This window comes from Nocardiopsis moroccensis (assembly GCF_055763695.1).
Genome location: NZ_CP199747.1, coordinates 4,224,288 through 4,279,815, shown reverse-complemented (window position 1 = coordinate 4,279,815; position 55,528 = coordinate 4,224,288). Strand labels below are relative to the sequence as shown.

The window sequence follows — 55,528 nt, the reverse complement described above, 5'->3', positions numbered from 1 at the left end:
CCGGTCGGGCGGAGGGCTCATGGTGAAGTCGCGGTCGCGGACGGGACTGTGATCGAGGTCCTACCGCCCTTCGCGGGCGGGTGAGGGGCCGGAAAGCGTGACGGAATCGGAGTGAAACATGGCGGAAACCCCTGCGTGGTCGGAAAAGGCGCGCGTGGTCATGCTCGGCAGGGACGGGTGCCACCTGTGCGAGGAGGCGTGGTCGGTCATCGAGCGGGTGACGGACGACCTCGGGGCGGACCGGGCGGAACAGGATCTGGGTTCGGTGTCGGAGGCGGACCGGGAGGAGTACTGGGACAAGATCCCGGTGACCTTCGTCGACGGGCGCCGTCACGACTTCTGGCGGGTGTCGGAGGGGCGCCTGCGTGCGGCGCTGTCCCTCTGAACCGGTGCGGCCCCCCGAAACCCGTGCGGCCCTGCGGACCCGCGCGGGTCCGCAGGGCCGGTACGGTCCGGCCCGGGGACGGGTGCGGAGCGGTGCCTGTGCCGGCGGTGGCACGTCCGTGAAAGGCACGGTTCCTTTTCCGTCCGTTCGGAATACGGGGGGTGTGATCTCTCGTTTCGGCCGGGCCTTCCGATGTCCTATTTGTGTGAACCCATCCCTGGGGTGTCACATGGGACCCCACTTTGTGCATGCTTTCACAAGCACGTAATCTGGGGCTCCCAGAATCAGCAGGGCGGGCAAGCCCGTGCGGCGGCGGTGTTCGGCACAGGAACCGCGCGTGCTCCCGTACCCGCCCGAACCGACCGCCGCCCAGGAGCACCCGCCTGTGACCAGTCGTCCACCTCGGCCCCGGGAGAGGGGAATCCCGGAGGCCACCGTTGCCCGACTTCCGGTCTACCTCCGAGCCCTCCAGGCCCTCCAGGGCCGTGGCATCGCCACCGTCTCCTCCGAGGGGTTGGCCGGCGCCGCCGGAGTGAACTCGGCGAAGCTCCGCAAGGACCTGTCCCATCTGGGGTCCTACGGGACCCGGGGGGTCGGTTACGAGGTCGAGTACCTCATCTACCAGATATCACGTGAGCTTGGTCTCACCCAGGACTGGTCCGTGGCCATCGTCGGCATCGGGAACCTGGGGCGCGCACTGGCCAACTACGGGGGCTTCGGCACCCGGGGCTTCCGGATCGCGGCCCTGCTCGACGCCGACCCGGACGTGGTCGGCCTGACCGTGGCGTCGCTGGACGTGAGGCATATTGACAGCCTGGAGGAGGTTGTGCGTTCCAAGGGCGTGTCCATCGGTGTGATCGCCACACCGGCCGGTTCGGCCCAGGGCGTCGCCAGCCGCTTCGTGGAGGCGGGGGTGACCAGCATCCTCAACTTCGCCCCCGTCGTGCTGAATGTGCCGGACGGGGTCGATGTGCGTAAGGTCGACCTGTCCATCGAACTCCAGATCCTCGCCTTCCACGCACAGCGCAGGGCCGACGGCGACGGCCGGGCGGAACGGATGGGACTGGAAGTGACATGAGGCGGGCGGGGCCCGGACCAACGGTCCCGGGGCCCGTGAAGCGGTGGCGAAGAGCGAGCGTACGCCGCGTTTCGGGGGGCTGACGGCGGGGGACCCCGGCCGTACCCGAACATGGAGAGACATAGTGCCTGCATAGGAGTGCGGATGAGTGTCCTGGCCCTGGGGTTGAGCCATCGGAGTTCGCCGGTGGCGCTGCTCGAACGCGTCGCCCTGAACGGGCGCACGCGTGCCAACGCGGTCGGGGAGATGGTGGGTTCCGACGCGGTCAACGAGGTCATGGTGGTCTCCACCTGCAACCGCACCGAGGTCTACGCCGACGTCGTCGGTTACCACGCCGGAGTGGCCGCCATCACCGAACTCCTCTCCTGGCACACCGGGGTGACCCTCGGCGAACTCTCCGAGCACCTCTACGTGCACTACGAGGACAGCGCGGTCCAGCACCTGTTCTCCGTCACCTGCGGCCTCGACTCCATGGTCGTCGGCGAGGGCCAGATCCTCGGCCAGGTGCGCGACTCCCTCAAGGAGGGCCAGGAGACGGGCTCGGTCGGTCGGGTCCTCAACGACCTCGGCCAGCGCGCTCTGCGCGTGGGCAAGCGCGCCCACACCGAGACCCACCTCGACCACGCCGGGGCCGACATGGTCAGCTTCGGCCTCACCGTCGCCGCACGCGGCCTCTCGGTCACCCCGAGCCCGGGCATCCCCGCAGCCGACGTCACCCCGCCCGCGGGCTGCCCCATGTCCGGCCAGGGCGCCCCGGCGGACCAGGACGCGGCAGAGCGGCCCGCCGCGGAGCGGCCACGCACCCTCAGCGCCGACCTGCCCGCCGGTCCGCTCACCGGTACCCGCGTGCTGGTCCTGGGAGCCGGTTCGATGAGCGCGCTGTCCGCCAACACCGTCGCCCGCCAGGGCGCCGGGACGGTCATCGTCGCCAACCGCACCCACGAGCGCGCGGCACGCCTCGCGGAGTGCCTCAACGAGGCGTACGACACCGTGCACGCGAGCACGGTCCCCTTCGCCGAGGCGGCCGACGCGCTCGACGAGGTCGACCTCGTCATCTCCTGCACCGGCGCCCAGGGGCTCGTGCTCACCGCCGACGAGGTGGCCGCCGCGACCGAGGGCCGCAGCCGCCCCCTCGTCTTCCTGGACCTGGCCCTGCCCCGCGACATCGACCCCACCGTCCGCGACCGGCCCGGGATCCGCCTCGTCGACATCGAGGACCTCCGCCAGGCCGCCGCGACCGGCGCCGACACCGAGGGCGGGCGCTCCAACTCCCTCCTCCTCGTACGCGGGATCGTCGACGAGGAGGTCAACGAGTTCCGGTCGGTCCGCCGCGCCAACGAGGTCGCCCCCACCGTCGTCGCCCTGCGCGCCCAGGCCCGCGACGTCGTCGAGTCCGAGCTCTCCCGCCTCCACGGCCGTCTGCCCGACGACCTCGACGAGCGCACCCGTGAAGAGATCGGCCGGGCCATGCGCCGTGTCGCCGACAAGCTCCTGCACAGACCGACCGTTCGCGTGAAGGAACTGGCCGCCGCCCCCGACGGGGAGTCCTACGAGGCCGCCCTGCGCGAACTGTTCGACCTCGACCCGCAGTCCCCGCAGACCGTGGCCGACCAGGGGCGGCCCGTCGCCGCCGCGCGGCCCGCACAGGAGAAGGCATGACCGCCACACCCGCCAGGCTCGGCACCCGCCGCAGCACCATGGCCACCACCCAGTCCCAGGGGGTCGCCGACACGATCACCGAGCGGACCGGTCAGCGAATCGAACTGGAGCTCATCACGAGCTTCGGCGACGTCACCAAGGCCCACCTGACCCAGCTCGGCGGCACCGGGGTGTTCGTCAACGCCCTGCGCGACGAACTGGTCGCGGGGACCATCGACTTCGCGGTGCACTCGCTCAAGGACCTGCCCACCACCCCCGCCGAGGGTCTGGTCCTCGCGGCCATCCCCGAGCGGGACGACCCCCGCGACGCCCTGTGCGCCCGGGACGGTCTCAAGTTCGCCGACCTGCCCGCCGGGGCCAGGATCGGCACGGGCTCCCCGCGCCGCGTCGCCCAGCTGGCCGCGCTCCGCCCCGACCTGGTCTACCTGCCGATCCGCGGCAACGCCGAGACCCGCCTGGGCAAGGTCTCCTCCGGCGAACTCGACGCCGTGGTCCTGGCCTACGCCGGCCTGGGCCGCGTGGGCCGTCGCGAGGACGTCACCGACGTCTTCGAGCCCGAGCAGATGCTGCCCGCACCCGGCCAGGGCGCGCTGGCCGTGGAGTGCCGGACCGAGCGGGCCGACGCCGACCTCTCCTACCTGTCCGCCGTCGACCACGCGCCCACCCGCGCCGAGGTCGTCGCCGAACGCACCGTGCTCGCCGAACTCGAAGCGGGCTGTGCCGCACCGGTCGGTGCCTACGCCGAGTACACCGAGGGCCGCCTGCGCCTGCGGGCCGCCGTGGTCGCCACCAACGGTGCCACCGCCGTGCGCCGGGAACGCACCATCGACCTCGACTCGCCCGGGGACCTCGACACCGCCGTCGCCCTGGGGCGGGACCTGGCCCGACAGATGATCGCCGAGGGCGCCGACCGCATCGTCGCCGAGGCCTTCGCGGAGAGGGACACACCCTAGACAGCCGGAGAACGACCCGGGCAGCACCTCAGCCGCACGGGGGAACACCAGAGCGGGTCGCCCCCGCCGCACCGTCACCGCCCCGGAGTCCGCGTCCCGGGGCACAGGCGACCCACACACGAGGAGCCAGTACGTGAACGCCAACGCCAGCCCCCAGCCGGAGGAACCGCGTCGCCGCGCGCGCGTTCCCGGTCACGTCGCCCTGGTCGGTTCCGGTCCGGGCGGGGCCGACCTGCTGACCCTGCGCGGCGCCGAGCTGCTGCGCCGCGCCGACGTGGTCATCACCCTGCGCGAGCCCGCCGCCGAGGAACTCGCCGGTTTCCGCCAGGAACTGCTCTCCCACTGCTCGCCGGACGTCACCGTGGTGGAGGCCGCCGAGTGCGGCGGGGACATCAACACCCTCGCCGTCACCCGCGCCCGCGACGGGCAGCGCGTCGTGCGCCTGTACTCGGGGGACCCCTTCTTCGGCTGCCGCGGCGCCGAACTGGTCGCCGCCTGCAAGGAGGCCGGGGTGGAGGTCGAGGTCGCCCCGGGCGTCTCCTCGATCACCTCCGTCCCGACCTTCGGCGGCATCTCCCTGCTCGCCGACGGCCAGGCCGAGGTGCGCGTCCTGCACGCCCGCCCCCACGGAGACGCCCAGGTCGACTGGCAGGAGGCCGCCGCCAGCGACGCACCCCTGGTCATCCTGGGCGCGGACGCCCCCGCGGGGGAGGCCCCCGAGCACCAGGGGCCCGGGCTCGACGTGGTGTGCAAGACCCTCGTCGCGGGCGGACGCCCCGCCACCACCCCCGTGGCGGTGGTGCGGGCCGGAGGTACCACCAAGCAGACCACCGTCACCTCGACGCTGGCCCGCCTGGTCGCCGAACTCAAGTCCACCGACGCGAAGAACCACCACGTCACGGCGCCCGCGACGATGATCGTCGGGGCTCCGGTGGCCCGCCAGCCCGAACTCTCCTGGTACGAGACCCGGCCGCTGTTCGGCTGGCGCGTCCTGGTGCCCCGCACCAAGGAGCAGGCCGCCGCCCTCTCCGACCAGTTGCGGGGCTACGGCGCGGTGCCCGAGGAGGTGCCCACCATCTCGGTGGAACCGCCGCGCACCCCGCAGCAGATGGAGCGCGCCGTTCGCGGCCTGGTGACCGGCCGCTACCAGTGGGTCGCCTTCACCTCCGTGAACGCCGTCCGCGCCATCCGCGAGCGCCTGGAGTCCTACGGCCTGGACGCCCGGGCCTTCGCCGGGGTCAAGGTCGCCGTGGTCGGTGAGGCCACCGCGCGGGCCGTGCGGGACTTCGGTATCCAGCCCGACCTGGAGCCCCCGGAGGACGTCCAGTCCAGCAAGGGGCTGGTGGAGGTCTGGCCGCCCTACGACGCCGAGATCGACCCCATCGAGCGGGTCCTGCTGCCGCGCGCCGACATCGCCACCGAGACCCTGGCCGCCGGGCTCACCGACCTGGGCTGGGAGATCGACGACGTCACGGCCTACCGCACCGTGCGCGCCGCGCCCCCGCCCCAGCCGGTCCGCGAGGCGATCAAGGGCGGCGGCTTCGACGCCGTGCTCTTCACGTCCTCGTCCACGGTGCGCAACCTGGTGGGGATCGCGGGCAAGCCGCACAACACCACCGCCATCGCCGTGATCGGCCCGGAGACCGAGAAGACCGCGATCGAGTTCGGCCTGCGCGTCGACGTCGTGGCACCGAAAGCCTCGGTTTCCGCCCTCGCCGAGGCGCTTTCGGAGTACGGTGCGGCCAAGCGCAAGGAGGCGATCGAGGCGGGCAAGCCCGTCCTCAAGCCCAGCCAGAAGCGCCGCGGCCGCCGCCGCAAGCTCTGACCCGACCACCCCGAACACCCCGACCACCCGGGAGCCCCGAGATGACCGCTGCCAGACACGACGCCGAGTTCCCCGTCGCCCGGCCGCGCCGCCTGCGCCGAGGGCCGGCGCTGCGCCGTCTGGTCGCGCAGACGCGGGTGCTCCCGGAGAACCTCATCCTGCCGCTGTTCGTCAAGGAGGGGCTCACCGAGCCGGTGGCGATCTCCTCGATGCCCGGCCAGGTACAGCACACCCGGGAGAGCCTGCGCAAGGCCGCCCGTGAGGCGGTCGAGGCGGGGGTCGGCGGACTGATGCTGTTCGGGATCCCCGAACACAAGGACGGCGTGGGGTCGCAGGCCGACGACCCGGACGGGGTCGTCCAGGTGGCCCTGCGCGAGTTGTCCGCCGAGGTCGGCGACGACATCGTGGTGATGGCCGACCTGTGCCTGTGCGAGTACACCGACCACGGCCACTGCGGGCCGCTGGAGGAGAGCGGGCACGTCGACAACGACCTCACCCTGGAGCGGTACGCGTCCGTGGCCGTCGCCCAGGCCGAGGCCGGAGCCGCCGTGGTCGCGCCCAGCGGCATGATGGACGGCCAGGTCGGGGCGATCCGCGCGGCTCTGGACCGGGCGGGGTTCCCGCACGTGCCGATCCTGGCCTACGCGGCCAAGTACGCCTCCGTGTTCTATGGCCCCTTCCGCGAGGCGGCCGAGGGCGCGCCCCAGTTCGGTGACCGGTCCGGCTACCAGCAGGACCCGGCCAACGTCCGCGAGTCCCTGCGCGAGGTGGCCCTGGACGTGGCCGAGGGCGCCGACATGGTCATGGTCAAACCGGGTCTGGCCTATCTCGACGTGGTCGCCAAGGTCGCCGAGTCCTCCCCCGTACCCGTGTCGGCCTACCAGGTGAGCGGTGAGTACGCGATGATCGAGGCGGCGGCCGAGAAGGGGTGGCTGGACCGGGAGCGGGCGATTCTGGAGACCCTGACCTCCTACCGGCGCGCGGGGGCCGAACAGATCCTCACGTACTGGGCCACCGAGGCGGCCCGACTGCTTCGCTGACGCGACCAGGCCCCGTCCCGGTCGCGGCCGCCGGGCGCTGGGCCAACCGGCCGGCCGCGCCCGCACCGATGACGACCGGGGAGTCTTGATGGCCGACGTGCTGTACCGACGGAAACGACGCCACGCTACGGACAGCATGCTGGAGTCGGCGCTGCGCTACGCGGGTCTGGGCTGGCCCGTGGTCCGGGGAGCGGCCCCGGGCGGCGACCGGGCGTGTACGTGCGACCGGATGGGCTGCCCCGACCCGGCCGCCCATCCGGTCACCGCTGCCTGGGGGGTGGAGGCCAGCACCGACGCGGAGACGATCCGCCGGTGGTGGACGGCGAGCCCGCAGACCAACATCGTGCTTCCCACCGGCCGGGTCTTCGACGTCCTGGACGTACCCCGCGAGGCCGGTGTGATGGCCCTGGCCAGGATGGGACGCGCGGGGATTCCGGCGGGCCCGGTCGCCTCCCTGGACTCGCGTTACCTGTTCTTCGTCGCCACCCGCTCCCCGATGGACGAGGACGAGTGGTGGTCCTGCCACCTGGACTGCGTCCCCGAGGCCGTCGAGGAGATGCCCGGCCTGCGCTGGCACTGCCGGGACAGCTTCGTCCTCGGTGCGCCCTCCGCCCTGCCCTCCGGCGGGCACGTCACCTGGATCCGGACCCCGCGCGACGTCGAGGGGGCGGTGGTGCTCCCCGACCCCATCGCGGTCCTGGACATCCTCAGCGACGCCAGCGAGGAGTTCGCCGTCTGAGGGCCGCCTCCGGGTTTCTCAGCTCCCGCGTTCGTTGACCCACGGGGCCGGCCGGGTGTGGTCCCTCAGGTCCAGTTGGCGCAGGATGCTGGTGACGTGGTTCTTGGCCGTGCCCTCGGTGACGAACGGCGCGCGGGCGATCTCCCGGTTGGTGGCGGCCGGGTCGGCTTCCGGACCCGTGTGGACCGGGTGAGCGCCCCGGCACGTGGGGCGCCTTGCGGTCAGGCACCCTCAGGGGTCAGGGAGAACCGTCGCGGGAGGACACGGCGGTCTCGGGTTTGCCTTCGCGGCGGTGGGCGCTCAGTTCGTAGACCATCACCGCCACCAGCCACACCGCGGTGATCGGGATGACGAACCACAGCATCGCGGCGCTGAAGGGCTCCAGGAACGCGTGGTCGGTGGCCTGCACGACGAGGTAGGTGATGTAGGCCGCGTAGAAGCCGACGAGCAGCGCGCCCTCCCAACGGGCCACGCCCAGCTTGGTCACGGCTATGGGCAGCAGCACGAGTGCCACCGCCACCATGATCGGCAGGTCGAAGCGCAGGGCCGCCGGGGCGACGGCGATCCCCATGGGGGACACCATGGCGGTGATTCCCAGGACCGCGCCGATGTTGAACACGTTGCTGCCCACGATGTTGCCCACCGCCATGTCGCGTTCGCCCCGCATGACCGCGACGACGCAGGTCACCAGTTCGGGCAGGGACGTACCGACCGCCACCACGGTCAGTCCGATCAGCAGGTCGCTCACCCCCAGCGCCGTGGCGATCGCGCCGGCCCCGTAGACCAGCAGCCGTGCCCCCGCCACCAGCAGGCCCGCGCCCAGGACCACGAGCACCAGGTCGCGCAGGACCGACTTCGTCTTCGGGGCGGCCCGGAACGGCCCGCCCGTACCCGGGCCGGAGCTGTCGGCGCCCACCCGGACGGAGACCGGACCGGGCACCGACCGCCGCCGGGAGACGAGCACCGTCACGGTGATGTAGACCAGCAGGATCGCGAACAGCAGAGCACCCTCGAACCGGCCCAGGTTTCCGTCCAGGGCCATCAGGAGCACCGCCACCGACAGCGCCGCCATCACCGGGGTGTCGGCGCGGACGACCTGGGAGTTGACCGCCAGGGGGGCGAACACCGCCGACGCCCCGAGCACCAGCAGGATGTTGGCGATGTTGCTGCCCACGACGTTGCCCACGGCCAGCCCCGGATACCCCGAGAGCGCGGCGTCGGTGCTGACCGCCAGCTCCGGGGCCGAGGTCGTGAATGACACCACGGTTAGACCCACGACCAGCGAGGACATCCCCAGGGTCCGCGCCAGCGAACCCGCTCCGCGGACGAGTGACTCACCTCCGGCCACCAACAGAACGAATCCCGCCACCAGAGCGAGGATCACCAGTACGTTCACGCGAACCCTTCGATCGTGTCGCTGTGCTGCTACATCGCGTCCGGCATGTACGTCGGCCGCGGGTCCCGCCCCTGCCGGACCCGTCATGGGACGGCTGGAAAGGTGAACGGCGGGGGAAGCGTCCGCCCCCGCCGTTCACCTCCGGGGCGTCGGGCGCCGTGTGGACCGGTGCTCAGGGCCCGGTCGGGATCTCCGTGGTGTTGACGACGACGCCGTCGTGGTCGCTGTAGAGCCACTCGCCCGGGACGAAGGTGACGTCGCCGAAGGTGACCGGGACGTCCTGGCGGCCGGCGCCGTCCTTGAGGGACTTGCGGGGGTTGGAGCCGAGGGCCTTCACCCCGAGTTCCAGCTGCCCCAGGGCGACGGTGTCGCGGACCGCGCCGTTGATGACCACTCCGGCCCAGCCGTTGCGCACCGCGGCTTCGGCGATCATGTCGCCCATCAATGCGCTGCGCGGGGACCCGTTGCCGTCCACGACCAGGACGGCACCCTCGCCGGGGGAGTTGAGGAGCTGCTTGACCAGCCCGTTGTCCTCGTGGCAGCGGACGGTGCGGATCGGCCCGGAGAACACTTCGCGCCCTCCGTACTGCCGGAACTGCGTGGAGCAGCTGCGCAGGGTGTCGCCGTGGTCGTCGATCAGGTCCGCCGTGGTGAAGTTCGTGGCCATGACAGCTCCGGTCTGTGAGGAGGGCCCGGAGGGGCCCTGCGGAGGGAACGGGTGGACCAGGCCAAAGTTACTTGTTGGTAGAACGATGGCTTCCGAGCGGGGCCGCGTGTCTCTTTGGTCGAGGGTCCCCGTCTCTTTGGTCGGGATCGCGCTTTCGCGCCCTTCCCGGGCTCCGACAGATGACAGGATAAGGACCTTCCCGTCATTCATTCGTGGGAGTCCCGTCACCGGGGCGTCGCCCAGCCCTCCCCCTGCTGTCCGAGCGACCCTTCTCCCCGTACGACCCCAATGGAGAGAGATGGTCTCCGAGATCTTCGCCATCAGCGCCGCCTGGTCACGTGCGGTGATCGAATTCGCCGACGGACTCGACCCCTGGGCGCAGACCGCCGCCGAGTGGGGCACCGACCTGTTCCTCGGCGTCTTCGCGCTTCTCTTCCTCATGGCCTGGTGGCGTGCCCGATCCGCCGGTTCCCGCCTGGTCGGTCTGGCGCTCCTGGCTCCGGCCGCCACCGTCATCGCCTACTTCGCCAGCGTGACGGTCAAGTCGTTCTTCCAACAGTTGCGGCCATGCCAGGCCATGACCGACCTGAGCACCATCGCCACCTGCGACCCCGTCGGCGACTGGTCCTTCCCCAGCAACCACGCCGCCGTCGCCGGAGCCGCGGCCGCCGCCGTCATCATCGCCTGGCGCCGCTTCGCCGTGGCCGCGGTCCTCTTCGCCCTCCTGGAGGCCTTCTCCCGGGTCCTCGTCGGCGTCCACTACCCGCATGACGTCACCGTCGGACTCCTGGTCGGCGCCGCCGTCGCCACCCTGGTCTGTCTGCTGGCAGCCCGGCCGATGACCTTCCTCGTCGACCGGCTGGCCGAGAACGACCGCCTCCGACCCCTGCTCCGCGCCCAGGCGGCCCCCGGCCCCGAGATCGAACAGATCCGCGAGAAGGCCCACAGCAGCGCCTGACCCCCGGGACCCCTGAACCCCGTCCTCCGGTGCTGCCGGTCCGGGACCGGACCGCCTCGCCCCGCCGAGCCGCCGCTCGGCGGGGCGAGGCCCCGTGCGCTGGTCGGAGCGAATGCGGGGCGGGTCACGGTCACGGTGGCGGGGACAGCTGACACACTGGTGAGGTGGGTACTCAACAGACTTCAGCAGAGCTCTTCCAGCGGGCGTCCGCCGTCGTTCCGGGCGGTGTGAACTCGCCCGTGCGCGCGTTCGGGGCCGTCGGCGGCACCCCGCCGTTCTTCGTCAAGGGCGAGGGGCCCTACCTCACGGACTCCGAGGGTCGGCAGTACGTCGACCTCGTCTGCTCCTGGGGACCGCTCATCCTCGGCCACGCGGAGCCCTCCGTGGTGGAGGCCCTGCACGGCGCCGTCGCGGCGGGAACCTCCTACGGTGCTCCGACCCCCGGCGAGGTCGAACTCGCCGAGCTGATCGTCGAGCGCACCCCGGTGGAGAAGGTCCGTCTGGTCAACTCCGGGACCGAGGCCACCATGTCCGCGATCCGCCTCGCCCGCGGGTTCACCGGGCGGAGCAAGATCGTCAAGTTCGCCGGCAACTACCACGGCCACGTCGACGCGCTCCTGGCCGCCGCCGGTTCCGGCCTGGCCACGTTCGCCCTGCCGGACTCCCCGGGCGTCACCGGGGCCAGTGCGGCCGACACCCTGGTGCTGCCCTACAACGACCCCGAGGCCGTGGAGCGCGCCTTCGCCGAGCACGGTGACGACATCGCTTGCGTCATCGCGGAGGCCTGTCCCGCGAACATGGGCGTCGTCCCGCCCAAGGCCGGGTTCAACGCCCGGCTCAAGGAGATCGCGCACGCCAACGGCGCCCTGCTGATCCTCGACGAGGTCCTCACCGGTTTCCGGGTCAGCGCCTCCGGCTGGTACGGCCTGGAGGGCGTGGCCCCCGACCTCATGACCTTCGGCAAGGTCATGGGTGGCGGGCTGCCCGCCGCGGCTTTCGGCGGCCGCGCCGAGATCATGGACCGCCTCGCCCCGGACGGCCCCGTCTACCAGGCGGGCACCCTGTCCGGGAACCCGCTGGCCACGGCGGCCGGTCTGGCCACCCTGCGCGGCGCCACCCCCGAGGTCTACGCGCACATCGACCAGGTCTCCGTCCGTGTGCAGGACGAGGTCGCCAAGGCGCTCAGCGCCGAGGGCGTGACCCACCGCCTCCAGGGCGGCGGCAACCTGTTCACGGTCTTCTTCACCGATCGGGAGGCGACCGACTTCGACAGTGCCCGCACCACGGACACCGAGGTGTTCGCCGCGTTCTTCCACGCCATGCTCGAACAGGGCGTCTACCTGCCGCCCGCCGCCTTCGAGGCCTGGTTCTTCTCCTCGGCGCACGACGAAGCCGCCGTCGACAGGGTGGTCGCGGCTCTGCCCGCGGCCGCACGGGCCGCGGCGCGTGCCCAGGACCGGGGCTGATCCGATGCCCGAGCCCCGAGAGAAAGCCCGGACTCCAGCCAGAAAGCTGTCACGATGACCACGACCACCGTCGTTCACCTGCTCCGGCACGGCGAGGTGTACAACCCGGAGAGAGTTCTCTACGGACGGCTCCCCGGCTACCACCTGAGTGACCGGGGCCAGCAGATGGCGGAGATGGCCGCCGACTGGTTCGAGGGGCACGACATCGCGGCCCTGTTCTCCTCGCCGCTGGACCGCACCCAGGAGACCGCTGTCCCGCTCCAGAAGGCGTTCGACCTTCCGGTGACCCTGGACGACCGGCTCATCGAGTCGGACAACAAGTTCGAGGGAATGGCGCTGTCCGCGAGGTCCGCGCGCGACCCCCAGGTCCTGAGACGGCTCTACAACCCCTTCAAACCGTCCTGGGGCGAGCCCTATCAGGAGATCGTCAACCGAATGGTCGCGGTCATCAAGGCCGTTCGCCGGGCTGCCTGGGGCCGTGAGGCCGTGTGCGTCAGCCACCAGCTGCCGATCTGGACGGCCCGTCGCGCGGCCGAGAGCAAGCGCCTGTGGCACCGTCCCGACCAGCGCGAATGTAACCTGGCCAGCGTTACGTCGCTGACCTTCACCGATCAGAAGCTGGTCAGCGTCAGCTACGCGGAACCGGCCGCCGTGCTCTACGGTGGCGGTCCGTCGCTTCCCGGGGCGTGACCCGCTCCGGTTGCCCGTAGCGGTAAGCTTGGGCCACGGGTGCGGTAGACGTGCGTCTTGCGAGCGTCGTCCTCCCCGGGGTCCGCCCCGGTCGCACCGGCCACCCGCGTCGTGCGCGCGTGTGCCCGAGCGAGCCCAGCAACCGCATCCGAACCAGCAGGTGTTCGTCACCGGTGGTTCGGCATGTCCGTACTCACTCGTCAGCGAGAAGGTGATCCCATGGGTTCCGTCATCAAGAAGCGCCGTAAGCGGATGGCGAAGAAGAAGCACCGCAAGCTGCTCAAGCGCACGCGTGTCGCGCGTCGCAACAAGAAGTAGGACCGTTCGCGGCGTACGTCGTCTCTCCGCGGGCGAGGGCGGGCCAAGGCACGCCCCGGGCGCGGAGATACTTCACTTTCCCTGCCCGGCAGCCGCCGGAGCAACGGAATTTTCTGGGTGAACCACTGTTGTGTTTCACGGGTCGCGGTAGCCGGTTCACCCCATGCGGGTGAACGGTCCGCGGGCCTACCGGACAACCACCGTCTCCTTCCAAGGAACGTGTCGCCATGGCTCGTGTCGTACTCGTCACCGGGGTGTCCAGCCCCCTCGCCGCCGGGGTCGCCCAGACCCTCGGCAAGGAGCCCGGTGTGCACCGGGTGATCGGCGCGGACTCCGCCCCGCCACCGAGCGGGACCACGGGGGTCGAGTACCAGCACGTCGACCTGCATGACGGCAGCCTGGACCGGATCGTCGCCGAGTCCGGCGCCGAACTGGTCCTGCATCTGGGCCTGGACACACTGAAGGGCCCCAACCGGGAGGACGACCTCCTGGGCACCATGAGGGTCCTGGGCGCCGCCCAGCGCTCCTCCACGGTCCGGCGCCTGGTGGTGCGCTCCAGCGCGACCCTGGACGCCGACGACGCGGCTGAGGTCGAACGGCACACCCAGGGCCTCCAGCGCCGCCGCCCGGACCTGTCCGTGGTCGTCCTCAGGTTCGCCAACCTCATCGGACCGTCCGTGGACACCCCCCTCACCCGTTACATGGACTCCCGGGTCGTGCCCACCGTCATGGGCCGCGACCCGCGCGTGCAGTTCCTGCACGAGGACGACGGTGCCGAGGCGCTGGTGCGGATGGCACTCAGCGACCGGACCGGCTCCTTCGACGTCTCAGCGGCCGACGCCGTCCCGCTCTCGCACTGCCTGCGCCGCATCGGCGGCCAGCGGTTGCCGGTCCCGGCACGCGGCCTCAGGGTGCTGCGCGGTGTGGCCAAGCACGGTCGGATCGACTACGCCAGCTCCAGCGCCGCCCGTGCGGCGGGCGCCGGCCTGACCGCCTCCAGACTGGACCCGGAACCGCTCTGCAGCGCCCTGGACTGGGCGCCCTCCTACAGTTCGGTCGAGGCGTTCGAGGCCTACGCGCACAGCCGCGGCGGCTCTCCTCGCGGTGCCGGGCTGCGCCCGGTCCACGTCTTCGCCCTGGCCCGCGCCACACTCGGCCGCTAGGCGGCGCCTCTGGGGCGCACAGGGGGCCGAAAACCCCCGCGCCGGGACATTGTCGGCCTCGCCGGCCAGAGCTCCGTCAGTGCGTGCTGAGGGCTCTGCGGTGCCTGACCGCGCGCATCGCCACGGCCCCGGCGACGGCGCCCGCCACGGCGGCGGGCAGGGCCACCTTCAGTGCCGCCCGGTGCCTGCGGAAGTCGTGGACCGGCCACTCGTGGGCGCGCGCGTACCGGCGCAGGTCCCCGTCCGGGTTGACCGCGTGCGGGTCACCGACCTGGGAGAGCAGCGGGAGGTCGTTCGAGGAGTCGCTGTAGGCCGAGCAGGCCCCCAGGTCCCAGCCTTCCTTCCGCGCCAGCGCGCGCACCGCCACGGCCTTGGCCGGGCCGTGCAGCAGGTCGCCGTTGAGCCGGCCCGTGTACACCCCGTCGATGCTCTCCGCCTCGGTCCCCAGCGCGCCGGTGAGCCCCAGCTTCCGGCGGATGATCTCCGCCAGCTCCACCGGGGTGGCGGTGACCAGCCACACCGGCCGTCCGGCGTCCAGGTGTCCCTGCACGAGTGCGCGGGTGCCCTCCCAGATCCGGCTGGCCATGGTGTCGTCGTAGATCTCCTCGCACAGGTTGACCAGGTCGTCCACGTCGTGCCCGGCCACGAAGGCCAGCGCCGCCTCACGCGCGGCGTTGATGTGCTCGGGCTGTTCGCTGCCGGTCACCCGGAACACCGTCTGACCCCAGGCGAACCGCATCAGGTCACGGGTGGTGAACAGGTCGCGTGAGGCCAGCCCGCGGGCGAAGTGGTAGATCGACGCGCCGCGCATCAGTGTGTTGTCCACGTCGAAGAAAGCGGCTCCGGGGCCGACCGGCTTCGGGGAAACGGCGTCGTGTGACACGGTTCTCTCCTGGCTTGGGTGGGGGAGGCGGCCCTCCGGTGTCCGGGGTGGCGCTCCCCGCGTACTGCAGCCTACGACCACCCGTGGGTCCGGTGGGGTCGCTGTACGACAGCGTCAGGGTGGGTGAGGAAGATCACAGTGTCGAACCCGGGTTTGGCCTCCACTCTGCGGGATCTTCCCTGAGACTGTCCCGTCAAAAGTGCACGCTGTGCATATCCACCCGTCGGCGTGCAGCATCATTGTCGAGATGGTCACGGTAGGACTGACATTCATAAGCGCGTTGGTGGGCTGGAGCGCCACCGCCGCGCTGACCGCGTATGCCCAGCGCCGCCCCAGTGTCGCCGCGATCGCTTGGCTGGTCGCCGCCCTGGGCGTCACCGTCGGACTCAGCGCCGCGGTGATCGGTGTGCTGTTCGACTTCGGGGAACTGACCTTCCGGCTGCTGCACATCGGTATCAGCCTGATAGGTCCGCTCTTCGTGGCCTGGGGCGCCTTCGAGTACGCCGTCCGTTCGCCGAACGGCCGCTTCACCGTGCGCCTGTTCATGAGCGCCCTGACCATCGTCCCCCTCGTGGTGCTGAGCGTCGACCGCATCAGCGGCCGGTTCGACGCCGCCTTCCCGCCGCTGGGCGCGCACTACGACCTGATCCCCCGCGCGCTGGTGAACGGTGCGCAGGGCTTCGCCGCACTCCTTCTCGTCCTCGTGTTCGTCGCCGTCCTGCGGCGCGGGACTCGTGGTCCGGGCACGACCGACCTGGCGGTGCTGGGCCTGCTCGTCCTCACCGTGCTCCTGTCCGTCGTGGTCGGCCGCGCGGGGCTGGGCGCCCTCGGCCCGCTGCTGATGCTCGGCGCGGTCTCCTCCCTCTGGGGCGCCGGGGCGTTGGCGGCCAGGCCGCGTCGCGACCTCTACGACGATGACGACTACTACGACGACGAGTACGACGACGAAGACGACGAACTCGACGACGAACCCCAGGAGCAGCCCGTGCGCCGCAAGCGCCGCAACGCCGACCCCTACGACGACCTCTACGGGGACGCGCCCACGGCTCCGCCCGCCAAGCTGCGCGGCGTCATCACGATCTACACGCTCGGCGAGGGGCAGGGGGACGGGTTCGACCAGCTCGCCAACGCCGTCGTCGCGGAGGTCGCCAAGCGTGAGCCGGACACCCTGCTGTTCGCCGCGCACACCGTGCCGAGCGCGCCCCTCCAGCGCATCGTCTACGCGATCTACCGGGACGAGCTCGCCCAGGAGGAGCACGAGCGGCAGCCGCACACCATGGAGTTCACCCGCCTGCTGTCCAGGCACGTGGTGGCCACCAACGTGATCGAGCTCTCCCTCTCCGGTGCCGCGGCCAACGACGGCCTCGCCGCCATGCTGATGCCCCGCTGAGCAGCGGTTCCGTGGCGCACGAACCCCCGGCGCGGACCGGGGCCTGCGCCGCCACCGCCGGGGCGCGCCCCGCGGGCGCAACCGATTCCGGGCAGCCTGCGTCCCATCCAGGGTGAAGTAACCTTCCCTACGGGTTTTTCATGACCGGCACCCGTCGGGTGCCGTTGGCGTGTGACCGAGACCGGCCGGATGACCCAGCCGACAGGCGCGCCGGAGCGAAAGAAAGTGTGCTGGGATTCCGATGCGTAAATTTCTTGTCGTCCTCCTGATCCTTCTCGCCGTGCTGGTGGTGGCGGCTGACGTCGGGGCGCGTTCGTTCGCGCAGAACACCCTGGCCGAGCGCCTGGCCCAGCAGATGGAGATGTCCGAGGAACCGGAGGTGTCCATCGAGGGCTGGGCCTTCCTCCCGCAGGTGGTCGGCGGGACCTACACCGAGGTCAACATCCGGGCGGCCAGCGCGACCATGAGCGGGGTGACGGTCGAGAGGGTCGACGCGACCGCCTCCGACGTCGAGGCGCCGCTGAGCGAACTCATGGACCAGCCCACGGTGACCGCGGGCCGGGTCGACGGCTCCTTCGTGGTCCCCTACGCCTACTTCAATCCGCACCTGCCCGAGGGCATGACCATCAGCACCCAGGACGGCGAGCCCCGCATCAGCGGCGAGCTGGCCATCCCCGAGCTGGGCATCAGCGCCCCGGTCTCCGCGGGCGGCGAGTTCACCGTCGACGGCGACAACCTCTCCGTCACCCCGGTCGACATCCAGGTGGGCGACGCCCCCATCGACGTCAGCGGCGCTGTCGCGGGCATGCTGACCTTCAGCGCCCAGGTGCCCGGCCTGCCCTTCGGGCTGACCGTCACGGACATGGAGGCGACCTCCAGCGGCCTCAAGGTCACCGGTACCGGCAACGACGTCCCCCTGATGGGTTCCGAGGCCGCCTGATGAAACCGGACGCCGAACGGCTCGGCGCCGACGTGCTCGGCGCCGAGCTGGGCACGAGGGCCACCCTCGTGCAGGTCTCCAGTGCCTTCTGCCAGCCCTGCCGGGCCACCCGCCGCATCCTGGGGGAGGTGGCGGACATGGTCGAGGGCGTGGCGCACCTGGAGATCGACGCCGAGTCCAGGCTCGACCTGGTGCGGAGCCTGGAGATCCTCGGGACCCCCACGGTGTTCGTGCTCGACGCCTCCGGCCGGGTCGTCCGTCGCGCCCAGGGCCAACCCCGCAAGGCCGACGTGATCGCGGCGCTCGGTGAAGCGGTGCTCTGACCGGCGGACCGGCGGGCCGGGGCGAGCCGCTGCCGGGGCCCGCGCCCGGGCCTGTGGCGCCGGGTCTGCCGTCTCACGGAGTGAAACAGCCGTCTTGTGATCCAGGCCACCAGTGACAAGAGCACGGTCCGGCCTGTAGCGTCTGGGACGTGACTTCCTTGACGAGCGCGTATCTGACGAAGCGACGTGCGGTGGACTTCTGCCGCGTCGCCGCCGCGCTCTGTCCGTGTCCCTAGGGCGGAGGGGCCCTTTCGGCCCCCGCTCGCTGCCGTGCGACCGGACCCTCTCCGAGCACACGACCGGATGACCGACGACGGCTCCGGGACACCGACTCCCACGAACGGCCCTCCGACCTCCAACGGACGGTTCTCCTGGATGTCCGCGCCCCGAAGACCGCCGAGGACGCCCGGTCACGTGCCCGAACGGATCGCCGCCGCGACCGCCCTTCCCAACGCGTAGTGCTTCCCCCCGCCGCCCGGCCCCGCGCCGGAGGTGAACGGTGACCGGACGGTTGCCGCCCTCTTCCGGGGAAGCCGCCTGAAACCCCTGCTTCCGGGCACCGCCTCCCGGAACGCGACGCACCGACCGCACCGCACTTCAAACACAGGAGGTTCCCCATGAGCCGATCCGACGTCCTTGTGGACGCCGACTGGGTGGAGGCTCACCTGGACGACGCCAACGTCGTTCTGGTCGAGGTGGACGAGGACACGTCCGCCTACGACAAGGGCCACATCCCCGGCGCCGTCAAGATCGACTGGAAGACGGACCTCCAGGACCCGGTCCGCCGGGACTTCGTCGACCGGACCGGTTTCGAGAAGCTGCTGTCCGCCAAGGGCATCGGCAACGACGACCAGGTCATCCTGTACGGCGGCAACAACAACTGGTTCGCCGCCTACGCCTACTGGTACTTCAAGCTCTACGGCCACGAGAACGTCCGCCTGCTGGACGGCGGCCGCAAGAAGTGGGAGCTCGACTCCCGCGAGCTCGTCGAGGAGGTCCCGGAGCGGGCCGCCACCGAGTACCGGGCCAAGGAGCAGGACTCCTCGATCCGTGCCTTCCGCGACGAGGTCGTCGACGCCATCGGCGCCAAGGACCTGGTCGACGTCCGCTCGCCCGACGAGTTCACCGGCAAGCTGCTGGCCCCCGCGCACCTGCCGCAGGAGACCTCGCAGCGCCCGGGCCACATCCCGACCGCGCGCAACATCCCGTGGGCCAAGACGGCCAACGAGGACGGCACCTTCAAGACCGCCGACGAGCTGCGCGAGCTCTACACCGAGGCCGGGGTGGACCTCGACAAGGAGATCATCGCCTACTGCCGTATCGGCGAGCGCTCCTCGCACACCTGGTTCGCCCTGCACGAGATCATCGGGCTGGAGAACGTGAAGAACTACGATGGTTCCTGGACCGAGTACGGCTCCCTGGTGGGCGTGCCGGTCGAGCTCGGAGAGGCGGAGGCCAAGTGAGCGACAGCTGCGGAGCACCCGAGGGCGGCGTGGCCCTGGCCGACGTCGACGCCGGCAACCAGGCGGTCATCCAGGGCACGGTGACCCGTGACGGTCAGCCCCTGCGCGGCGCCTACGCCCGACTGCTGAACGAGTCCGACGACTTCGTCGGCGAGGTCGCCACCGGGGACGAGGGCACCTTCCGCTTCTTCGCGGCCGACGGTGCCTGGAAGGTGCGAGTGCTGGCCTCCAAGGGCTTCACCGGCGAGTACCCGGTCACGGCCGAGGTCGGCAAGGTCATCGACATCCAGGTCCAGGCCTGACCGCACGGGGTCGAGCCGCTGAGGGCTGACACCACCGAGCGCACCCGGCGCCGGTGCCGACGGAGTGATCCGTCCGGCACCGGCGCCGTGCCGTTTCTCCGGGCCTTCGGGGCCGCGGGGCTCATCGCTCCCGGGACGGCGGGGTCTCCTCCTCGGGGGCCTCGTACCGGGCGGCCAGGTCCAGGTTGATCTCGATCGCCCGGGCACTCCGCCCGAGCACGTGGACCCGGTGGACCGGCACGGCCAGGGCCGGCAGGAGGAGCCCCGCGGCCAGGACGAGTGCTGTCTCCGGGGCGAGCCTGTCGGTCAGGGCGAGGAACCCGGCGAACAACGGAGCGAGGAACACCACGTTCCAGGCCGCCCAGGGGTTCTCCCAATCCTCGTAGGTCTGCGCGGCCCAGTGGCACACCAACAGGGCGGTCCTGGGGCTACGCGCCCGCTCTCCCCGCCGGATGACGCGTGCGGCGCGCCGGTGGCGCTGCGCGATGTGCGGACCGACCCCCTCGCGTCGGTGTTCGTCGAGGTGCCGACCGGCGCCGAAACCCCTCGCGGCCCCCGCCACCCGGAACGGCGCGTGCCCGTGGAGCCGGTTCCAGACCACGTCCGCCACCGTGCACACGAACACCCCCGTCGCAGCGGTGGCCAGCAGCACGTCGAGGGCCGTCTCGGCCAGCTCGGACCAGTTCACCCCGGCCCCTCCTTCTCCGGTGCCGCGGACCTGTCGGACCCGGCGCACGGGCCCCGGTCGCTCCGGGGCGGCGGGTCGGGGGCCTGGGCGGCGAGCGCCTCATTGGCCTCGATCGCCCTACGGGCCGGCGGCAGGTCCCGGCGCCGTTTCACGGGGTGGTACACCGCGAAGACGGTCAACGGGAGCAGGAGTGCGTACAGGACACCGGCGGGAACGCGCCCGCCCAGGACCATCTGGCCGAGGTTGAGGAGTATCGCCGAGACGAACAGGACGTGCCCGTACGGAAGCCAGGGGTTCTCCCACACGCGCAGGAGCTCACGTGCCGTGGCCACCGTCAGCCGGGCCCGCTCGGGGTCGGGCGCGGTCTCGCCGGAGCGGACGTAGGGCCCGACCCGGCGTCGCTCCGCCGCGGGAGGGGCCTGCGCGGCCAGTTCCCGCTGCCTCCGGTTCGGGCGGTCGTGCCGCCGGTTCCACCGGGAGCCCAGGGCCATGCACACTGCCGCGGCGACGAGGACCGTGAACGCGGCGACCAAGAACATGTGGTGCAGGAGTTCTGAGGAGAGGATCGGTTCCGAGATGGGGGTTCACTCCCCTGGAGTGACGGGTTCGTTGTTCCTCGGTTCCCTGTTCCCATGCCCGAACGGATGTCGTCGGACACCGGTGCCGCCGCGGGGTTCCGTGCGGGTTCGGGACGAGGAGTTTTCCACAGGCGGCGGTTGGGGCTGGCAAGCGGTGGACGGCCCTGCTTCACTGATGATCAAGGTCATGCCGTTCGGAGCGGCCGGGCGCCCCGGTGCCCGACTCCGGCACGGTCGGCCCGCGGTAAGCACGCCGGGAGCCGCTCCCAGTCCCCGACCCCCGATCCGGTGGCCGGAGCCCCGCGTGAAGGATTCCCGGCGGTTCCTCTCTCCCGCCGGTCAGGAGGTGTTCGGACGGTGCCCACACCACGGTCGTCGGCGACTGCGGCCAGCACGCCCCGGGGCGAGACGGGACGCACCTACATCGGCTGGCGGCACAGGATCGTGCTTCCACCGCCGGGTCCCGCCCCGCGCCGCCCCGCGCCCGCGGACTCCGAGGCGCTCAGCGAGGAGTGGGTCGCGGGACAGCTCGACAGCGAGGCGCGGACCAACCGGCCGCTCTACTTCACCCTGGCGGGGCTCGGGCTCCTCACCCTGGCCTTCCCGCTGCTGTGGAACCTGCGGATCCTGCCGGGCAGCCTGGCCCTGGGCGGGGTGCTGGCCTGTACGGCGATCGCCGCACCGGTGGTCTTCGCCCTCGTGCAGAGCCGGCAGGTCATGGCCGACCGGCTCGCCCGGGCCAAGGAGCGGCTGGCCGAGGAGCGGGCCGAACGCGAGCGGGTCCTGCACGAACAGCAGCGCCGACACGCGCACCGGTACACCGAGTGGCGGGCCGCCGCGCGCGCCTACGAGGCCCAGCCGCGCTGGTACGGACTGACCGTGCCCTCCGGGACCTCGGCGGTGCTCGTGGTCGGCGGCACCGACGCCGGCTGGTCGGCGCTTCTCACCACCATCGGGGTGTCCCGGCTCCGGGAGGGCGGTGACCTCACCGTCGTCGACCTCACCGGCCGTTCCGTCGCCCGTGAACTCGTCAACCTGGCCCGGCGCTGCGCGGTGGAACCCCGCCGGTGGGTGCTCCCGGCCGACCTGCCCAGGATGACCCTGGGCACCAACCTGGACGCCGGTCAGCGCGCCCGGATCCTCTCCGCGGTTGCCGCCGCCTCCGGTCAGCTCGAGGACGTGGACGCCGACGAGACCCTGCTGCTGCGGTTGCTGGAGGTGCTCGGCCCCGGCGTCGGCATCGCCCGGCTCATCGGAGGGCTGCGCGCCCTGGTGACCCCGCAGGAGGACGCCGCCGAGGACGACCCGGCCCTGGCCCTGCTCACCCAGGAGGAGCGCCTCCGGGTCCGTGCCCGCTGCGCCGACGACCCGGGGGTGCGCGAGCGGGCCTGGGCGCTGGAGAACCGGCTCAGCCCCTTCGAGGCGGTCGGTACTCGCGCCGACGACGGCGCCTACGCACAGGTCAAGATCATCTCCACGGACCGGGCCTCGGGGCGGGCCGCGGCCCGGGTCTACGGGACCTACGCCGTGGCCGCGCTCAGTGAGCTGCTGGAGACCCGCGCGCCCGAACCGTCCCCAGCCGCCGGCCGGGGACGCGGAGCCGGGCCGGGCCGGACCCGCAGCGTGGTCGTCTGCGGGGCCGAGACGCTCCCCGACGAGGAGGTGGACCAGGTTCTCGGCGCCGCCGCGGAGGGCGGGGTGGAGGTGGTCCTGATGTTTGGCACCGCGGTGCCCGCCGCCCTGGAACGCTTCACCGACCCCGCCTGTCTGCCGGTCGTGATGCGCCAATCGGACAGGGCCGAGGAGGTCGGGAAGGCGGTCGCCACCGCCGCCGGGGGAGCGGCGGACCCGCAGCGCCTGGAACTGCACCGGCTCACCGAGGTGATCGGTGACGAGGTGGCCGGGCCGGCCGTCGGGCCGGACGTCTCCGAACCCGGTGAGAGCGTTGACGGGGAGCCCCTCTTCCCCTCCCCGCACACCGAGTCCGGCGCCCTCATCCGCAACGCGGCCGCCGCGGTCGCCCCGCTCGACCTGGTCCGTCATGTGAGATCTGCCACGGCCTGGGGGCGTGTCACCGCCCGGACCGAAGGAGCCGACACCCCCGTCCGGATCCAGGCGCAGGAGAGACCGGACGTTCGCACCAGCGGGCTGGACGCCGAGGCGCTGCGGGGGCTGCCGCACACCGCGGCTCTGGTCCTGGCCCCCGACGGCCCGGTCGTCGCCGACACCAACCCGGGTATCCTCACCCTGTCCACGGCCACCCTGGCCACGGTGGAGGGCTCCCGGAACACCGGTTCGGGCGGGGGTGTCGGGCACAGTGGTGTCACCGACGGCACCGACGGCACCGACGGCACCGACGGCACCGACGGCACCGACGGGGATCCGGGGAACGGGCGGCGCCCGCCGGAGGTCAGACCCCGGATCGTGCCGCCGGGCGGGGCCGTGCAGGCCGACACGCCCCAGAAGCCGAACGGGGTCGACGGCAGGCAGGCCCCGGACCCGGTGCGGACCGTCGACCTGTCCGACCCGGAGCGGGTCCCGCCCAATCTCGGGCCGCCACCCGAGCGTTTGGACTGGCGGGTCTGAGGGTCGGTGGACAATAGGCTTGGCCCGACACATCGCCCGCCGCCGAAGTGTGTTCGTGCGGGTGATCTAGCGATCGTGGAGATTTGATGAGCGAGCTTCCCTTGCGCGCCCAACTGGCCTCGGTACTGGGCAGGAGCGCAGCCAGCCTGTCCAGGGCCACCGGACGCGGAGACGGCTCCGTCATCGGTGGGCGCGTCGCCCTCAAGGTCGAACCGGACCTGCTCGCCAAGCTCGCCCAGGGCCGACGCCTGGCCCTGGTCAGCGCGACCAACGGAAAGACGACCACGACCCGGCTCATCGCGCAGGCCCTGCGCGAGTACGGCGACGTGGCCACCAACGAGCACGGCGCGAACATGCCCACCGGGCACATCACGGCCCTGGCCGACAACAAGGCGGCGGTCAACGGTGTGCTGGAGGTGGACGAGAAGTACCTCCCGCAGGTCCTCAAGGCCACCAACCCCGCCTTCGTGGTCCTGATGAACCTGAGCCGCGACCAGATGGACCGCGCCTCGGAGATCAACCTGCTCGCGAAGAAGTGGCGCACCGCCCTCTCGCAGACCAACACCCACGTCATCGCCAACGCCGACGACCCGCTCGTGGCCTGGGCCGGGCTGGGCGCCCCCAACGCCACCTGGGTGTCGGCCGGGCAGCGCTGGAAGGAGGACTCCTGGTGCTGCCCCGAGTGCGGCGGTCACCTCAAGCGCGAGGTCGACCCGTACTGGGAGTGCCCCGAGTGCGGCCTGGCGCGTCCCCGGACCGCCTGGGAGGTGGACAACGCCGACGACTCCCTGGTCGTCCCCGGTGGTCAGCGGATCAAGCTCCGGATGAACCTTCCCGGTGACGCGAACCGCGCCAACGCGGCGATCGCCGCGGCCACCGCGGCCGGTTACGGTATGCACCCCGAACGCACCATCGAACGGCTGCGCGAGGTCACGTCGGTGGCCGGGCGCTACACCTCCGTGGTCACCATGGGGGTCGAGGTCCGCCTGCTGCTCGCCAAGAACCCGGCCGGGTGGCTGGAGTCCTTCGCGGTCCTGGACCCGCCCCGGGTCCCCGTGATCCTCGCGGTCAACGCGCAGATCCCCGACGGCAAGGACACCTCCTGGCTGTGGGACGTGGACTACACGGTCCTGCGCGACCGGAGGGTGTTCGTCATGGGTGAGCGCCGCACGGACCTGGCGCTGCGCCTGGAGACCGACGGGGTGCCCTTCGAGGTCGCCGACCGCGTGGACGAGGTGCTGGGCCGGCTCAAGGCCGAGCGCCCCGACATCACCAAGGTCGACGTCATCGCCAACTACACAGCCTTCCAGCAGATCCGCACGGCGTACGGCCGCGTCCAGTAGGGGAGACACACATGTCGAACACCAGCAGCGCCCTGCGGATCGTGTGGATCTACCCCGATCTGCTCAGCACCTACGGGGACCAGGGCAACGTCCTCATCCTCAAGCGCCGCGCCGAGCTGCGCGGCATCCCCACCGAGATCGTGCACGTGCACTCCAGCGACCCGGTGCCCGAGCAGGGCGACATCTACCTGCTCGGCGGCGGCGAGGACCGGCCGCAGATCCTGGCCGCCGAACGCCTGCGCGCCGACGGCGGGCTGGCCCGGGCCGCCGCGCGCGGCGCGTGCGTGTTCGCGGTCTGCGCGGGATACCAGATCATCGGGGAGAGCTACGGCGACGACGAGTCCAACCCGCTTCCCGGGGTGGGCATCCTCGACATCCGCAGTGGCCGCGGCCAGACCCGCGCCGTGGGCGAGATCGTCGCCGACGTCGATCCGGCCCTGGGCGTCGGCCGGATCACCGGCTTCGAGAACCACCAGGGCCGTACCGTGATCGGCCCGCAGGCCCGTGCGCTGTCCACCACGGTGAAGGGCATCGGCAACGACGACCACACCGAGGGCGCCTACCAGGGTCAGGTTCTGGGCACCTACCTGCACGGCCCGGCCCTGCCGCGCAACCCGGAGCTGGCCGATCTGCTGCTGCGCTGGCGTGTGGGCCAGCTGAACCCGCTGCCCGCCTCCTGGGGCGAGCGCCTGCACGACGAGCGCCTGACCGCCGCCCTGCGCTAGCGGAGTGCTCGGTCACGTGTGAGCCCGGTGCGGGGGCCTCCCCGCACCGGGCTCCGTCGTCTCCGCGGGTGCCTCGCGGCGTGTGACGGCTCACGCGCTTCGGCGGCTCACGCGGTTCGACGGGGCAGGCAGTTGATCGCGTGCGCTCCGGTCTCCTCGTCGCGTTCGATGCCGTGGATCCCGGTGCCGAACCCGGGAAAGGAGCGTTCCTGCTCCTCCATCGCCCTCAGGTAGCGCAGGCGTGCCCCGTCAACGGGACCTGTCCGTTCCCCCGGCAGCAGCAGAGGGATCCCCGGAGGTGTGGCCACGACGGTGGAAGCGGCGACCCGGTCGGCTGCCTGCGCGAGCGGTACCCGGTCGACCTCGCCCCGGCGGACGCGGCGGTGGCACTCCGCCGGGGTGAGGGGGGCTTCCGGTAGTTCGGTGAAGGCCAGGTCCAACAGGCGGGTCAGGCCCGCTCGCTCGTAGTGCGCGTGCAGCTTCGAACACAGCTCGGGCAGGGTCAGTCCGGCGTAGTGCGAAGGATGGCGTCTGGCCAGGTCGGGGAGGGCCTCGATCATCGGCGCCCGGTCGTCGTACAGGTCCTTGAAGTGCTGGAGGGCCCTGAGCAGCCCCAGGCTCTTGGCTCGGGTGTTGCCCAGGGAGAACAGGACGAGGATCGTGTAGGCACTCGTCTTCTCCACCATGATCCGCTGGGCCTCCAGATAGGCGGCCAGCACCGGCGCCGGGATTCCCCAAGCACCGTCGTCTCCACCGAAACGTGCGCCCGGGCACACGATGGTGACCTTGAGGGGGTCGAGCATGCAGTAGCCGCTCTCCAACCCCTGGAAGCCGTGCCAGTCGGCGTCGGGTTCGAGTTCCCAGCAACGGTTTTCGGAGACGAGGAGTTCCAGGGGCGCCTCGGCGAAGGGCAGGCGGTTCCCGGATGCGGGGTCGGGGACGTCCGGGGGCTGCCACAGGTCGAAGAACCAACGGGAGGTGCCTCCGTCCGGGGAATCGCGGAGTCTCAGGAAGGCCTGTCGGAAACGGATCGCCTCGTGTATCGCGTCGTCGACCAGGTTGTGCCCCGAAGGACCGTCCAGCATCCCCGTGGCCACGTCGAGCGAGGCGATCATCGGGTAGAGCGGCGATGTGCTGGCGTGCATCACGTAGGTCTCGTTCAGCTGCTCGACGGACACCGGGGCGCGTGGCGCCGAACGCACGTGCAGCATGGCGCCCTGGGAGATCGACGCCAGGACCTTGTGGGTGGACTGTGTGCTGAACACCGTCGGTCTTTCCGGCCCGGGAAGGGACTCGGAGTGCACGGACATGCCGTACCGACGACGGTAGAGGGGGTGGAAGCGGGCGTAACCGAACCACGCCTCGTCGAAGTGCACGCGGCCGGTGGTCCGGGACAGGAGTTCGCTGACCCGGACGGCGTCGTAGCACACCCCGTCGTAGGTCGAGTTGGTCACCACGGCCATCCGCGCACCGGAGTCCGCTCCCGTGTTCGGGGCGTCCAGCCGTGCCGGTGTGACAGGGCCGATCAGCCCCAACCGGTTGCGGGTGGGGAGCACGTACACCGGCTGGGCGCCGCTGATGACGAGCGCGTGCACGATCGCCTTGTGGCAGTTGCGGTCGACCAGCACCGTGTCCTCCGGTGCGAGGCAGTGATGGCCGACGATCCGATCGGCTGACGAGGTGCCGTTGAGAACGAAGAACGTGAAATCGGAACCGAACACGCGTGCGGCATTGCGTTCCGCTGCGCCGATCGGGCCCTGGTGTTCGAGAAGGGAGCCGAGGCCGGGAGCGGATACCGAGAGGTCGGTGCGGAAGAGTTTCTCGCCGTAGTATTCGAAGAAAGCGCGTCCGACGGTGGACTTGAGGAAGGCGACGCCGCCGGCGTGCCCGGGTGTGTGCCAGGAATAGGGTTTTCCCCGGTCGAACTCCACCAGTGCCTGAAAGAACGGGGGCAGGTGGGGCAGGGACGAGTCCTCGACCGCCGCGCTGATCCGTCCCGCGATGAAGTCGGCGGTGTCCTCCTCGGGGAGGACGTAGCCGGCCACGGTACGACCGGGGAGGAGGGGTTCCAGATCCGTCGCATCCGGGGACGGGGCGAGGAAGATCGGGACGCCGTGGTGGCGGGGCATCGAGCGGTCCAGCAGTGCGAACCACTCGGCCTGTGGCCTGCCTCCCGAGGCGGCGGCCGTGTCGATCACCAGGGCGGCCGCGCTCGGCAGCACGTCCGGCCTGCTCAGGAGCTCTTCCGGTGATCCGGCCCAGGTGACCGCGAAACCCCGTTCTGCCAATGATTGGGCCACATAGTGAAATCTGTGTTCGTCCGGTCCTGCGATGAGAACGTTTCTGAACCGCAATAGTTCCCCGGTGCTGTGAGGTCGGCCAGGTGGGTCTTTTCTTTTATCCCCTCGGAATCAGGCATGAATCATGTCGCCGTGGACACACTTTTCTTTCCGAGGCCCGGCTGTTCTGTTATTGATTTTTGGAAGTCTTCTTTGTGCTGTTGGTCTGCTTCTGGGACGGTTTCTTTCTCCTGGGTCCGGGCCGGGGCCGGAGGCGCGTTCGGCCACCGGGTCCCAGGCGGGGCGCGACCCGTCCTCCCCGGTCCCTGGTCCCGGGGCCCGTCGGCTTCTGGCGGCAGGGAGGGACCCGGTCCGGAATGTCCCGGGCGTGATCCGCGTCTCAGTGGTATGAGTACGAGTGATCCCCGTCCGCCGTCACCGGGGCGGGTCTCCACGGTGGTACGCGTCCTCGCGATCCCCGTGGCCGTGATCCTCGCCGGGGCGGCGTTCGCGGTCACCCTGCTCGCGCTGAGCTCGCTCTCCCTGCCGAACGTCCAGGTGGTGCTCGGGGAGGAGGAGTCGTCCTCCGGCCCCGCGTCCGCACCGGAGCCGCCGGAACGGAGCGAACCCGGGGCCGAGGAGGCCGAACCGGAGGGTTCCGAGCCCGAACCGGCCCCGGAACCCGCGGAGCCGCGGACCCCGGCGGAACCCGACTCCGTCCCGCCCTCCTCCTATGACGGGGCCACCACGGCGGTCGGCGTCTTCCGGGTCCACGTCGAGACGGCCTACACCGACCCCACCGTCACCAACGGCAGGGGTTCCTACGCCGAGGCCCCGTCCGGCTGGGAGTACCACATCTACCGGCTCAACGTCACCAACGAGGGCTCTTCTCCGGCAATCTTCGACAGCTCGGGAACGGTGGGCACGACCACGGACGGCCGGTCGTTCGGCAACGACATCGACGCCGAGCACACCGTCGCCTACGACTACTTCTGGGGTGAGATCGCTCCGGGCGCGACCGTCACCACGCACATCATGTTCCTGGCTCCGGTCGGCACCGAGTTCGCGCACGTCCTGGTCTCCGGGCAGAGCGACCTGCGCCCCGGCTGAGCCGGACCCCTCCCGGCGGCTGAATGAGCCGGGTCCTCTCCCGTCCGGGGCGCTCCGGCTACCTCGGCTTGCGGCGGAAGTCGTCGAGCTTGGCGTTGGCTCCGGTGTCCGGGTCCACGATGACCTCCTGGCCCGCGGCGATGCCGTCGACGACCAGGTCCGCGTCGACCGGGGCGGTGCGCTTGACCAACCCGAGGGCGATCGGGCCCAGCTCGTGGTGACGGGCGGAGGTGCCCACCCGGCCGACCCTGCGTCCGCCCAGTTCGATGTCGCTGCCCACCTTCGGCAGACGTTCGGCGGTCCCGTCCAGGTGCAGCATCACCAGGCGGCGCGGCGGGCGGCCCAGGTTGTGCACGCGCGCCACCGTCTCCTGGCCCGGGTAGCACCCCTTCTCCAGGTGCACGGCGGAGCCGATCCAGGCCATCTCGTGCGGAATGGCGCGGTCGTCGGAGTCCAGCCCGGGGCGGGCCCGGTGCGCGGCGATCCGGTGGGCCTCGTAGGGCCACATCCCCGCCGGACGGGCCCCGGCGGCGGTGAGCTTCTCCGCGGTGGCGACGAGGTCGCCCGAGGGCACGAACAGGTCGGTCTGGTCCCCGGTGTCCCGGGTGGCCGCGGCCTCGACCGCGCCCGCGGCCTTGGAGCGGTCCGGGCCGAGCACGGTCAGCACGGCGAAGGAGTCGGAGAGGTCCTCGACCTCCACCCGCAGCATGAACACCATGGAGTCCAGGAACTCCGCCAGCGCGGGGCCGCCGCCGGGCTCGGTGTGGATCCACGTCGCCTCACCGTCGTCCACCAGGGACAGGTGGTGGCGCAGGTGCCCCCGGGTGTCCAGGACCAGGGACTCGGTGGCGGTTCCAGGGGTGAGGTCCCGGGTCAACTGGCTGGTGATGTCGTTGAGCCAGCCCAGGCGGTCGGGCCCGCTCACCCGCACCACGCCCCGGTTGCTCCGGTCCACCCAGGCGCTCGAACGTTCGATCGCACGTGCTTCGTGGGAGGGGTCGCCGTAGTGCGCGGCGACGTCGGAGTCGGGGCTGTCGGCGCTCACGGCACCGGGTGTGGTCAGCAGCGGCGAAGTCATACCGCAGAGGTTATCCGGCCCGGCAAACGCTCCGAGGGCACGGCTCTGACCTGGGGATACAGATCACAGAAAATCACTTGCCGCAGCCCGGCGACGGCACGTACCTTCAAAGGCACGCAGGAAAGGAGGTGGTCCAAGAGATGGTTGATTCTAGGACTGGCGAGGTGTTCGTCCGCTAGGGCGACGCTGAGCATTCGCTCGACGTCGCTCGTGCGAATCCCAGACGGACACCCGAACCCCGGGCTGCCGGACCTTGTCCGATCCGGCCCCGCACGACGCGGGAGACAGCCCGGGGTTCGTCCTGTCCGCTTCCGGCCCGTTCGGGGCCCTCGCGTTGCTTCCGTCCTACTTCCCGCCGGCCTTCTTGAGCTGTGCGGACATGTAGGAGCGCAGGTCGTGGCCGCGCGCGGCCAGGTCCCAGGCGTAGCCCAGGGTGTCGCGGTTGTCGCCGAACAGCCCGTAGAGGCGGTGCGAGGCCTTGACCTCCAGGCCGGTGATGGTGTGCATCACCGCGTTGGTGGCCATCTCCACCCGGTTCGCGAACACGTTGCCCAGGTAGGACTCGATGAACCCCTCGTTGTGGGCGATCAGCACTTCCAGGTGGATGATGTTCTTGTCGTCGTCCTTGGCGTACTGGGCGGTGTCCTCCTCCGACAGGGCGCGCCAGTAGCCGGACTCCTCCGTGATGAGCTCACCGAGCGTGCCGTCGGCCTTCATCCGCCAGGCCCGGCTCCGATAGTCCAGATAGGGCATACCGTCCCTGACGGTGAACTCGACCTCCTGCCCGAACTGGAGCTCTTCCTCGTCGGCGTAACCGGCGACGCCGACGCCCTCCCAGCGCCCGAACAGGAACGACAGTTTCTCCAGATCGGGGTGTACCTCAGCGTCCATAACCATCGAGACTAGCGGTGACCGGGGAGTGTCGGTGACGCCCACGCGCGGGCGCCCTGCGGGCAACCGGTGAGCCTTGGACTGGACATGCCCAATTGGCCCGGCTTTCCCGGAGAACTGGTAAAGATTGTCAGCAGACACGGTGCGGTCACAGGGGCTCTGCACCCGCCGTTGTCGTCGACCTCCTACTCGCTTCCAAAGGGGCTGCCTGTGTTAATGGTGATCGGTGTGGCGCTGCTCGCCATCGCGGCGGTCCTCCTGCCGCTGGCCGTCATCGGGCTGCGCCGCTGGCTGCGGCAACGGGGGCTCGCACAGCTCCTCCCCAGTGCCCTCGCGGCCCGTGAGGGCCAGCGGGTGACCCTGACCGGTGTGGCCGCCCCCGGTCCCGCCGGGCCCATCGAGTCCGGTCTGGCCGGGGCCGAGTGCGTGTGGCACGGCCACGAGGTGCTCCGCCACTACCGGCCGCTCGCCCGTGACCAGGCCGATGGCGCGGTCAGCGAGCGCGCCTGCGACTCGATCGCCGACTACGGTTCCGAGGACCTCTTCGGCCTGGTCGCCGAGGGCCGGTCCGGTCAGTCCGAGCGCGTCTACGTGGCACCCGGGGGCGCCGAGCCGCGGGACGCGGAACTGTGCCTCAAACGCCTGGTCGGCCGCCCCCAGCCCGGGGTCGCGGCCGCCGCCGACGACCTCCTGCCCCGGGTCCGGGGCAGGATCTCCGGTGTCTTCCGCGGCGAGACCATCGAGTTCGAGTACCGCGAGTGGATCATTCGTCCGGGCGCCCGCCTGCGCGTCACCGGACAGGTCCGGGTGCGGGACGGCCGGGTGGTGCTGGTCGCGCCGGAGGGCGGTTCCCTCAGCGTCGAGCACGGGGTGCAAGAGCGCCAGGCCCGGGTCTCGCCCCGCCGGAGGGAGGCGCTCCTGCTACTGGTCGCCTTCGCCGTCTGCGCGATCGCGGGCGCGATCGTCACCGCCGCCGCGTTCTCAGTAGGCTGACGGCATGACTCGCTCCCTGGTGATCAAGGTCACTGCCGGTGCTGATGCCCCCGAGCGCTGCAACCAGGCCTTCACGGTCGCGGCTGCGGCCGTCGCGAGCGGGGTCGAGGTTTCGCTCTGGCTGACCGGGGAATCCGCGTGGTTCGCGCTGCCCGGCCGGGCCGATGACTTCGAGCTCCCGCACGCGGCCCCGCTCCAGGACCTGTTGGCCGCCGTGCTCGCCGCCGGGCGCGTCACCGTGTGCACCCAGTGCGCGGCCCGCCGGAACCTCGGCCAGGGGGACCTGATCGAGGGCGTGCGCATCGCGGGCGCGGCCGCCTTCGTCGAGGAGAGCATCCGGGACGGGGCCCAGGCCCTGGTCTACTGAGGCCCGCTGACCCGCTGACCCGCTGACCCGCTGACCCGCTGACCCGCTGACCCGCTGCCCCGCTGACCCGCTGACCCGCTGGTCCGGCTGCCGCCCGGGCGTCCCACCCATCCCCGGAACGGCCGCGCCCGCACCGCCTGGTGGCGGCACGGGCGCGGGAGGGTGGTCCGGGCTACTTCTTGCCCTGGTTGGCGACGGCCTCGATGGCGGCCTTGGCGGCCTCCGGGTCGAGGTAGGTGCCGCCCGGGTTGGTCGGCTCGAACTGGTCGTTCAGCTCGTACACCAGCGGGATGCCGGTGGGGATGTTCAGCCCGGCGATGTCGGTGTCACTGACCCCGTCCAGGTGCTTGACCAGCGCGCGCAGCGAGTTGCCGTGCGCGGCGACCAGCACGGTCCGGCCGGCGGCCAGGTCCGGGACGATGCTGTCGTACCAGTACGGCAGGGCGCGGTCGAGGACGTCCTTGAGGCACTCGGTGCGGGGGAGCAGCTCCGGCGGGAGCAGCCCGTAGCGCTTCTCCCCGGCCTGGGAGTAGGGGTCGTCGTCGGCGATGGGCGGCGGGGGCGTGTCGTAGGAGCGGCGCCAGGTCATGAACTGGTCCTCGCCGTACTCCTCCCGGGTCTGCGCCTTGTCCTTGCCCTGGAGGGCGCCGTAGTGGCGCTCGTTGAGGCGCCAGGAGCGCTCGACCGGCAGCCAGTGCAGGTCGGCGGTCTCCAGCGCGAGGTTCGCGGTGCGGATCGCGCGCTTGAGCAGCGAGGTGTGCAGAACGTCCGGGGTCACCCCGGCGTCCTTCAGGAGTTCGCCGCCGCGGCGGGCCTCCTCCTCGCCCTGCGCGGACAGGTCCACGTCCACCCAGCCGGTGAACAGACCCTTGGCGTTCCAGACGCTCTCGCCGTGTCGAAGCAGTACCAGAGTTCCCATGGGGACCAGCCTAGCCAGCCGCCTCCACTGCTCCTCCCCCGGCTCGCACCCTTGCTCCGCCGGCCCGTCCGGGCCGGGGCCCGCACGGGTCTACCGGTCGTCCCCGGTCTCGGCCAGGTGGGCGAAGGCCCTCAGGTTGCGGGTGTCGTGACCGCGGTCGGTCCGCCACTTCCACTCCTTGCGGATCGCCGAGGCGAAGCCGAGCTCCAGCGCGGTGTTGAAGTTCTCGTCCGAGTAGGTGAGCACACAGCCCAGCAGGCGGTCCACCTCCTGCGGGGTCACCCCGCCCAACGGCAGACGGCCCCGGAGGTACACGTCGCCGACCTCGTCGGAGGCGAACGCCATCCCGTAGGTGTCCGAGTTGCGCCGGGTCAGCCACTGGTAGAACGCGGCGTGGTTCTCGTCGGGCCGGCGGCAGAAGAACGAGGTCAGGGTGAGGCTGTGCGGTCCGGCCTCCAACCACACCATGGTCTTCAGCTTGGCCGTTCCGGGGATCGTGACCAGGAAAGAACCTTCGCGCGGGCGCTCGACCTCCAGCCCGGCCTCCGTCACCGCTTCGGAGATCGCCCTGATCGCGCTCTCGCGTACCGATTCCGTTCCCACGTTCTCCCCTCTCGTTCCTTCGGCGCCGTCCGCCGCCCGGTCCGTTCCGCCTGCCCGGCCCACGGCCGTCACCGGCACGCGGCCATCCGGAGCCCGCACGGGGCGGGGGCGGGGGCGAGGGCGTCCCGGTAGGCGTCCAACAGCTCGTCCACGGTTCGCGACCACCCCAGGGTGGCGGCGTGCCCGGGTGCCGCTCCGGCCAGCTTGGCACGCCAGGCCGGTTCGTTGATCATCCGGTCCAGCTCCGCGGCGTAGTGCTTCGGGTCGTGCCCCTCGACCAGGACCCCGGAGACCCCCGCGGACACCGCGGTGGTCAGCCCGCCCACCCGGGCGGCCAGCACCGGGGTGCCGCAGGCCTGGGACTCCACGGCGACCAGGCCGAAGGACTCGGAGTAGGACGGCACCACGGTCACGGTCGCGGCCCGGTAGTAGTCGGCCAGCCGACGGCGGTTCTGCGGCGGTTCCACCCGCACCACGTCGGCCACGCCCAGCGAGCGGGCGAGGTCGGCGAGCAGGCCGGGTTCGCGTCTGCCCTCGCCGGACAGCCCGCCGACGATTCCCACCACCAGGCGGGAGCGCAGCGACGGGTCGCGTTCGAGGAGTTCGGCGGCGGCCCGGATGAGCACGTCCGGGGCCTTCAGCCGCTGGAGGCGGCCCACGAACAGCAGCAGTTCGGCATCGCGGGGCAGACCGATCCGCCGCAGCGCCTCGGTGCGGGAACCGGGGGTGAAGGTCTCCAGGTCGACGCCGGGCGGGATGGTGCTGATCTGTTCGCTGCGGGCACCGTAGAAGCCGGTGAGCTGGCGCGCCTCGTCGTCGGTGTTGGCGATGAGCCGGTCGGCCTGGCGGACCAGTTGGTCCTCGCCCCGGACCCGCGCCTCCGGCTCGGGGGCGTCGCCCGCGGCGAGCGCGGCGTTCTTGACCCGGGCCATCGTGTGCATGGACTGCACCATCGGCACACCCCAGCGCCGGGCGGCCACCACGCCGGCCCGGCCGGACAGCCAGTAGTGGCCGTGCACGAGGTCGTAGTGGCCCGGAGCGCCCTGGGCCTCGGCGCGCAGCATCCCGAAGATGAATGGGCACAGGTGGTCGGCGAGGGCGTTCTTGTCGAGGTGGCCGTAGGGGCCGGCGGGCACGTGCCGCACGTTCACGCCCGGCGCGAGCTCGACCACCGGGGGGAGCTCGGGGCTGGTCGCACGGGTGAACACGTCCACGGCCACGTTGCGTTCGGCCATCCTGCGGGCCACCTCGACCACGTAGACGTTGAGCCCTCCGGCGTCACCGGTGCCGGGCTGGTCGAGGGGGGAGGTGTGCAGGCTGACGGTCGCGATCCTCGAGGGAACCGACGCCTGATCTCCCAACGGAACGGATCCGGACACCGGTGGTCCCTCCAGTTCGTGCGTACAAGCCGTAGTCGTCAACAGCGACGAAGGTACACACTGTTCCCCACCGGACAGTCCGAGGGGGCCGGGGTTGACCCGGGCCGGGTCACGGCCTGGCGGACCACCCGGCCACCAGGAAGTCCACGGTTTCGGGGAAGGTGCGCTTCCACGTGTCCAGGTCGTGGCCGCCCCGGGGGTGGAGCGTGGCGACCGTCATACCCCGCTCCTCGAGCAGTCCGGCGAACCGTTCGGCCTCGCCGTGGATGCTCCCCCGCTGGAGCGGGGTGTGGTCCCGGCGCCCCTCCACCAGCATGAACCGGAGGTCGCGCACCTCCTCCCGGTCCAACAGCAGGTCGGGGGAGTGCGGGTCGGTGTCCCCGCCGAAGGTGCCGTGGGGGTCGTCGACCCGGAAGTACCCGGCCCAGCTCACCACCTGGGAGTAGAGGTCGGGGTTGCGCAGGGCCAGGGCGGCGGCGCCGTAGCCGCCCATGGAGAAACCGCCGATGGCCCGCAGCGAGTCGGGGCGGGGGTGTTCACCCTCCACCGCGGCCACGACGGGGCCGGTGACGAAGCTCTCCAGCGCGAACCGGCTGTCGTGGGCGTCGCCCCACTCGGTGTTGGTGCCGCCGGTCTCCTGCCCGTAGGGGGCGGCGATGACGAACTCGACCCCCGAACGGCACATCTGCCGGTCCAGGAGGCTGCCCAGGTCCGCCTCCATCAGGGTGCGGTGGGTGGAGGCGGAGCCGTGCAGCAGGTAGAGCACGGGCAGGTCGGCGCTGTCCAGGCCGGGCGGGCGCCGGATCCACAGGGGGCGCCCGCCTTCGGGTGCGCCGGGGTCGGCCAGGGTGACGACCTCGTTCCTGCCGGGTTCCTCGCAGACCGCGACCTGGCCCGGGCGGGGGATCGGTGCCGGCGTGGAGTCCGCGGCCGGCGGGAGGCGCGCGTGCCCGTGGGCCAGCTCGGGTCCGGCGGTGTTCAGGTGGCCGGTGATCCGCTCGACCAGCAGTTCCGGGGACGTGGTGGCCAGGGACGCCGCGATCAGGATGACGGCGCAGGAGGAGACGAGCACGGTGGCGCGTCGGGGGAAGGAGGCGAACACGTCGGAACCTCGCGGGTCGGGGGCAGCCGGGAACCGCGTTCTACACGGCCAGGAATGTGACCCACTGTAGTTGAACGTGATCTGTGTGTGTGGAAAATACGACGTGCCCTCTCGGGGCCGTCGGTCTGGGGCCGACCTGTTCCCGGTCAGGCCGCCGCGCCGTCCCCGGTCAGACCGCCACCGGGTGGCGAAGGCGCAGGGGGTCGGGGTAGGGGCGCAGGTAGGTCTGGCTGTCGGCCCACGCCACGTCCTCCGCCGCGCAGTGGTGCCGCAGCAGCGCCACCGGAAGGCTGAGTGGCGCCTGCCCCTCCCGGTACTCCTCGATCCCGGCCAGCAGGTCGTGCCTGCGGGCGTCGTCCAGCAGCGGACTGATCATCCCGAAGACGTGCTGGAGCGCGTTGGCGTGCTTGCCCCGGCTCGACTTCACCGCCAGCGCCCGGTGGAAGGCCTCCGAGTAGGAGGCCGCGATCTCCTCGGGGGCGCTGGTGCCGGCCCGGGCCACGATCCGCCCGGTCTCCCGGTAGCCCTCCGGGGAGTGCGCCATCAGCTGGAGCTTGTGCCGGGCGTGGAACTCCACCAGGTCGCGCGGGCGCCAATCCGAGTCCAGCAGGGCGCGCAGCCGCGCGTGCGCGAACACGCGCTCCACGAAGTGCTCGCGCAGCACCGCGTCGGAGAGGCGGCCCTGTTCCTCCACGGGCAGGTCGGGCAGCAGGGCGGTGAGCCGGGCGGCGAAGGCGCCCCGGCCGGTTCCGCGCAGCCGGTCGGCGTTGTCGTCGAACACCGGGAGCGCGTACAGGCCGCAGCTCGGCGACTTGTTCTTGAGTACGTAGCCGTCCAGGCGGCGCAGCTCCCGCAGGTGCCGGTCGGCGACGTTGGCGAGGTCCTCGGTGTGGTCGGTCCCGTCCTTGCTGGAGATCACCCGGTCGGAGCCCTCCGAGTCCTGCAGGCGCAGGGTCGGCCGGGGGACCCCCAGGCCGATCTCCGCTTCCGGGCAGACGGGCAGCCAGTCCACGTGCCGGTCCAGTTCCTCGGTGAGGAACTTGTAACGGGAGTGGCCGCCGTTGTAGCGGACCGGGGCGCCGATGAGGCAGCTGGAGACCCCGACGACGGGCCGAGGAGGTGTGTTCATGCTGGGCCCCTACCCCGAGCGGCCCCGGACAACCACCAATGGACACCCGTAGTAGTGTTTTGGTATCGCAAAGTGAAGGAGTCCCGTTGGGTGTCCCCGACATCGTCCTGTTCACCCAGGACCTGCGCCTGCACGACCACCCGGCGCTCACCGCGGCGCTGCACGGCTCCGGGACGGTCGTGCCGCTCTTCGTCCTCGAACCCCCGCTCCTGCGCCGCGCCGCCCGCAACCGCATCGCCTGTCTCGGTGAGGCCCTCGCCGACCTGCGCTCCGGCCTGCGCGGGATCGGCGGCGACCTGGTCCTGCGCCGGGGCGACACGGCGGCCGAGGTCCTCGCCCTGGCCCGGGAGACCGGGGCGCGCACCGTCCACCTGAGCGCGGGCGTGAGCGCCTTCGCGCGGCGGCGGCTGTCCGACCTGCGGGCCACCGGGTTGGAGGTGCGCACCCACCCCGGACTGACCGTGGTCCCTCCCGGTGCCCTCACCCCGGCCAGGGGCGACCACTACAAGGTGTTCACGCCCTACTGGCGTGCCTGGGAGGCCGCGCGGCGCCGTGAACTCCTGCCCGCGCCCGAACGCCTCCGACTGCCGGAGGGGATCGCACCGGGCGAGCTGCCGGACCTGGCGGACGGGGCGGACGGCGCGGGCGCCCTCGCCCCGGACCGCGTCCGCGGCGGCGAGACCCCGGCGCGGGAACGCCTGCGGACCTGGATCGGGGGCGGCCTCGCCGACTACGGGGACCGGCACGACGACCTGCCCGGCGCCGCCACCTCGCACCTGTCGGCCGACCTGCGGTTCGGCTGCCTGTCACCGCTGGAGACGGCCCTGCGCACCCGGGACCTGACCGGCGGCCCGGAGTACGTCCGCCAACTGGCCTGGCGCGACTTCCACCACCAGGTCACGGCCGTCTTCCCCCAGATCAACACCCGGGACTACCGGCCGCGCCGGCGCGAGTGGCGCCGGGACGCCGACGCCCTCGCCGCGTGGAAGGAGGGGCGCACCGGGGTGCCGGTCGTGGACGCGGGCATGCGGCAGCTGCTCCGGGAGGGGTTCATGCACAACCGCACCCGGATGATCACCGCGGCCTTCCTCACCAGGACGCTGCGCGTGCACTGGCGGGAGGGGGCCGCGCACTTCGACGCGCACCTCACCGACGGGGACGTCGCCAATGAGTACGGGAACTGGCAGTGGGTGGCCGGGACCGGTAACGACACCCGTCCCAACCGCCCCTTCAACCCCACGCGCCAGGCCCGCCGCTTCGACCCCGAGGGCGTGTACGTGCGGCGCTACGTGCCCGAGCTCGCGGACCTGCCCGGGGCCCGCGCCCACACCCCGTGGCGGGAGGAGGGCGGGGTCGGCGGCTACCCGGCGCCGATCGCCGACCCCGGCCGCTGAACGGGGACCGCGTGCGGCCGGGTGCCACCGACCCGGGGAGGCGCCGGTCAGCGGTTGTAGTGACCGCAGTTGGGACAGGTGCGCACCCCGGCGTTGAGGTACTCACCGCACCTCTCGCACAGACCGACGATGGGTTTGTCGTGCTTGGGGGACATGGCCGGGGCCGACAGGGGCAGTCGGGGGAGTCGTGGGTGCTGGGGGGCGGGCTTCAAGGTCTCAACCTTCCGTCTCGGCGAGCCCGTCGATGATGTCGTCCAGGACCAGGGAGCGGTCCGCGGCCGACATCAGGCGCAGTTCCCGGAGTGCGGGGACGGTGTCCACCCCGTCGCCCTCCGCGCCCGTCACCGTGCACACGCGCATGCAGTGCTGGGTGGGGGGCTGCCAGAAGTCCCGTTCGTCGATGGGGGCGATGCGGTAGACCGTCGCCGGGTACTGGGAGGGCCGGCTGTGGGAGTGCCACTGTTGGACACGGGACAGGACGAAACCCGTGATCAGGGAGTCGAAGACGCCGCCTGACGACAGGTCGGACAGGGCGTCCTCGTCGCCCTCGGCCCGGCAGGCGTCGCACCCGGCGAGTTCGGCGCGCAGCAGCCAGCGGGCGCGCGCGTGACTCACCTCGGGGTTCTTGAGCTTGCTCGGATGCCGGTGTCCCATGCAACGGAGGGTACGACGGACCCGGACGGCGCGCGGGACCCGGGTCGCCCGCCCGCGTCCGGGGCGGCGGTCCCCGCCGGACGCGGGCGAGGCGTGTTCTGGCACGGTGCCCGCGCGGCTTGTTCAGGCGGTGTCGAACGCCCGGCGGAACGCGGCCAGCGCGGTCTCGCTGAACAGCACCAGCTCCACCCTGGGCACCGTGACCTCGGCGTTGTGCAGGGCGTCGGAGGCGATCCGCGCCGCGTCGTCCAGCGGCCAGCGGTACACGCCGGTGGAGATCGCGGGGAAGGCCACCGACTCCGCGCCCAGCCCGTGCGCGACCCGCAGTGACTCGGTGAAGCAGGAGGCCAGCACGGCGGAACGGTCCTCGGAGGTGCTGTACACGGGGCCGACGGTGTGGATCACCCAACGGGCGGGCAGATTCCCGGCGGTCGTCGCCACCGCCTGACCCGCGGGGAGGCCGCCGCCGTAGTGGGAGGCCCGCAGTTTCCGGCACTCCGCCAGAACGGCCCCGCCGCCCTTGCGGTGGATGGCCCCGTCCACCCCGCCGCCGCCCAGCAGGGAGCTGTTGGCGGCGTTGACGACCGCGTCCACGTGCTGTTCGGTGATGTCCCCCCGGGACAGGCTGATCCGCATCCGGTCGGCCATGCTTTCCCCTTCGAACGGTGTGACACCACCCCTACCCGGGGCGGGGGCACATGCCACCCCGGGGCGGCGGTGTCCGTCGCGGGGGCCGCCGTGCGGACCTGACCGCGGGGCCTCGAAACTCTTCCCCGCAGGCGATCCGTACTTGGTCCGGGGGCGCCACGGCAATGTAGTGGCAACCCCGGTAAACCAATCGGAATGCCGTGTGCGGCTCGTGGTTTCATCGGAAAGGCTCATCCGAGGTCGAACCACCCCGAATCGGTGGCAGCCGCAAAAGAACTCGGCTACGCTCGCCGTTCAGCCGCCCCCGCTCATCGCGCGGCACCGGCCCGAAGCTCTTTCGGGTTCACTCTTCGCGGCGCCCGCTCCGCTGCCCCCATCCGCGTACAGACCGGAGCACCCCATGTCCTATCCCCCGTCCGGTCCCCAGCAGCCCCCTTATGGAGGGCAGCCTCCGTCCGGTCCCCAGCAGCCCCCTTATGGAGGGCAGCCTCCGTCCGGTCCCCAGCAGCCCCCTTACGGGGGGCAGCCCCCGTCCGGTCCTCAGCAGCCTCCTTATGGGGGGCAGCCCCCGTCTGGTCCCCAGCAGCCCCCTTACGGAGGACAGCCCCCCTACGGGCCGCCTCCGCCGCCGCCTCACGGACCGCCCCCGCCCCCGAAGCAGGGCATGTCCACCGGCGGGAAGGTCGGACTCGGCTGCGGCGGATGCCTCGTCATCATCCTGCTCCTCGCACTCCTCGGCGGCTGCATGTCGCTGCTGTCCAGCGACACCTCCGAGGAATCCGCACCCGCCACCAACTCGACGTCACAGGAGCAGGAGCAGGAGGAGGAGACCGCAGCCGAGGAAGAGCCGGAGGAGGAGCCCGCCGAGGAGTCCGCGGTCACGATGACCGCCACGAACGCGGGCACCGTCGGCGACACGATCGACGACACCGTCTACACCGCGATCGACATCGAGGTCGTCAACGACTCCGACGAGCCGATCGACGTCAACCCGATCAACTTCACCGCGATCCTCGCCGACGGCACGGTCGTGAGTGACTGGGCCAACACGATCTTCGCCGACATCGACACCATCGACGCCGTCACCCTCCAGCCGGGGCAGCGCGCCTCCGGGCAGATCGCCGTCGTCGGCGAGGTCGACGTGGCCACCGTCGAGATGGGCGACATCCTCGGTCTGGGCGACCCGATCGTCGCAGAAGTCCAGTAACACCCCGCAACGAGAACGCCCCCGGGCGGTGCCGCCAACACCGGTCCGGGGGCTTGGTCCCACCCTGACCCGGCCAGGGGCGGACCCGGTGTGCGTCGGGCCGCGTCCCCAGGGCGCCCCGGGGGGCGCTGCCGCCGTCGGCCTCGGCACCGCCGCCGGACTCATTACGGCCGCGGTGGGGGCTGATCGTGATGGCGCCTGCCCACGACCGCTCTCTCCCTCGAACGGTGTGACACCACCCCCACCCGGGGCGGGGGTTCAGGTCACCCCGGGGCGGCGGTACCCGTCGCGGGGGCCGCGGTGCGGACCTGACCGCGGGGCCTTGAAAGCCTTCCCCACGGGTGATCCGTACTTAACCCGGGGGTGCCACAGCAAGTAGTACTACCCATCGTAGACTTAGGTATATGAATCGGCTTGGCGAACTTGAACGCGCGGTGATGGATGTACTGTGGGCACGCAACGAACCAATGACGGTTCGCGAGGTCGGCAAAGCACTCGCCGAGCGGGATCTGGCCCACACGACCGTCATGACGGTGCTCGACCGGCTGGCCAAGAAGAAGGTCGTCGACCGGGCACGTGAGGGTCGTGCGTGGCGGTACCGTCCGGCAGCCAGCCGTGAGAACTACGTGTCGGAGCTGATGTTCGACGCGCTCGGTCAGACGGTGGACCGTGACGCGGCCCTGGCCGCCTTCGTCCAGTCCATGGACGGCCAGGAGGCTGAAGCGCTCCGGCGCGCACTCGCGGAAACCGAGCAGCCAAGGAACTAGTCCGTATGGTCAGTGCCGCCCTCCTCACCCTCGTCGCGGTGAGCTGTCTCGTCGCCATGGAGGCTCTCCATCGGGCGAAGTGGCCCTCCCGCGGTCCCTACACGGCTGTCATCGCCTGGCAGGCCCTGGGTCTGGCCTGGGGTGTGTCCACCATCGGCGCGCTGCTGGCCTACGGCCTGTCCTCCTACGAACTCGGTGCCGCGGGCGGTCTGATGGCCGCCGCGACCGACCTGTTCACCGGTGAGCTCCTCCTGGCCGAGTTCTCCCAGGGGGTCGAGGGCGTCAGCCACCTGGCGGCCGTGGCCCTGGCGGTCATCCTGACCCTGGTGCTCTTCTCCGGGCTCGTCGCCTCCTTCGTCCAGGTGGTCCGGGTGCGCAGGCGCCACCACGACCTCCTCGAACTGGTGGCCAGCGAGCATCCCGACGTGCCCGGCGCGAGGGTGGTCGACCACCCCGCTGCCGCCGCCTACTGCCTGCCCGGCGTCCTGCGTTCCCAGGTGGTGATCAGCGCCGGTGCGCTGGAGGTGCTCGACACCCGCGAGCTCGCCGCGGTCCTGGCGCACGAGCACGCCCACCTGCGCCAGCGCCACGACCTGGTGCTGCTGCCGTTCTCCTCGCTCAAGCGGGCCTTCCCGCGGGTGCGGCTGGTGCGGACCTACTACGAGAGCGTCGCGCTGCTCATCGAGATGTGCGCGGACGACCAGGCGCGGCGCAGGAGTTCCTCCCGTGAGCTCGCGATGGCGCTGCTGCGCTTCGGTGCTGCGGGTGCCGCTCCGGTCCCGGTGGGGGCGATGGCCGCCGCGCAGGCCGCCGAGCCCGCCGTGATGCAGCGCGTCAACCGCCTCCTGCGGCCCGACGACGAACTCCCGTACCACGCGGGTGCGGTGATCATGGGGGCGTCGGCCTTTCTGCTGGCCACCGTCACCTGTCTCTGGCACATCCCGATCTGATTCCCGCCGGTCGGCGCATGGCCGGTCGCTGTGATCCCTGACTCCACCGGGCACGATTTTCGGCCGCTGTCCGTTTACCGTGGAGAGCGGGCGGAACCCCGTTCGGACGCGTGTGGCGACTGGAGTGAGTCTTGTTCTTCTGGATCTGGCAGCTGATCTACCTCGTGACCTTCGTGGCCAGCCTCTACGCGTTCATCGAGGCGCTGCGCACCTCGGAGCAGGCCTTCGTGGTGATGGACAAGCAGACCAAGAAGCTGTGGGTCATCCTCACCGGTGTCGCGACGGGTGTCTCGCTGCTCGCGGTGCTGACCGGTACCGGCATGTTCGTCATCCTGGGCCTGGTCGCGACCCTCATCTTCCTGCTGGACGTGCGCCCCGCCGTCAAGGGTGTGGGCGGTAACCAGAACAACGGCCCGTACGGTCCCTACTAGGGGCGGTCTTCCGGCTTCTGGGGCCAGGCGGGGCCACACCCGCCCGGCCCTTCGGGGTGAGGCGCTTGGCCTCGGTCAACGGGCTGTTTTGCCTGGTGCTCACGTGTTCGCGCGCACGGTTCCCAGAAGCGCCCGCCATTCGGCGGATCCGAACGCGCGGGTCCACTCGCCGTTCGCCCAATTCATCCCCGCATATGCGGGGAGCGCGGCGTTGTGTTTACCGCGGTAAACACCTACTCCGGACCATCCCCGCACATGCGGGGAGCACCTCGGGCGCGCGGGAACGCGCTCCGGCATCCTCGGACCATCCCCGCGTGCGCGGGGAGCACCGACCCCAATACCCGGGTCCTTGCCGGGTCCCACTGATCTGGGCCTTCGGGAAAATCGGGCCATGCGGTGCAGCTGGCGAAGATGACTCAGACACCCTGCCAAGGACCGAAGTTAGAGCTCATCTCATTTGGTGAGCCTGCGGAAGCAAATCAACGTGCAGGCGATGCCGGCGAACGCGAGGAAGTGCTCAGCCTTGCGCTCGTAGCGACGATGGAGTCGGCGGCATCCGGCCAGCCAGGCCATGGTGCGCTCGACCTGCCAACGGTGCCGCCCCAACCGCTTCGAGGATTCCACGCCCTTGCGGGCCAGACGATGGATGATCCCGCGTTCGCGCAGCCATCGGCGCAGGTGGTTGTAGTCGTAGCCCTTGTCGCCGTGGAGCTTTCCGGGTTTGCGTCGCCTGCGGCCTCGCCTGGACCTGATGGGCGGTATCGCGCGAACCAGCGGTTGCAGGGCTTGGCTGTCGTGCAGGTTCGCACCCGAGATCGCCATGGAAATCGGAAGCCCGGTCCGATCGGTGATCAAGTGGATCTTGGCGCCCTTCTTGCCCCGATCGACAGGATTGGGACCTGTCAGGTCCCCCCTTTGAGAGCACGCATGTTGACCGAGTCAACCGCACACCGCGACCAGTCCAGCTCACCGCGGGAGCCGAGTTCGTCCAGGACCAGGCGGTGCAGCTTCGCCCACACGCGGGCCCGGCTCCACTCGCTGAAACGCCGGTGTGCGGTGGGCCCGGAGGGGCCGAAGACCGGTGGGAGCTGGGCCCAAGTGCAGCCGGTGGTCGCCACGAAGATGATCGCGGCCAACACCTCACGGTCTCCGTGTCTGCGCCGCCCACCACCTTGAGGTCGGGTGGGTGCCTCGGGCACCACCCGCTGGAACAGCTCCCACAGTCCGTCCGGCACCAACCGCTCAATCATCGACACCGGGCCAGGTTATCGAGAACCCAAATGAGATGAGCTCTTAGACTGCGGCCATGCCTGCAGAGCCACTGTCCGCCTTGGCCCTCACCGCGCTGTTCGTTGCTGTGTGGATGTACCTGAAATACCACGTCACGCGGAACGCTGTGCTGTCGGCTCTCCGAGAGCACTCCCGTGAACAGGAGGCTTCGAGAACTCAGCAGGATGAACAGCCGCCTCCTTCCCCCTGACCAGCCGGGCACCACGGGTCTGGCTCTTCGGCCGACCCTCCCCTCCCAGCTCTGTGCCCAATGCCTGAACGTGTCGCGGCCGGTCCTTGCCCGCTGCGTAACAGCAGCAGCGGGGAACGACGGGTGGCCTGGGGCCGGCTCCGGAGTCCGTGACGCCCGAAACCCGGCCAGCAGGGTGTCCGCTCCTGCCGAAAAGGGCTGAACCGCGGTGATCTTGCTACCAGGGGCAAGTTCGGCGCCGAAGTTGCCCCTGGTAGCAAGATCACCGCGAAAGGGAGGGCTAAATCCGCCCGGAACTCAACCGTTCCCCGACGCGGGCGGCGTGGGCATCACCTCGCACAACGCCTGCGCGTAGGCCGGATCACTCGTGTAGTACGAGTGCCCCAAGACCTCCGGGCGCCGCGCCTCCCCGGGTGGCGCGTCGTAACAGCGCGGGTCGGGCAGCGGCTCCGCCTGCTCCACCACCGCCTCACCACGATCCTCCGGACCCATACGTCGCACCGGGCCCGCGATCGCGTCCGTCACCCGCCACAGGTTCCGCCAGGCCGACACCCTCCCCGTCAGGTCACTGAACGACGCCGGACCGAAGTACGCCGGGAAGTACCTCGCGTACAGCCGGTCCAACGGCGACCCGTGGGTCACCAGCGAGATCCGGCCCCGGCAGTCCCTCGGCAACTGCCACACCGTCGCCGCCGCCAGCACCGACCCCTGCGAGTGGCCGGACAACACCACGGCGGCGCCCTCCCTGGCCATCCACGCCACCCGGGCCGCCAACTGGGGCACCGCGCGCTCCGCGTAGGACGGCGGCGCCAGGGGATGCGCCACCCGGGGCCAGAAGGTCCCCACGTCCCAGACCGCGCCCACGGCCTGCCTGGTCGGCCGGTCCCGGTAGGCACTCCGCCCGATCCAGACCAGCGCCACCAGACACGCCCCGCCCAGGATCGAACCCACACCCACCAGCAGGTCCAACGCGTCCTGGGCGACCCCCCGGAACTCCCCGGCCACCACCGTCGGAGCGTCCACCGGAGCGGCGACCAGGTTCCCGGTGAGCGCCGAGTACAGCGCCAACCCCACCAGCGGCACCACCGGCAACAGCAACGCCCCCAGCACCTTGGGCAGCACCTCGGTCATCTGCCCGGCCGCCCTGGCCCGGGCGATCTCCCAGGTCCGCCGGTCCCGCACGCTCCGCGAGTACAACGAGGTCACCTCGGGCAGCTCCGCCCGCACCGCACCGCGCAGCCGCAGCGCCAGCACCGCCACCACGACCAGCACGATCACCGCCTCGAAGGCGAACGCCAACTGCAGCCACGAGTACGCCGTCGGCGGCGACAGCGCCAGACAGTCCGTCTCCGGTGCGTTCACCGAACCACAGCCGCTCAGCCACAACGCCCCCTGGTACACCAGGGCCGCCGAGAACCCGCCGCCCAGCAGCGCCCCCAGCGCCGCCGTCGACGGCCCCGCCAGCCCCCGCATCGCGGTCCGCGGGTGCGGCCGGTCCACCGAGAACAGCACCAGCGCCGCCACCAGCAGCACCAGCACCAGCGCGCCCTGCGCCGCGAAGAGCGAGTTCAGCATGGTGCCGCTGCCCGGCAGCCGCCCCGACGCCTCCCAACCGGGCCGCGGCCACACCGTGTACACCGCCACCACCGCCACCAGGACGAGCATGGCGTCCCGCAGGATCCGGCAGAACCGGTCCGCCCGGGCGTTCCACCGCGGATCGGCGCCGGGCACCAGCACACTCGCGGTGCTCGTCGCCGCCACCGCCCCCAACAGGACCGCCAGCACCAACCCGAACCACCACGCCCCGGGGTCGGTCAGCGCGTCCCCGCCCCGCGCGGACAGGTCGTACCGCAGCGGCGGGACCAGCAGCAGCGCCGCGACCGTGCCGACCGCGACCGCGATGTGCGCCGACCGTAGCCGTGCCATGATCTCGCTGTTGCGCCAGAAGTCCGGATGGCTGAGCGGGGCGTCCTCGGTGTGCTCGGGCGGCACCGGACCGGTCACCACCTCGTAGTCGGCGGCGGTCCGTCTGGACAGCCGCCACAGCACCGCGACCACCGCCGCGGGCAGCACCGCCCCGACCACCAGCCCCCAGCCGGGCACGGACAGCGGGGAGGAGGCCGAAGCCAGGAACGCCAACCAGGGGCGCGCCTGGACGCACTCCTGCCCCTGCCCGGCGCACTGCCAGCCCACCAGGTCCATCCCGACCCCGGCCGCGGCCAGGGTGATGAGCGCGGTCAGGGACAGCGCCAGCAGGCGGACCCCGGCCCCGTAGGCGGTGCTGGCGGCCCTGCGGACCCCGGTCTGGTCCCGGTCCATCCGGCCGGGCCGCATCCAGTACGCCACGTTGACCATCATGAACGGCAGCAGCAGGAGCCAGAACGCCCGCGAGGAGCTGCCGGAGGTCAGGTTGCCCCAGGCGAAGATCTCCCGCCGCACCCCGGGGACGGTCTCGGTGTCCCGCTCGCGGCGCCAGCGGAAGAAACCCGCGAGCCGGTCGCCGCCCACGCGCATGGCGGGCTCCACGTCCAGCAGTTCCTCGGCCTGGCCGCCGCTGACCCCGTGCACGCGCAGTTCCACCCGGTCGGGGCCGGGTACGGCTGAGGGCGCCGTGGCGGGTTCGGCGCAGGGGGTCCGGGGGGCGGGGGTTCGGCTGACCGGCTCGTGCGAGCCGGGGAGTTCGGGGGAATCCGGCATGTCAGCATCCTGCCACGCAAAGTGGTGACGGGACACTGGTCATCGTGAGGTTGTGGACAAACCCGGGGCGGGGTCCGACCGGGGAGGGCGCGCTAGCCGACCAGGTCCTCGTCGTCCACGTCCCAGGTGTTGCAGGCTCCCGGGGACTGCTCGTCCCAGCCGGTCCGTGTCCACCGCACACTGTTGTCCGAGGAGCCGTGCGTGCGCTCCTCCTCAGGCCCGTCCTCGCGGTCCGCGGTGGCCGAGGCGTCGTCCAGCAGCGCGAACAGGTCCTGCTCACCCAACGGGTAGCTCACCCGCACCGACCCCAGGAACGCCCCCGCCAGGCAGTTCGCCTGGAGTTCGCTGCGGCGCGTCCACGAGTTGCGGCCCGCGTCGTCCTCCTCCAGCCGGCGCTGCTCGTGGTAGTACTCCAGCAGACCCGACTCGCCCTGCACGTGGTGGGCGTACTCGTGGGCCAGCAGCGACGCGTAGACGACGCTCTCCTCCGAGCCGTTCCACTTGTCCACCACGTCCGAGGTGCCGATGTAGACGGCGCCGCTCGCGCTGCAGTAGAACGCCCCCGCGGCCGAGGGGTAGGCGCGGCACGGGCTCACCCCCGGCTCGTCCCAGAACACCCGGTCCGGTGGGGAGAACGGGATGCCGGCCCGCTCGAACTGGGTCTGCCACACGTCGTCCAGGCAGTCGGCGACCCGGTGCAGGAACCCGCCCATGGACTCGGCGCTCTCCACGTCCAACTCGGGGACCGGGCACGGCAGCGGGCTCAGTCTCCCGGTGTCGTACAGCGGGTTCGAGACCAGGGCGGTGCGCCCGACGGGCCGATCGGGCACGGCGGTGCCGGGCAGTCCCCGCCGACCGCTGGGCGTGTCCTCGACAGGGGCGCCCTGGCCGGGCTTGTCGTCCCCCTCGTCGTCCGCCCGCCCGGCCACCGTGTCCGTGGCGGGGCCGCTGCCGTCGACGGTGGTCCAGGAGAGCAGCGACAGCGCCAGCAGGGCCACCAGGAGGCCGCACACCGCACCGAACACCCGCCGGTTGGTCCGGTGGGCCCTGCGGGAGTGGGCGAGGCGGGCGTGCACGTCCGGATCCTCGGGGCCGACCCCGTCGACTCCGGTCCGGTCGAACCCGGAGCCCCCGAAACCGGGGCCGCCGCGGCCCAGGCCACCGCTCACCGCACCAGCTCCTCGTGGGCTTCCCAGGTGTTGCAGGACGCCGGGTCCACACGGTCCAGACCGTGCGCGGTCCACAGCCGACCGTTCTCCACCGACCCGTGCGTGCTCGTGCCCGCCCGGTCGGAGCGCCGCCCGACGTCGTCGAGGATATTCGCTCGCTCGGACGCTCCGTAACCGAGCGACTCCTCGGAGGCGCCGACGAACACCCCGCCCAGACAGTTGGCCTGGAGCTCCTTGCGCCGGGTCAGCTCCTGCGCGGTCTCCTCGTCGGAGTCGGCCCGCAGCGTGCGGAACTCGGCCAGTATCCGCGACTGCCCCTGCACGTGGTGGCCGTACTCGTGGCTGAGCAGGAACGTGTACGCTTCGGGGGCGTTGTTGCCGGCCGACGCCGCCACGATGTCCTCCACCCCCAGGTAGAGGCCCTGGTTGGCCTGGCAGTAGAACGCCGCGGTGCCCTCGCTGGGGAAGGGCCCGCACGGGCTGTGCCCCTCCGCGTGCCAGTACACGCGGTTGGGCGAGGAGAACGGGACGCCCGCCTCCTCGAAGTACTCCCCCCACGCCTGGTCCAGGCAGTCGGCGATGGCGTGCACGAACGCCTCCATCGACTCCGGGTCCTCGGTGTCCATGGCCGGCGGAGTACAGGTCACCTCACCCAGCTCGCCGGGTACGTACAGCGGGTTCCGCCCGAGTGGGTCCTCCACCGACACCCGCTCCGCCTCGGAGGGGGCTTCGCCCTCGCCCCCGGCCAGCAGCTGGCCCGAGTCCGGGCCGAGCGGGTTCCCCCAGGCAGGCTGGGCCGACGGCAGCAGCGCCGAGAACGCCAGGAACCCGGTGAGCCCGATCGCGGCCAGGCCCGTGCCCAGGGAGAGGGAGGCGCCCACCCCCATCCGCTGGAGGAAGCCGGGGCGCTCCGCCCACGGGTCCGTGCTCGGACCGGGCCGCCGGGCCCTCACCACGGAACCGGACCCGCGCGCAGGGGGAGGCGCGGTGCGCCCGGGGAGCTGTCGGGTACGCCCGGGGGACAGGCGGGCGCCTTCGTGGAACACCGGTACGCGACGCCACTGTGGGCGCCCTGTGGGCACGGTCCGGGTACGGACCGGATAGGCTCTCGCGACATGTGGTGGGTCGGCTCCTGGCGCCAGGCCGTCGTGTTGGCGACGGCCCTACTCGTGTTCTCCTCGCTGGTCCCGGTGGTCGCCGTGGCGTGGCCGGGAGGAGAGGCGCACGCGGCGACGGCGGCCGCACCGGAGACCACAGTACCGGGGCGCGAACCAGCGGTCACAGCCCACCGTTCCACCACAGACCGGATCATCACCAACGACATCCGCCTCGAACTGGACCAGTCGGGCGTGCTGCGCGGCGAGGAGTCCATCCGTTTCGACGGTCCGGCCCCCGAGGAGTTCACCCGGGCCCTCACCGCCACCATGCTCTATGACACCGACCACGACCGCAGGTTCGAGATCGGCGGGATCTCGGCGGTCGACTCCGACGGCGCCGCCCTCCAGGTCGAGACCGAGGAGACCGACGGCGCCCTGCTCGTGCACATCCCCACGGAGGGCACCCGCGGGGTGGAGCTCGGCTACCGGGTCGAGGGCACCGTCAGCGAGGTCGCCCAGGGAGTCCAACTGGAGTGGCGGGCCGTGGGCGCCTACAGCCACACCGTTCAGTCCACGGACGTCACCGTCACCGCGCCCATGCCGCCCGAGGCCCTGTCCTGCCTCGCCGGGGAGCCCCGCAGCGCCATGTACTGCACCGCCTCCGACATGGGCGGGGACGCGGTCGTCGCACACTTCCTCCAGGCCGACATGACCCCCAGCGACCGGCTGGACATCGTCGTCAACTACCCGCCCGGGACCGCCGAGGGCGAACCCATCCTCACCCGCCGCTGGTCGCTGGCCTCGGCCTTCCAGGTCACCCCGGCCACCGGGAGCGCGTTCGGGCTCCTGCTGCTGGTCCTGGTGGGCGGTCTGGTGGCGCTCATCCGCGTCCGCGGCCGCGACGAACGCGCGCTGCGCAGGGAGGCCGCGGGGGGCGACCACGCCCCGGTGGCCTCCGGCGAGCACGGGCGCGTGCGCTTCGCCCCGCCCGACGGCGTCCACCCCGGCCAGATCGGGACCCTCGTGAACGAGACGGTCGACATCACCGACCTGACCGGCGCGGTCCTGGACCTGGCCGTGCGCGGGTACATCCGGCTGGAGGAACTCCCGCAGGAACACTTCACCTCGGTGGACTGGCGGCTGGTCCGCCTCGACGGGCCGCCCGGCAGGAGCCTGCTCTCGCACGAGTGGCTGCTGCTGGACGCCCTCTTCGGCGACCAGCGCACGGTACGCCTGTCCGAGGTGGGCTCGCTCGGCCGGTCCGTGGACTTCCCGGAACGGATCGACCGGGCCCGCGAGGAGCTGTACCGGGACATGGTGCGGCTCAAGTGGTTCTCCCGCCCGCCCGACCGGGTCCGGGGCGTGTGGACGCTCACCGGGATGCTGCTCACCACCGCGGGGGTGGTGCTGACCGGGTTCCTCGCCATGTTCACCAGCGCGGCCTTCTCCGGGCTGGCCGTGATCATCGCGGGCGCCGCGGTCACCGCGGGCGCCCAGTACATGCCCGCCAAGACCAGGCTCGGCAGCTCCGTCTACGCGCACACCGTGGGCTTCCGCGAGTACCTGCTCAGCCCCCGGTCCCAGAACGCCCCGCCCGGGCAGCGCGTGGAACTGTACTCGCGCTACCTTCCCTACGCGGTGATCTTCGACGACGTCGACCGCTGGGCCAACATCCTCGCCGCCGCCGCGATCGCCGACCTCAGCCCCGAGGAGCTCACCGGGGACGGCCTGGCCTGGTACACGGGTCCGAGCGAGTGGCGGATCGAGGACTTCGCGGACTCCATCCACACCTTCGTGGTGACCCTGACCGGCGTCATCGCGAGCACGCGCCGCGCACGGCTGCTCAACCAGCTCCAACGGACGAAGTAGGCGGCGCACGGGGCCGGTACGGCCGGTGGCGGGCACAGGAACGAACAACAGAGGGGGGACCCATGCGCGCGGTCGTGCAGCGGGTGTCGCACGCTTCGGTGACGGTGGACGGCGAGGTGGTCGGAGAGATCACCCGGCCCGGCCTGATGGCCCTGGTGGGCGTCACCCACACCGACACCGGGGAGGAGGCCCGCAAGGTCGCCCGGAAGCTGTGGACGCTGCGGATCCTGGCGGACGAGAAGTCCTGCTCCGACGTCAACGCCCCGCTCCTGGTGGTCAGCCAGTTCACCCTCTACGGCGACGCGCGCAAGGGCCGCCGCCCCACCTGGCAGGCGGCCGCCCCCGGCCCGGTCGCCGAACCCCTGGTGGACGCGGTCGTCAGGGAGCTGCGCGACCAGGGCGCGGAGGTGGCCACGGGGGTGTTCGGCGCGCAGATGTCCGTGGGCCTGACCAACGAGGGCCCGTTCACGGTCATCGTCGAGGCCTGACGGGCGGGGCGGTCCCCGCTCAGCGGTCGGTGACCCGGGCCAGGACGTGCTCGGGGGCGGGCAGGCCGTGGGCCAGTCCGGGGTCGGTGACCGGCGGGTCGAACACCGTCCGGACCGGCTGCACACCCGCCCAGATCGGGGTGGCGTGGTCCTGGGGGTCGTCGTTCGGCGGCCCCGTGCGCACCTTCACCGAGGCCTCCTCCAGGGACAGTGCGAGCACCCGGGTGGCCGCCATCTCCTTGGCGTCGGGCCGTCGGACCACGTCCCACTGGCCCGGCGCGAGCTGCTCGGTGATCGCCCGCAGCCCGGCTGTGCGCTCCTCCTCGTCGGTGACCAGCCGAGGGGTCCCGAAGACCATCGCGGAACGGTGGTTCACCGAGTGGTGCATGCCGGACCGGGCCAGCACGATCCCGTCCACCAGGGACACCGTCACGCACACCTCGCCCTCCGCCCGCAGGGACCGGGCGCCGGTCGAACCGTGCAGGTACAGGGTGTCGCCGATCCGCCCGTAGCCGGTGGGCAGCACCCGGGGGGAGCCGTCCACGACCACGCCCAGGTGGCAGATCAGCCCCTCGTCGAGGAGGTCGTACAGTTCACCGCGGTCGGTCCGGGCCTTGTGCTTGGCGCGCTTGAGTCGTGTGCGTTCGGTGGTGGAGAGCATGCGACTACCTTAGACAGAAGTGGATATCCGAACCATGGCCACTTCTGGCAGGAAGTGAAAGACCACTTTGCCCCGTCACATCACCGAGCCCCCGGTCCGCCTCGACCGTTCCGCAACCGTCCCGCTCACCGCCCAGCTCTCCGGCGAACTCCGCGAGGCCATGTCCTCCGGTGCGCTCCGCGCCGGTGAACGGCTGCCCTCCAGCCGGGCCCTGGCCACCCAGCTCGGGGTGAGCCGCACCGTCGTCACCGACGCCTACCAGCAGCTCTACGCGGAGGGCTGGCTCGACGGCCGCCACGGATCGGGCACCTTCGTCGCCGAACACGAGCCCCTCCCGGGCCGGCGCGACGGGCTCCCCGCCGCAGCGGAATGGCGGGCGGGGACGCAGGCGGAGGCGGAGACCGGGCGCGACCGCCCCTCCCGCGAGCAGCTGCGCCGGGACGGCGTGGTCAACCTGCTGCCGGGCGCGCCCTGGGTCCACGGCCACGACCGGGCGGCCCTGCGCCGGGCCTGGCGGCACGCGGCCGAACAACCCCCCTCGGACGACCCCGACCCCCGGGGCCGACCCGAGCTGCGCGCACTCCTGGCCGAACACCTGCGCCGCACCCGCGGCGTCCGGGTGGGCCCGGAGAACATCCTGGTCACCCGGGGCACCGGCAACGGCCTCGACCTGCTCGGCGCCGTGCTCGGACCGGGGACCCGCGCCGGGGTGGAGGACCCCGGCTACGGCAAGGCCCGCAGCATCCTGGCCGCCCGGGGCGCGGAGATCGTCCCCTGCCCCGTCGACCACGACGGCATCCGGACCGAGGACCTGCCGGACGACCTCTCCGTCGTCTACACCACGCCCGCCCACCAGTACCCGCTGGGCGGACGCCTTCCCCTGCCCCGCCGCGAACGCCTCCTGGCCTGGGCCCGCCGGACCGGAGCCCTGGTGGTGGAGGACGACTACGACGCCGAGTTCCGCTACGACGTGGCGCCCCTGCCCGCCCTGTACGGCCTCGACCCCGAACGGGTCGTCCTGCTCGGCACCCTCTCCAAGACCCTCGACCCCGACCTCGGCATCGGCTGGATCGTCGCCGAGCCCGCCCTGCTCCAGCGCCTCGTCCGGGTCCGGACCGAGCTGTCCGACCGCACCAGCGGCCCGCCCCAGGCGGCCACGGCGCTCCTGCTCGAACGCGGGGACCTGGACCGGCACCTGCGCCGGATGCGCCTGGAGTACGCCCGACGGCGCGCCCTGCTCGTCGAACACCTCGGCCCCCGACTGACCGGGGACACGGCCGGGCTGCACGTACTGCTGCGCCTGCCCGAGGCGGCGGTGGCCCCCGTGATCAGGGCGGCCGCGCAGGAGGGGGTCCTGGTGGAGGACACCAGCCGGACCAGTTACGGAGCACCGACCGTGCACGGGCTGGTCATCGGCTACGGGTCCGCGGGCCGGGGGGAACTGCGGCGCGCCTGCCGGGTGCTGGCCCGCGCCGTGGACAGGTACGCCCGGGCCTGACCGGGACCGGGCATGGCGGGTCCCGTTGACCCCCAGGCCCGTCAACGGGCCCGGGGAGCCAGAGCGCGGTCTCCGAGCGGCCAACCCTGATGAAGCCGCCAGGCCGACAGGTCGGCCACAGGGCGAGCTCCGACGCCATGGTTTCCACCTTCAGGTGACCAGCTACTCCGATGCAGAAGAAAACCGGTGGTGAAGCCTGCTGGTGCACCAACCCTTGACAAGGTTAACAACGGCGTCGATGTAGAGCATGGAAAGGCATTTGGCAAGCGGCCATCGGAGTAGATGTCCGCAACCGGCCATCTACTTTCCCCGTAACTGGCCTCGCCCGACAGGTTGACCTGCGGCTTCGATGTTGGAAAAGCTCTACGAGCTGCACTTATGAAGTGCCATGTTCACCCATTGGCCCATATTTGCGAGGTGTTTACGCTTCTCGTGCATCTGCAAGCAAAAGGGAAAGGGTCATTCGTGCAACTTGCTCGCACCTTGAGGAAAACGACTGCCGTCGCGTTCATGTCCGTGGGACTGGCCGCAGCCGCCGCTGTTCCTGCCTGGGCCGACAGCGCCGTCGACAGCGAGATGAGCGCCATGCTCAGCTGTGCCAAGGGCGTCGGTAGCAGCGGCGACGCCTACGCGAGCTGCAGCGGGAGCTTGGGGGGGAGTGGCGTCTGCGCGCGGACTGCCCCTTCCAGCCCGACCGCTACTCGAGCTGGCAGAACGGCGACGGAAACGTCACCGTGAGCTGCACGGTCGGGGACGCGCGCGAAGCGCGCATCGAGATGCGCTAACCATTATCGGTGCCGCTCCGAACGATCCCCATCGTCTTCGCTGAATACATCCTTGAGGCTGGGAGTCGCGGAGGCGAAAATACATAAGGTACCGTGCAGCGGCGGCTGTGTGCGGTGGCGATACACCATTGCACACAAACCGCCGCTGTACGGCTCCAAAAAATCGGGCGGTGACGGTGGCCACTGAAGAACAGGTACACATCGAGAACACGACGCTACCATTTGCAAATGGACGGGGTGGTCCAGGAGTACGGCGTGGGCGAGGCCCGGGTTGTAGCCGTCCGGGAAGCATCGTTGCGGATCGAACGTGGAGAGGTGGTCGTGC

The 55,528-nt window shown here is 71.6% G+C and carries 55 protein-coding genes and 1 pseudogene (2 of these 56 only partly in view); 34 read left to right on the top strand and 22 right to left on the bottom strand.

Annotated elements, in window-relative coordinates; translation table 11 throughout:
• The 8 genes from ACUKCB_RS18945 to ACUKCB_RS18910 all read left to right on the top strand — a co-directional run.
• Positions 1–84, top strand: partial view of a MoaD/ThiS family protein gene (locus tag ACUKCB_RS18945; protein ID WP_473036928.1) — the 3' end only. It extends 174 nt beyond the left edge of the window; the window shows 84 of its 258 coding nt (coding positions 175–258); its start codon lies beyond the left edge, outside the window; the stop codon is at positions 82–84.
• A gap of 34 nt (positions 85–118) precedes the next feature.
• A complete protein-coding gene (locus ACUKCB_RS18940) occupies positions 119–385 on the top strand; it encodes a glutaredoxin family protein (RefSeq protein WP_473036927.1) in 267 nt (88 codons plus the stop codon).
• Between the two features lie 385 nt (positions 386–770).
• Positions 771–1,463: a redox-sensing transcriptional repressor Rex gene (locus ACUKCB_RS18935; RefSeq protein ID WP_473036926.1), complete on the top strand. Its 693-nt coding sequence runs from the start codon at positions 771–773 to the stop codon at positions 1,461–1,463.
• 144 nt (positions 1,464–1,607) lie between these two features.
• Positions 1,608–3,122, top strand: a complete 1,515-nt coding sequence (locus ACUKCB_RS18930) for a glutamyl-tRNA reductase (protein WP_473036925.1) — start codon at positions 1,608–1,610, stop codon at positions 3,120–3,122.
• On the top strand, positions 3,119–4,075 hold the full coding sequence (gene hemC, locus ACUKCB_RS18925; RefSeq protein ID WP_473036924.1) for a hydroxymethylbilane synthase: 957 nt from the start codon (positions 3,119–3,121) through the stop codon (positions 4,073–4,075). Before ACUKCB_RS18930 ends, hemC begins: the two co-directional genes overlap by 4 nt.
• 133 nt (positions 4,076–4,208) lie before the next feature.
• Positions 4,209–5,900 (top strand): bifunctional uroporphyrinogen-III C-methyltransferase/uroporphyrinogen-III synthase, encoded by a 1,692-nt coding sequence (locus ACUKCB_RS18920; protein WP_473036923.1) that lies wholly within the window; start codon positions 4,209–4,211, stop codon positions 5,898–5,900.
• A 41-nt stretch (positions 5,901–5,941) separates the two neighbouring features.
• Positions 5,942–6,940, top strand: coding sequence for a porphobilinogen synthase (hemB, locus tag ACUKCB_RS18915; protein ID WP_473036922.1), 999 nt, complete (start codon positions 5,942–5,944; stop codon positions 6,938–6,940).
• Positions 6,941–7,076: 136 nt separating this feature from the next.
• Positions 7,077–7,679, top strand: a complete 603-nt coding sequence (locus tag ACUKCB_RS18910) for a bifunctional DNA primase/polymerase (RefSeq protein WP_473041071.1) — start codon at positions 7,077–7,079, stop codon at positions 7,677–7,679.
• Positions 7,680–7,697: 18 nt separating this feature from the next.
• Here the strand turns inward: ACUKCB_RS18910 and ACUKCB_RS18905 are convergent.
• The 3 genes and pseudogenes from ACUKCB_RS18905 to rraA all read right to left on the bottom strand — a co-directional run.
• Positions 7,698–7,835: pseudogene (locus tag ACUKCB_RS18905) on the bottom strand (DNA-binding response regulator); the annotation flags it as partial.
• Positions 7,836–7,917: 82 nt separating this feature from the next.
• Positions 7,918–9,075, bottom strand: a complete 1,158-nt coding sequence (locus ACUKCB_RS18900) for a calcium/sodium antiporter (RefSeq protein WP_473036921.1) — start codon at positions 9,073–9,075, stop codon at positions 7,918–7,920.
• A 172-nt stretch (positions 9,076–9,247) separates the two neighbouring features.
• A complete protein-coding gene (gene rraA / locus ACUKCB_RS18895) occupies positions 9,248–9,742 on the bottom strand; it encodes a ribonuclease E activity regulator RraA (RefSeq protein ID WP_473036920.1) in 495 nt (164 codons plus the stop codon).
• Positions 9,743–10,040: 298 nt separating this feature from the next.
• On the opposite strand from rraA, the gene ACUKCB_RS18890 reads away from it, so the two are divergent.
• The 5 genes from ACUKCB_RS18890 (at position 10,041) to ACUKCB_RS18870 (ending at position 14,337) form a co-directional block, all read left to right on the top strand.
• On the top strand, positions 10,041–10,700 hold the full coding sequence (locus ACUKCB_RS18890; RefSeq protein ID WP_473036919.1) for a phosphatase PAP2 family protein: 660 nt from the start codon (positions 10,041–10,043) through the stop codon (positions 10,698–10,700).
• 164 nt (positions 10,701–10,864) lie between these two features.
• Positions 10,865–12,166 (top strand): glutamate-1-semialdehyde 2,1-aminomutase, encoded by a 1,302-nt coding sequence (hemL, locus tag ACUKCB_RS18885; protein WP_473036918.1) that lies wholly within the window; start codon positions 10,865–10,867, stop codon positions 12,164–12,166.
• A 54-nt stretch (positions 12,167–12,220) separates the two neighbouring features.
• Positions 12,221–12,856 (top strand): histidine phosphatase family protein, encoded by a 636-nt coding sequence (locus ACUKCB_RS18880; protein WP_473036917.1) that lies wholly within the window; start codon positions 12,221–12,223, stop codon positions 12,854–12,856.
• Between the two features lie 219 nt (positions 12,857–13,075).
• Positions 13,076–13,174: a 30S ribosomal protein bS22 gene (locus tag ACUKCB_RS18875; protein ID WP_013155353.1), complete on the top strand. Its 99-nt coding sequence runs from the start codon at positions 13,076–13,078 to the stop codon at positions 13,172–13,174.
• A 227-nt stretch (positions 13,175–13,401) separates the two neighbouring features.
• Positions 13,402–14,337: an NAD-dependent epimerase/dehydratase family protein gene (locus tag ACUKCB_RS18870; protein ID WP_473036916.1), complete on the top strand. Its 936-nt coding sequence runs from the start codon at positions 13,402–13,404 to the stop codon at positions 14,335–14,337.
• Positions 14,338–14,413: 76 nt separating this feature from the next.
• Here ACUKCB_RS18870 and ACUKCB_RS18865 read toward each other — a convergent pair whose 3' ends face one another.
• On the bottom strand, positions 14,414–15,220 hold the full coding sequence (locus ACUKCB_RS18865) for an HAD family hydrolase (RefSeq protein WP_452540714.1): 807 nt from the start codon (positions 15,218–15,220) through the stop codon (positions 14,414–14,416).
• Positions 15,221–15,467: 247 nt separating this feature from the next.
• On the opposite strand from ACUKCB_RS18865, the gene ACUKCB_RS18860 reads away from it, so the two are divergent.
• The 6 genes from ACUKCB_RS18860 to ACUKCB_RS18835 all read left to right on the top strand — a co-directional run bounded on the left by ACUKCB_RS18860 (position 15,468) and on the right by ACUKCB_RS18835 (position 19,638).
• On the top strand, positions 15,468–16,610 hold the full coding sequence (locus tag ACUKCB_RS18860; protein WP_473041070.1) for a putative quinol monooxygenase: 1,143 nt from the start codon (positions 15,468–15,470) through the stop codon (positions 16,608–16,610).
• A gap of 241 nt (positions 16,611–16,851) precedes the next feature.
• Positions 16,852–17,550 carry an LmeA family phospholipid-binding protein gene (locus tag ACUKCB_RS18855; protein WP_473036915.1) on the top strand — a complete coding sequence of 233 codons (699 nt, stop codon included), beginning with the start codon at positions 16,852–16,854 and terminating at the stop codon, positions 17,548–17,550.
• Complete coding sequence (locus ACUKCB_RS18850; RefSeq protein WP_473036914.1) at positions 17,550–17,873, top strand: TlpA family protein disulfide reductase; 324 nt, start codon at positions 17,550–17,552, stop codon at positions 17,871–17,873. The genes ACUKCB_RS18855 and ACUKCB_RS18850 overlap by 1 nt, the downstream gene beginning before the upstream one ends.
• 149 nt (positions 17,874–18,022) lie before the next feature.
• Positions 18,023–18,109: a putative leader peptide gene (locus tag ACUKCB_RS18845; protein WP_355267795.1), complete on the top strand. Its 87-nt coding sequence runs from the start codon at positions 18,023–18,025 to the stop codon at positions 18,107–18,109.
• Between the two features lie 381 nt (positions 18,110–18,490).
• The gene (locus ACUKCB_RS18840; protein ID WP_191275304.1) at positions 18,491–19,336 is read left to right on the top strand and encodes a sulfurtransferase; all 846 of its coding nucleotides are present in this window, start codon (positions 18,491–18,493) and stop codon (positions 19,334–19,336) included.
• Positions 19,333–19,638: a DUF1416 domain-containing protein gene (locus tag ACUKCB_RS18835; protein ID WP_191275302.1), complete on the top strand. Its 306-nt coding sequence runs from the start codon at positions 19,333–19,335 to the stop codon at positions 19,636–19,638. Before ACUKCB_RS18840 ends, ACUKCB_RS18835 begins: the two co-directional genes overlap by 4 nt.
• A 121-nt stretch (positions 19,639–19,759) precedes the next feature.
• Here ACUKCB_RS18835 and ACUKCB_RS18830 read toward each other — a convergent pair whose 3' ends face one another.
• On the bottom strand, positions 19,760–20,326 hold the full coding sequence (locus tag ACUKCB_RS18830; protein ID WP_473036913.1) for an ABC transporter permease: 567 nt from the start codon (positions 20,324–20,326) through the stop codon (positions 19,760–19,762).
• Entirely contained in the window at positions 20,323–20,865 is a 543-nt protein-coding gene (locus ACUKCB_RS18825; RefSeq protein WP_473036912.1) for a hypothetical protein, read from the bottom strand. Before ACUKCB_RS18825 ends, ACUKCB_RS18830 begins: the two co-directional genes overlap by 4 nt.
• Positions 20,866–21,261: 396 nt before the next feature.
• Between ACUKCB_RS18825 and ACUKCB_RS18820 the strand changes: the two genes are divergently transcribed.
• The 3 genes from ACUKCB_RS18820 to ACUKCB_RS18810 all read left to right on the top strand — a co-directional run bounded on the left by ACUKCB_RS18820 (position 21,262) and on the right by ACUKCB_RS18810 (position 25,558).
• Positions 21,262–23,490 carry a hypothetical protein gene (locus tag ACUKCB_RS18820; protein WP_473036911.1) on the top strand — a complete coding sequence of 743 codons (2,229 nt, stop codon included), beginning with the start codon at positions 21,262–21,264 and terminating at the stop codon, positions 23,488–23,490.
• Positions 23,491–23,576: 86 nt separating this feature from the next.
• Positions 23,577–24,833, top strand: coding sequence for a MurT ligase domain-containing protein (locus ACUKCB_RS18815; protein WP_473036910.1), 1,257 nt, complete (start codon positions 23,577–23,579; stop codon positions 24,831–24,833).
• A gap of 11 nt (positions 24,834–24,844) precedes the next feature.
• Entirely contained in the window at positions 24,845–25,558 is a 714-nt protein-coding gene (locus ACUKCB_RS18810; RefSeq protein WP_473036909.1) for a type 1 glutamine amidotransferase, read from the top strand.
• 107 nt (positions 25,559–25,665) lie between these two features.
• Here the strand turns inward: ACUKCB_RS18810 and ACUKCB_RS18805 are convergent, their stop codons facing one another.
• On the bottom strand, positions 25,666–27,858 hold the full coding sequence (locus ACUKCB_RS18805; RefSeq protein WP_473036908.1) for an Orn/Lys/Arg family decarboxylase: 2,193 nt from the start codon (positions 27,856–27,858) through the stop codon (positions 25,666–25,668).
• A 387-nt stretch (positions 27,859–28,245) separates the two neighbouring features.
• On the opposite strand from ACUKCB_RS18805, the gene ACUKCB_RS18800 reads away from it, so the two are divergent.
• Positions 28,246–28,947 carry a DUF4352 domain-containing protein gene (locus tag ACUKCB_RS18800; RefSeq protein WP_473036907.1) on the top strand — a complete coding sequence of 234 codons (702 nt, stop codon included), beginning with the start codon at positions 28,246–28,248 and terminating at the stop codon, positions 28,945–28,947.
• Positions 28,948–29,005: 58 nt separating this feature from the next.
• On the opposite strand, the gene ygfZ is transcribed toward ACUKCB_RS18800, so the two are convergent.
• The gene (gene ygfZ, locus ACUKCB_RS18795) at positions 29,006–30,025 is read right to left on the bottom strand and encodes a CAF17-like 4Fe-4S cluster assembly/insertion protein YgfZ (RefSeq protein WP_473036906.1); all 1,020 of its coding nucleotides are present in this window, start codon (positions 30,023–30,025) and stop codon (positions 29,006–29,008) included.
• Between the two features lie 345 nt (positions 30,026–30,370).
• Entirely contained in the window at positions 30,371–30,916 is a 546-nt protein-coding gene (locus ACUKCB_RS18790; protein ID WP_473036905.1) for a nitrobindin family protein, read from the bottom strand.
• A gap of 216 nt (positions 30,917–31,132) precedes the next feature.
• Here ACUKCB_RS18790 and ACUKCB_RS18785 point away from each other — a divergent pair, with 216 nt between their 5' ends.
• Both ACUKCB_RS18785 and ACUKCB_RS18780 read left to right on the top strand, forming a co-directional pair.
• Positions 31,133–31,909 carry a GIDE domain-containing protein gene (locus ACUKCB_RS18785; protein WP_473041069.1) on the top strand — a complete coding sequence of 259 codons (777 nt, stop codon included), beginning with the start codon at positions 31,133–31,135 and terminating at the stop codon, positions 31,907–31,909.
• A gap of 4 nt (positions 31,910–31,913) precedes the next feature.
• Complete coding sequence (locus ACUKCB_RS18780; protein ID WP_473036904.1) at positions 31,914–32,276, top strand: DsrE family protein; 363 nt, start codon at positions 31,914–31,916, stop codon at positions 32,274–32,276.
• Between the two features lie 172 nt (positions 32,277–32,448).
• On the opposite strand, the gene ACUKCB_RS18775 is transcribed toward ACUKCB_RS18780, so the two are convergent.
• From ACUKCB_RS18775 to ACUKCB_RS18755, 5 genes are all read right to left on the bottom strand, one after another.
• Positions 32,449–33,195 (bottom strand): phosphoglyceromutase, encoded by a 747-nt coding sequence (locus ACUKCB_RS18775; protein WP_473036903.1) that lies wholly within the window; start codon positions 33,193–33,195, stop codon positions 32,449–32,451.
• 90 nt (positions 33,196–33,285) lie between these two features.
• Positions 33,286–33,798, bottom strand: a complete 513-nt coding sequence (locus ACUKCB_RS18770; RefSeq protein WP_473036902.1) for a YbjN domain-containing protein — start codon at positions 33,796–33,798, stop codon at positions 33,286–33,288.
• Positions 33,799–33,866: 68 nt separating this feature from the next.
• Positions 33,867–35,177 (bottom strand): D-inositol-3-phosphate glycosyltransferase, encoded by a 1,311-nt coding sequence (gene mshA, locus ACUKCB_RS18765; protein WP_473036901.1) that lies wholly within the window; start codon positions 35,175–35,177, stop codon positions 33,867–33,869.
• A 109-nt stretch (positions 35,178–35,286) separates the two neighbouring features.
• Complete coding sequence (locus tag ACUKCB_RS18760) at positions 35,287–36,279, bottom strand: alpha/beta hydrolase (protein ID WP_473036900.1); 993 nt, start codon at positions 36,277–36,279, stop codon at positions 35,287–35,289.
• Between the two features lie 169 nt (positions 36,280–36,448).
• Complete coding sequence (locus ACUKCB_RS18755; protein WP_473036899.1) at positions 36,449–37,408, bottom strand: YbgA family protein; 960 nt, start codon at positions 37,406–37,408, stop codon at positions 36,449–36,451.
• 86 nt (positions 37,409–37,494) lie between these two features.
• Between ACUKCB_RS18755 and ACUKCB_RS18750 the strand changes: the two genes are divergently transcribed.
• Positions 37,495–38,802 (top strand): cryptochrome/photolyase family protein, encoded by a 1,308-nt coding sequence (locus ACUKCB_RS18750; RefSeq protein ID WP_473036898.1) that lies wholly within the window; start codon positions 37,495–37,497, stop codon positions 38,800–38,802.
• A 47-nt stretch (positions 38,803–38,849) separates the two neighbouring features.
• On the opposite strand, the gene ACUKCB_RS18745 is transcribed toward ACUKCB_RS18750, so the two are convergent.
• From ACUKCB_RS18745 to ACUKCB_RS18735, 3 genes are all read right to left on the bottom strand, one after another.
• On the bottom strand, positions 38,850–39,014 hold the full coding sequence (locus ACUKCB_RS18745) for a hypothetical protein (RefSeq protein WP_191275266.1): 165 nt from the start codon (positions 39,012–39,014) through the stop codon (positions 38,850–38,852).
• Positions 39,015–39,018: 4 nt separating this feature from the next.
• Positions 39,019–39,456 carry a hypothetical protein gene (locus tag ACUKCB_RS18740; protein WP_473036897.1) on the bottom strand — a complete coding sequence of 146 codons (438 nt, stop codon included), beginning with the start codon at positions 39,454–39,456 and terminating at the stop codon, positions 39,019–39,021.
• A 123-nt stretch (positions 39,457–39,579) separates the two neighbouring features.
• Positions 39,580–40,104: an O-acetyl-ADP-ribose deacetylase gene (locus ACUKCB_RS18735; protein ID WP_473036896.1), complete on the bottom strand. Its 525-nt coding sequence runs from the start codon at positions 40,102–40,104 to the stop codon at positions 39,580–39,582.
• Between the two features lie 664 nt (positions 40,105–40,768).
• On the opposite strand from ACUKCB_RS18735, the gene ACUKCB_RS18730 reads away from it, so the two are divergent.
• The 4 genes from ACUKCB_RS18730 (at position 40,769) to ACUKCB_RS18715 (ending at position 43,459) form a co-directional block, all read left to right on the top strand.
• Complete coding sequence (locus tag ACUKCB_RS18730) at positions 40,769–41,311, top strand: DUF4352 domain-containing protein (protein ID WP_473036895.1); 543 nt, start codon at positions 40,769–40,771, stop codon at positions 41,309–41,311.
• A 404-nt stretch (positions 41,312–41,715) separates the two neighbouring features.
• Positions 41,716–42,078 (top strand): BlaI/MecI/CopY family transcriptional regulator, encoded by a 363-nt coding sequence (locus tag ACUKCB_RS18725; RefSeq protein WP_082206639.1) that lies wholly within the window; start codon positions 41,716–41,718, stop codon positions 42,076–42,078.
• A 5-nt stretch (positions 42,079–42,083) separates the two neighbouring features.
• Positions 42,084–43,028, top strand: a complete 945-nt coding sequence (locus ACUKCB_RS18720; protein ID WP_191275258.1) for a M56 family metallopeptidase — start codon at positions 42,084–42,086, stop codon at positions 43,026–43,028.
• Between the two features lie 131 nt (positions 43,029–43,159).
• Positions 43,160–43,459 (top strand): DUF2516 family protein, encoded by a 300-nt coding sequence (locus tag ACUKCB_RS18715; protein WP_191275256.1) that lies wholly within the window; start codon positions 43,160–43,162, stop codon positions 43,457–43,459.
• A 453-nt stretch (positions 43,460–43,912) separates the two neighbouring features.
• Here ACUKCB_RS18715 and ACUKCB_RS18710 read toward each other — a convergent pair.
• The 4 genes from ACUKCB_RS18710 to ACUKCB_RS18695 form a co-directional block, all read right to left on the bottom strand.
• A protein-coding gene (locus ACUKCB_RS18710) for an IS5 family transposase (RefSeq protein WP_473040936.1) occupies positions 43,913–44,709 on the bottom strand; the annotation gives its coding sequence in 2 pieces (ribosomal slippage) (positions 43,913–44,373 and positions 44,373–44,709; 798 coding nt in all).
• Positions 44,710–45,236: 527 nt separating this feature from the next.
• Positions 45,237–47,636, bottom strand: a complete 2,400-nt coding sequence (locus ACUKCB_RS18705) for a hypothetical protein (protein WP_473036894.1) — start codon at positions 47,634–47,636, stop codon at positions 45,237–45,239.
• 92 nt (positions 47,637–47,728) lie between these two features.
• Entirely contained in the window at positions 47,729–48,712 is a 984-nt protein-coding gene (locus tag ACUKCB_RS18700) for a neutral zinc metallopeptidase (RefSeq protein WP_473041068.1), read from the bottom strand.
• An 89-nt stretch (positions 48,713–48,801) separates the two neighbouring features.
• On the bottom strand, positions 48,802–49,692 hold the full coding sequence (locus ACUKCB_RS18695; protein WP_473041067.1) for a neutral zinc metallopeptidase: 891 nt from the start codon (positions 49,690–49,692) through the stop codon (positions 48,802–48,804).
• A gap of 228 nt (positions 49,693–49,920) precedes the next feature.
• Between ACUKCB_RS18695 and ACUKCB_RS18690 the strand changes: the two genes are divergently transcribed.
• Positions 49,921–51,771, top strand: a complete 1,851-nt coding sequence (locus ACUKCB_RS18690) for a DUF2207 domain-containing protein (RefSeq protein ID WP_473036893.1) — start codon at positions 49,921–49,923, stop codon at positions 51,769–51,771.
• Positions 51,772–51,833: 62 nt separating this feature from the next.
• On the top strand, positions 51,834–52,259 hold the full coding sequence (gene dtd, locus ACUKCB_RS18685) for a D-aminoacyl-tRNA deacylase (protein WP_191276149.1): 426 nt from the start codon (positions 51,834–51,836) through the stop codon (positions 52,257–52,259).
• 19 nt (positions 52,260–52,278) lie between these two features.
• Here the strand turns inward: dtd and ACUKCB_RS18680 are convergent, their stop codons facing one another.
• Complete coding sequence (locus ACUKCB_RS18680) at positions 52,279–52,920, bottom strand: pyridoxamine 5'-phosphate oxidase family protein (RefSeq protein ID WP_473036892.1); 642 nt, start codon at positions 52,918–52,920, stop codon at positions 52,279–52,281.
• Between the two features lie 67 nt (positions 52,921–52,987).
• On the opposite strand from ACUKCB_RS18680, the gene pdxR reads away from it, so the two are divergent.
• On the top strand, positions 52,988–54,418 hold the full coding sequence (gene pdxR / locus ACUKCB_RS18675) for a MocR-like pyridoxine biosynthesis transcription factor PdxR (RefSeq protein ID WP_473036891.1): 1,431 nt from the start codon (positions 52,988–52,990) through the stop codon (positions 54,416–54,418).
• 1,013 nt (positions 54,419–55,431) lie between these two features.
• On the top strand, positions 55,432–55,528 hold the 5' end (the start) of the coding sequence (locus tag ACUKCB_RS18670) for an ABC transporter ATP-binding protein (protein WP_473036890.1). Its footprint extends 572 nt past the window's final position; 97 of the gene's 669 nt are visible here — the first part of the coding sequence; it begins with the start codon at positions 55,432–55,434; its stop codon lies off the right edge, out of view.

Excerpts from the sequence above, each read along its gene's own strand:
- ACUKCB_RS18910 (WP_473041071.1), top strand. The coding sequence starts at position 7,077 with ATGCTGGAGTCGGCGCTGCGCTACGCGGGTCTGGGCTGGCCCGTGGTC.
- ACUKCB_RS18695 (WP_473041067.1), bottom strand. The coding sequence starts at position 49,692 with ATGGGGGTGGGCGCCTCCCTCTCCCTGGGCACGGGCCTGGCCGCGATC.
- ACUKCB_RS18800 (WP_473036907.1), top strand. The coding sequence starts at position 28,246 with ATGAGTACGAGTGATCCCCGTCCGCCGTCACCGGGGCGGGTCTCCACG.
- ACUKCB_RS18825 (WP_473036912.1), bottom strand. The coding sequence starts at position 20,865 with ATGTTCTTGGTCGCCGCGTTCACGGTCCTCGTCGCCGCGGCAGTGTGC.
- ACUKCB_RS18775 (WP_473036903.1), bottom strand. The coding sequence starts at position 33,195 with ATGGGAACTCTGGTACTGCTTCGACACGGCGAGAGCGTCTGGAACGCC.
- hemB (WP_473036922.1), top strand. The coding sequence starts at position 5,942 with ATGACCGCTGCCAGACACGACGCCGAGTTCCCCGTCGCCCGGCCGCGC.
- ACUKCB_RS18940 (WP_473036927.1), top strand. The coding sequence starts at position 119 with ATGGCGGAAACCCCTGCGTGGTCGGAAAAGGCGCGCGTGGTCATGCTC.
- ACUKCB_RS18785 (WP_473041069.1), top strand. The coding sequence starts at position 31,133 with ATGGTGATCGGTGTGGCGCTGCTCGCCATCGCGGCGGTCCTCCTGCCG.
- ACUKCB_RS18705 (WP_473036894.1), bottom strand. The coding sequence starts at position 47,636 with ATGCCGGATTCCCCCGAACTCCCCGGCTCGCACGAGCCGGTCAGCCGA.
- ACUKCB_RS18780 (WP_473036904.1), top strand. The coding sequence starts at position 31,914 with ATGACTCGCTCCCTGGTGATCAAGGTCACTGCCGGTGCTGATGCCCCC.
- ACUKCB_RS18860 (WP_473041070.1), top strand. The coding sequence starts at position 15,468 with ATGGTCACGGTAGGACTGACATTCATAAGCGCGTTGGTGGGCTGGAGC.
- ACUKCB_RS18790 (WP_473036905.1), bottom strand. The coding sequence starts at position 30,916 with ATGGACGCTGAGGTACACCCCGATCTGGAGAAACTGTCGTTCCTGTTC.
- ACUKCB_RS18680 (WP_473036892.1), bottom strand. The coding sequence starts at position 52,920 with ATGCTCTCCACCACCGAACGCACACGACTCAAGCGCGCCAAGCACAAG.
- ACUKCB_RS18880 (WP_473036917.1), top strand. The coding sequence starts at position 12,221 with ATGACCACGACCACCGTCGTTCACCTGCTCCGGCACGGCGAGGTGTAC.
- ACUKCB_RS18720 (WP_191275258.1), top strand. The coding sequence starts at position 42,084 with ATGGTCAGTGCCGCCCTCCTCACCCTCGTCGCGGTGAGCTGTCTCGTC.
- ACUKCB_RS18815 (WP_473036910.1), top strand. The coding sequence starts at position 23,577 with ATGAGCGAGCTTCCCTTGCGCGCCCAACTGGCCTCGGTACTGGGCAGG.
- ACUKCB_RS18730 (WP_473036895.1), top strand. The coding sequence starts at position 40,769 with ATGTCCACCGGCGGGAAGGTCGGACTCGGCTGCGGCGGATGCCTCGTC.
- ACUKCB_RS18930 (WP_473036925.1), top strand. The coding sequence starts at position 1,608 with ATGAGTGTCCTGGCCCTGGGGTTGAGCCATCGGAGTTCGCCGGTGGCG.
- dtd (WP_191276149.1), top strand. The coding sequence starts at position 51,834 with ATGCGCGCGGTCGTGCAGCGGGTGTCGCACGCTTCGGTGACGGTGGAC.
- ACUKCB_RS18855 (WP_473036915.1), top strand. The coding sequence starts at position 16,852 with ATGCGTAAATTTCTTGTCGTCCTCCTGATCCTTCTCGCCGTGCTGGTG.
- ACUKCB_RS18740 (WP_473036897.1), bottom strand. The coding sequence starts at position 39,456 with ATGGGACACCGGCATCCGAGCAAGCTCAAGAACCCCGAGGTGAGTCAC.
- rraA (WP_473036920.1), bottom strand. The coding sequence starts at position 9,742 with ATGGCCACGAACTTCACCACGGCGGACCTGATCGACGACCACGGCGAC.
- ACUKCB_RS18735 (WP_473036896.1), bottom strand. The coding sequence starts at position 40,104 with ATGGCCGACCGGATGCGGATCAGCCTGTCCCGGGGGGACATCACCGAA.
- ygfZ (WP_473036906.1), bottom strand. The coding sequence starts at position 30,025 with ATGACTTCGCCGCTGCTGACCACACCCGGTGCCGTGAGCGCCGACAGC.
- ACUKCB_RS18875 (WP_013155353.1), top strand. The coding sequence starts at position 13,076 with ATGGGTTCCGTCATCAAGAAGCGCCGTAAGCGGATGGCGAAGAAGAAG.
- ACUKCB_RS18725 (WP_082206639.1), top strand. The coding sequence starts at position 41,716 with ATGAATCGGCTTGGCGAACTTGAACGCGCGGTGATGGATGTACTGTGG.
- hemC (WP_473036924.1), top strand. The coding sequence starts at position 3,119 with ATGACCGCCACACCCGCCAGGCTCGGCACCCGCCGCAGCACCATGGCC.
- ACUKCB_RS18810 (WP_473036909.1), top strand. The coding sequence starts at position 24,845 with ATGTCGAACACCAGCAGCGCCCTGCGGATCGTGTGGATCTACCCCGAT.
- ACUKCB_RS18755 (WP_473036899.1), bottom strand. The coding sequence starts at position 37,408 with ATGAACACACCTCCTCGGCCCGTCGTCGGGGTCTCCAGCTGCCTCATC.
- ACUKCB_RS18690 (WP_473036893.1), top strand. The coding sequence starts at position 49,921 with ATGTGGTGGGTCGGCTCCTGGCGCCAGGCCGTCGTGTTGGCGACGGCC.
- ACUKCB_RS18840 (WP_191275304.1), top strand. The coding sequence starts at position 18,491 with ATGAGCCGATCCGACGTCCTTGTGGACGCCGACTGGGTGGAGGCTCAC.
- ACUKCB_RS18870 (WP_473036916.1), top strand. The coding sequence starts at position 13,402 with ATGGCTCGTGTCGTACTCGTCACCGGGGTGTCCAGCCCCCTCGCCGCC.
- ACUKCB_RS18850 (WP_473036914.1), top strand. The coding sequence starts at position 17,550 with ATGAAACCGGACGCCGAACGGCTCGGCGCCGACGTGCTCGGCGCCGAG.
- ACUKCB_RS18890 (WP_473036919.1), top strand. The coding sequence starts at position 10,041 with ATGGTCTCCGAGATCTTCGCCATCAGCGCCGCCTGGTCACGTGCGGTG.